Raw genomic sequence first — 51,079 nt, 5'->3', positions numbered from 1 at the left:
CACCCATAGGATCTACGAAAAGCCCGCGTCCGGAGCAGGGGAGCCCTGTCCGGGCCAAGTTCCCGTTGCGCGCGCCCACCCCGTGCGCTATCCGGCCGGAAAGGCCTGAGGCGGCTTCGAAAATTTGCCCCGCCCGGCTGACCCAACCAGGACGGAAACCGCCATGCCAGCCTATCGCTCCCGCACCACCACCCACGGCCGGAACATGGCGGGCGCCCGCGGCCTCTGGCGCGCGACGGGCATGAAGGATGCGGATTTCGGCAAGCCGATCATCGCGGTCGTCAACTCCTTCACCCAGTTCGTCCCCGGCCACGTCCACCTCAAGGACCTCGGCCAGCTGGTCGCCCGCGAGATCGAGCAGGCCGGCGGCGTGGCGAAAGAGTTCAACACCATCGCGGTCGACGACGGCATCGCCATGGGCCATGACGGCATGCTCTACAGCCTGCCGTCGCGCGAGCTGATCGCCGACAGCGTCGAATACATGGCCAATGCCCATTGCGCCGACGGCCTGGTTTGCATCTCCAATTGCGACAAGATCACGCCCGGCATGCTGATGGCGGCGTTGCGGCTCAACATTCCCGCCGTGTTCATCTCGGGCGGACCGATGGAAGCCGGCAAGGTCAAGCTGCAGGGCAAGACCAAGGCCGTCGACCTCATCGACGCCATGGTCGCCGCGGCCGATTCCAAGGTCAGCGACGAGGACGTCAAGGTGATCGAGCGCTCGGCGTGCCCGACCTGCGGCTCCTGCTCGGGCATGTTCACCGCCAATTCGATGAACTGCCTGACCGAGGCGCTGGGCCTTGCGCTGCCCGGCAACGGCACGGTGGTCGCAACCCATGCCGACCGCAAGCGGCTGTTCGTCGAAGCCGGCCACACCATCGTCGATCTCGTCCGCCGCTATTACGAGCAGGACGACGCCTCGGTGCTGCCGCGCAACGTCGCCAACTTCAAGGCGTTCGAGAACGCGATGACGCTCGACATCGCGATGGGCGGCTCGACCAACACCGTGCTGCATCTGCTCGCGGCAGCCCATGAAGGGCAGGTCGAGTTCACCATGCGCGACATCGATCGGCTGTCGCGCCGCGTGCCTGTCCTTTGCAAGGTGGCGCCATCGGTTGCCGACGTGCATGTCGAGGACGTGCATCGCGCCGGCGGCATCATGGGCATTCTGGGCGAGCTCGATCGCGCCGGCCTGATCGACACCTCGGTCTCGACCGTGCATGCACTGACCATGAGCGACGCGCTGGAGCGCTGGGACGTCAAGCGCTCGAAGAGCGAAGCGGTGCGCACCTTCTTCCGCGCCTCGCCCGGCGGCATCCCGACGCAGGTCGCCTTCAGCCAGGAGCGCCGTTACGACGAGCTCGATACCGATCGCGAGAAGGGGGTGGTCCGCAACCTCGATCACGCCTTCAGCAAGGACGGCGGCCTCGCCGTGCTCTACGGCAACCTTGCGCAGGACGGCTGCATCGTGAAGACCGCCGGCGTCGATGCCTCGATCCTGAAATTCTCCGGCCCCGCGCGGGTGTTCGAAAGCCAGGACGCCGCGGTGGAAGGCATTTTGGGCGGCAAGGTCGTCGCCGGCGAGGTCGTGGTCATCATCTACGAAGGCCCGCGCGGTGGCCCCGGCATGCAGGAGATGCTCTATCCGACCAGCTATCTGAAATCGATGGGCCTCGGCAAAGCCTGCGCGCTCGTCACCGATGGCCGTTTCTCCGGCGGCTCGTCCGGCCTGTCGATCGGGCATCTGTCGCCGGAAGCCGCCGAAGGCGGCAACATCGGGCTCGTGCGGACCGGCGACCTGATCGCGATCGACATTCCGAACCGCAGCATCACCTTGGAGGTCTCCGACGAGGAGCTCGCCAGCCGCCGCGCTGCGGAAGAGGCGAAGGGAGATGCCGCCTGGCAGGCGACGAACCGCAAGCGCAACGTCTCCACCGCGCTCCAGGCCTATGCCGCACTCACCACCAGCGCCGCGCGCGGCGCGGTGCGCGAGGTCAAGCGTCGCCCGAAATAAGCGCGTCCTTGTAGCCCGGATGGAGCGAACGGGTCGGCGCGAAGCGCCGTCCGAGAGCGCAGTCCGGGGCAAGTGCGAGACCGGACGGGACACCGTCCCGGATTTCGCTTGCGCTCCATCCGGGCGACGCGTCCGGCCGCGTGGCGTCAGCATGCATGGTCAATGAATCCCTATCGATCGCCCGCGGCTCCGCGATCGCGTTAAGGATGCCCCAACGAAGTTCGGCGGCTTTGGATTTCGCGGCGTATATTGCCGCGACCTTCGATCCAAATCCATTTCGGGCAACTGGGGCACCATCACAATGTCTCGTACTCTTGCTGTCGTTTTCTCAACGGCTGTCGCCGCGATGTCGGTGACGGGCTCAGCTTCCGCCGGATGCTACAATTGCTACGCGCCGCCGCCGTGCACGACCTGCTATCAGCAGCAATACGTGCAGCCGCAATACCGCACCGTCGACGAGACCGTGATGGTTTCGCCCGGCGCCACGGTCGCGCATCGCACCCCGGCGCAGTACCGCACCGTGATGGTCCCGCAAACCGTGATGGTCGCGCCCCCTGGCGTCCAGTACGAGCGCATCCCGCCGCAATACGCCACGCGCCAGCGCGTCGAGATGGTCTCGCCGGGGTATTCGTACTACGCGCCGGTGACGACGGGCTGCGCATCCTGCGGGTACTGAGCTAACGCAGCCAAGAACGGATTTTGCGCGGCGCTCCTTAGGGGCGCCGCGTTTTCTATGATGTCGCCCCATGCGGACCCACAAGATCACCTTCGGCGAGATGCGCGAGAGGGCGTTCGTGGCTGCCTGGCCTATTGCTAGCGTTGCAGCCATGAAGCTAAAAAACAGCGGATCGTCGAGGCGCTTCGCAAGGTCTCCAAGAAATATCGGCCATTCATTAAGGCGTTGAACGAAACGGAATAGCCGCGAAGAAGCTATCCGGGTCGCAGTCGGCGCAGCGCATGGTCTGCCAAGCACGCGGGGGCGATAGGGAAGATCAGGCCACAGCATGAAGCATGTCGCGGCGCGGCCCTATGCCGATCCGGAAGCCGCCGCTTCAGCTCGTTCAGTTCGCGGCAAGCGTCGAGCCGGTCCAGGACGGCCGCATTCACATCGAGAAGATCAACGCGCCGTTCATGTTCACGTTCGGTGGCAGCGGCAGTGAGTTCGGCGCCGGCCTCAGATACGCGATCGAGAAGGGCTGGCTCGATCTGCACGAAAGCGGGACCTGTGTGCGGCTGCTGGCGCCTGGCGAGGACCTGCTCGGTCGTCAGTAGATCAGCATGGAAGACAGCCATGCCGTCAGGCACGCGCAGAGAACAATTCCCAGATACGGCAATGCGATGCGCATCGAATATCCTCCGAGACGCTTCCAATGCCGTGTCATCGCATATTCGCGAGTCTGCGCCTAGGCGCTCGGTGAAGGCGCGCTTCTTGTTTCTGACGGACCGGCCCTAAGCCGCTGGGCTTCCTCTCTCGTCAGAGCGGCAAGCCTGTCCAGTTGATTAGCTAATCCGGTGAAGGTCCTTGCGATGTTCTTCAGCAAAACTGCTCGTTCCACAGAAAGATCGGACGATTGAGCAAGGGCCCGGTATTCAATCGCGAGTTCTTGACATCTGGCGGCGTCAAACATGCTTTTTCCCGACAAACAAATGAAAAGCAACATATCAGCAGCTACAATCGTTGCAGGGTAGTGACTAGACCAGGCAATCGCAAGCTGTGTCCCGCCAATAGGTTAATTGGCCTCTGCGCAAGACGAGATAGGCGGCCGGGACGGTAGGCTCCCGCTGGCAGCCTTTTACCAAATTTCCAGTACCGGGATTTACCCGATTGCGTCGCCGCCATGCGGCACCCTATGGTTCGGCCCATTGGCTTATTAGTTGGGGCGGGGGCTCCCTTTGGCTATCTCGATTGCCGTCGCGGAAACGCGATCCTTGTCGCGCGTGTCCACGCGCGCGCTCGTTTACATTGTGCCCTTGTCGCTCGCTGGCGCCTATTTCCTAGCTTGGCCAATTTGGCGCGCACAGTTCTTGATTGAAATCTGGCCTACGGAGTCGTGGAACGCCTATTGGCAGGACACGGCCGCTGCGTGGCGGCCGATCTATCCCGGTCCCGATAGCCTTGCTGGCAATAACTACCCGCCGCTCTCGTTCTATGCGATCGGGGCGCTCGGCAAGCTGCTGGGTATGGACAACCTGTTTGTGGGGCGCGCGCTCTCGCTGTTGGCCCTGGCGGCGCTGGCCCTGGAGGTATTTCTTTCGGTCCGGATCTTGGCCTTGGGCCGCCTCGGCGCGACTGTTGCGGCGCTTTGGTACGTCGCGATGATGGCGCGCAACTCGACCATCTACATTGGCGCGAACGATCCGCAACTTGCTGGCCTCGCCATCATGGGCGCGGCGCTCGTGTATTTCCTTCGGCTTTGCCAGCAGAAGCGGTCTCCCGTGCCCGCGCTGTTGCTGATGGTCGTCGCGGGCTTTTGGAAGCACAACATCATTGGGATCCCACTGACGGCGCTCTGCTGGCTCTTCATCTCATCGAACCGCGAGGCCGTCAGAGCGACATTCGTGAGCGGCTTGGTAACCGTGGCCGGACTTCTCGCCTGCGTCGCCGTGTTCGGGCCTAATTTTGTCCCCGATCTTCTGGCCCCGCGGCAATACAGTTGGTCGAATGTTTTGACGAATGTGGGGCATCTGCAATGGTCTGCGCTCGCGCTACTGATTTGGGGCGCATGGGCGATCTTCGATCACCGCTCCACGCCCGCGAGGTTTACCGCCCTGCACATCAGCATCGGGCTTCTTGCTTGCATCGTGCAATGGTTGGGCCATGGCATTTTCGGGAATGCCGAGTTCGATTTGATATTCGCGCTCGCGATCGGCCTCGGCGTCACCTTCAATCGCATGGAGTCGAGTTACGTTGCGAGAATGATTGGACCCGATCGTTGCCGGGATGCGATGGTCCTTGCGCTTCTGCTGAGGCTGATCCTGACCGATCGGCAGGAAACGGCTCTTCTTTTCCTAAGCCCTGAGTTCCGAGGGTCGCTGTATGCGAGCGAACATAACGTTTTGAACGAAGCCAAGATCGTTGCGGCAATCCCCGGTGACGTCGCCTGCACGATCAAGCTTATTTGCAGGCAAGCGGGCAAGTCATTCGTCGTTGATGAGTTCAGGACGGACGAGATGGTGGCAACAGGGAAGCTCGCCCCCGCCGACATTCCTGCTCTGCTGAGCGCCCAGAATATTTCACTGCATCCCAAGACGCAGCCGACCGGACCCGAGCAAGACACGTCGTTTTCGAGGTGGTGGCGAAGGCGAACGTAACTAATCGTAAAGGCGTATCGCTGAACCGCGAGCTTGTTCGGTGGCGGGAGCCAATGCTTGACCGATCAGGGATGGAGGCAACGATCCCGTCGCACCGCGCGCGGTGCGAAAGAGGTGTTCGAACTCCAGCGCGGGCTGCTTTCCGCAACTACCTGAAGCGGAAGCGGTTGAAGCAGGCAGACAATAACCTGTCGGCTGCGAGCACCTCCTTGTCCTCCAGTCCTGAAAGTGGCCAAACTTGTCCCCAACTACAATCTGTGCGCGGCTGTTCTTGATCTCGGCGCCTGTAAGTGCTTGATGCTGCTGATACGGAAGGGTGGCCGAGTGGTTTAAGGCACCGGTCTTGAAAACCGGCGTGCCCGCAAGGGTACCGTGGGTTCGAATCCCACCCCTTCCGCCAGTATATTGTTCGCCACTGTTCGTGGTCGTTCGAACTCCACAGCAAATTCAGTGACTTACGCCGAAAGACTGTACTTCGCAGTTCGTCGGTGTTCTTCCTAATCGGGTCACTGACCGTAGCTGAAGACCGTGGGTTCGGAGGACGATTCTCTCGGAGGAACAATGGCTGGACGGCTCAAACCACTCGACGTAGAGCGCCTCCTAAAGCTCGGCAAAGACGAACTGATCTTCACCAATCCTGATGGCGGAGCATTCTCCGAAAACGCAATGCTCGCCGTGCTTGATCGTCTTGGCTACGGACACGTGACGGTGCATGGCTTCCGGTCAACCTTTGCAACTTGGGCGGAGGAATGCACCGATTATTCGGACGGCGTACGCGAGGCGGCGCTAGGCGATCAAATAGAAGGTGGTTGCCAGCGCCGCGGCGAGGATCGTCAAGCGTGTGGCCGCTTTCATCATTTTCGTCATGGACGACCTTTCGATGATGAAGTTTAGCCCGCTAACGATCACAACCATGAATGCCACAAGCAACCACATGACGCTCATCCTCTGATTGAGCAGGTGGCATCTGTATCGGGCCAGGTGTCCTAATTTTTCGTTGCACCTTATTCTAACCAGACAGCACCCAACATAGGTCTGCTCAGGGTCAAAATGCGACCTCGCTGGAAGGGCAGCTCTCGGCGCGAAGCGGACTTCGCCGTCGGTAATGCCTAATTGTCGCGACCCAGAGCGCTGCGCGCGCTGTCAGTGGGCGGCACTACTCAAGAACCTCATATTCGAACGCCACGCCCTCGGGATCATTCTCATCGAACCATCTTTCCGCTGCATCGACCGTGGCAAACACCTTGATGCGGTCTGGATCGCCGACCCTCTTGCCGGTGTTGACGTAAACGAAGACGGTCATAGCTCTCCATAGCAGGATGGCTTCGGTTCTTGACATTGATTCAGAATTTCTGCCGCCCGCCGCGGTACTGTCGATCGCGATGCTTGGAGACCAATCCCTCGACGCCCATGCGGCAGGCTGCGCGGAACAGGTTGGGTCCGATCTCGCCGCGCTCAAAGGGCGCAACGGTGATGCCGTCCGGCCGGCGCGCCAGCAACTGCTCTAGTTTGGCTTTGCGCACGTGCAAGGGCAGGGACCGCAGGTCATCGCCACCCATCGCAAGAATGTCGAAGGCGTATAGCTGCACCTCGTGATAGTGCTTGCGGGAGTGCAGCGCGTCGAAGTCGGAGATGCCGTCTATCCCGAGCACAACGGCCCCGCCATCGATGACAAAGTGCTTCTGCCGGTTCTTCAGCGCGGCCGCGGCGATCCACGGATAGCGCCTCGTCCAGTCGCTACCATTACGCGAGAGCAGGCGCACGTGGTCGCTCTCCTGGATAACCTAGAGGCGATAGCCATCCAGAGCTCGTACGCCATACGCATGCGCCGCAGACAAGAATTTCGCGGGCGGGGTCAAATCGCTAAAGTTCAATGAACGTTCCCCGGGCGTTCATGAACCTTTATTCGCTGCGGCGAGTTCTTATCGATGAGGCAGGTTCACGCATGGGGACCGATCAATGAAGCGCCTCCGGTTCAAACCAAAGTCCTCGCTGAAGGTACGGCTTGCTATAGAAGCCCGGCAGTTGAGCGACGAAGCCGAGACCTTCCCACCAGGGCACAAACGAGACAGTCTGCTTAGGAAGTCCCGACAGACCAAAGTTGCGTCCGACATAGTCGAATGGTTGATATCACCGGGTAGATGATCCTGCCGCTCGGCGCGGTGGCCGCAAAGATTGGCTGCATCAGCGGATGGGGGGGCAGAGGATGATCTCCGGATCAGGCCAGGCGAGCGTGACGGCGCTTCCGGTGGGCCGATTAAATCGATAACGCGGCCCGCTCGGCACCGCGCCTAATTCGGCCCGACGACCCTCCCGTCAGCGATAGAGGCTGCAAGGCCGTGGGCGATCAGCTCTCGATTTGCTTCACCGTCGAGATCGGCCATCGACCCTCATGCCCCGCGATCGAGATGCGGAGTCCATGCTCATCATCGAGGAAGACGCCATCGATTGTGCCAGCCTTGCCGTCAGTCAAGACGACGGCCTTGCCGACTAACTCTTTCTCGGCCTCGTGCATTTCACGCAAGATGTTCATGGCTCGTTTGTCGCCTGTGCTCGAGGCGCTCATGGTGCCAACTCCAAACGGGCCGCTGATCTGCGCGTCAAGCGCGGGCGATCTCAATAACCTCGCTGAGCTTGTTTTCGGCGTCGTAGATCTTGACCTGAAGCCGAGGGAATCGGTTCTTCAGCTGTATGTCGGCTTCCAGGGCGCTCGCTTTCGCCGCGAAGGTCGTCTTGACATGACCGTCGACGATAAAGGCATAACCGGTTCTCAGGGGGCAATCGATGCCTTGGTGGTGCGGGCGGACGCTACTGCCGCTACCAGCCTGCGCTTCTCGCGCATGGGAAAAACTCCGCTTGTCGGGACTGCTGATCAACTGCCCGCGGTCCCCAAGGTTCCTGTCACCAGATGCGCCAATGCACAGACGGCGCGCACTCGCGGTCCTGGAATGCAAAACAGTCCGCCCGAAGGCTGCCGGCAAGGCAAAGCGCCGCCCAGTATCGCAAAGCGAACCGAGCGCAAATCGAGGCTCGATTAGGCTGCGGGCGCTTGGCCATACAGAGGAACGGCTATTGCCATATGAGACCTATGCACTCGTAGTTGACGCCGTAGGGATCATCGCTCTCGCCGTTTTGATCGTCGGACAGCGAATACGAAAAGAACGCCGAGCATCCGCCGCATGAAGCTCACCACCGAACGCCCCTTCGCCAACCCGGAAGCCGCTGCACGCAAGCTGGTCGAGATCGCGGCCGGCGTCGCCAGTGCAGGACGTTGATCCGCAAATCGAAGGCGCAGAGCGTATCGATCAGAACGTCGACATGGGCCTCGTCCGCCTGAACTACAAGTTCGGTGGCCCGTTGATTGCGAAGTACTGAACGAGCTTCGATAAATAGCGAAGGGCCGGCTTAAAAAGCCGGCCCTTTTGTTGTGGAGACCGACATGACCAAAACTTATAGTCCCGTCGCGCCCTCCCAGTTAGCTAACGAGCTGAACGCGGCATTCGAGTCGGCTGAAGCTCGCACAATCTGCAGGGCGATCGGGAAGGCGCTCGAGCACTTCAATATTTCAGAAGTCGCAAGACAAACCGGTCTGCAACGAACGAGCCTTTATCGAGCCTTCGGCGACGAACAGCTTCCACATTCTTCAACTGTTCTCGGTGTGCTGACGGTTATGGGATTGGAGATGAGGGTAATTCCCCGGCGACGTCGCAAGAAGTTGCTTAACTGATTGGAGACAGCAGGGCGGAGAGACGGCCCCGGCTTCAGGGGGCTGGATGTTATAGGCCGGGGCCGCTCCGCCAGCTTGGGCAAGCTAGCGAGACAGCAAACCGGATAATCTGGACTCGGTTCCTAACGGAGCTCCAGCAGATCCGGCCGGGCGTCAGTAGCCGCACGTAGGTACCGCTCTCGTGCAGGTCGAGCCAGCCGCGCTCGACATCACCGCGGCAGCCAAAGTAGCGGGCCTAAGTCGAGAGCACCTGTCCCGCGAGCTCGGCAGGCCGCACATCGCCGCTCTTTTCCGTCAGAAGGTCGAGCGCAACCTCGTCATCAGCGCGGCCAGCCGAATCGAAGATCATCAATCCAACCGGGTGGTGATCCGAGAGCTGAAATATCTTATTTGATCCTTTGAAATAGCGGCTCTCTACCTTTTCGCCGGTCCACTGTGAAACGGTTGCCGCGCTGTCGGCAGCAAGCACCGCTGCCAACCGGTTCATTATGCAAACTTCGGCAGTCATGAGAATCCCCCTTGTCGGCAGGATTCCGCAACCGTAGAGTGAGCGCAAGGGGTTAGCGCGCAGGCAGCCGGTCAACTAGGTTGGACAGCACCAATGGCGGCAGATTGATGCCTGACAGCTTCCATCCTGCTCCGTAAAAATGCAGGCTGATGCTTCCGGCCTTCTCAGCCGATCCTAGCTCCAGCGCAAATTCGACGGGCTTGACCGGAGTGATCCGTCCGAGGACGACGAAGATGTTCGAAACGTCTTGGTCCGCGAGCGCTGACATCGTTCCAAAGCTGATATTCTCCGCCGCATTGCGAACGGAGCCGCTTCTCAAGAGCACAGACAAATTCTCCGGCGTCAGGAGCTTGGTCGCGAGATCATCCGCAATCGTCGCGCCGATCCTGTTGATTGCCATTCGCTCAAGTGGACGCACCGGCCGTTTCTGCCCAAGCCGATCGAGATAGGCGGCGACAACCTGATCGACGAGGGAATGACGCACCCGCGGAAGGTCTGTCCTAGCCATGACCTGGGCAACGTCACTGTTCCGAACGGCCGAAACGAGATCTAACAGGGAAACGAAAGCCGACCCGACATAGACCCCGAGGCAGATCACGACGGCCACCAGGATGCCGACGACCCATTTCATGGAACGCCAATCAAAGCCGTCGCGCTTTGTTCCAAGCGACAAAAACGCCCGGCAGCGGATGATGGCTGCGAGTGTTCCGCGAGCGGAGGGCCGCGGCAAGAGGATCGGGCCGGAAGGCAGGCAAGATTATTTCTTCAGGATAAGTCCCATTGCGCGCGCCATTCGCCTTACGGATCCGGCGTGCCGCCCAAGCGCCACCGCTATCTCCGATACGACACGACGACGCGCCAACCACGCAAGCCGCTTTCGCTCAGCTTCTGTCCATTCCTTTGGCTTCGACGATCTCATTTCGAAATGATCGAACGAGCTCGACGCGGGCGATATTGGGAAATTTACGGGTGGCGGCGGGCAAGTAAAAGGCCCGCCGTGCTGCCGCTGGCTTTAGGCTAGTGCAGCACTCTGGCGGCCTCGGCGAGCCGGACCTTCTCTCTCAGATCCTCGAGCTCCCGAAGCATTTTCAGGAGGTCGGGCAGCACGTGTGCACGTTCAAGAATTCGGACCTTTTGTCCCATCGCTCCACGCCTCCATGGCACGCTGACGGCGAGCGACATCAAGGCGTACACAAGCAAATTTTCCCTTGCGCGGGGAATTGCTTTTTTAACCAAATCAGCTGAGCATGTCCGTGGGCTTGGAAACCCGGACCTGGAATACCCGCAATCCATTAGGGATCATGCTCTCGATTGGATTCGAGAGTTGCGGCGACGTCGGAGGCTCTCATGCCAACGACCATGGACGCGCTTGGCGGCGCGGGGCCTTGGAAAGCCCTTATCCTGGAAGCGACCACCCATGACTATCGCAAGACCTATGTTTCCGCCGCGAGCGGAGTCCGTGGATTCGATCCCCAGCCAACCCGCCACCGGACAGCCCGAAACAGGCAAACGCACCAGCGAGTCCCGCAAGCCCGCTGAGGGCCTATCCCGCCGGACCATGCTCCGGCGCAGGGTGCACCGGAAGCGCGACCGGCAGCGGCTGATGACGCACCGGCGGTGGTTGAGGCGTTAAGACTGAGGCCCGCCGGTCCGCGCTGGCGGGCCTTTTCACATCATCGTCTTGCAGGGTACTCGAACAGCGCGCGCTTACGGCAGTTGCGGTTGCCTTGCGCGCCGAAGCGTCGAGTCGACCACGCATTCCGCCACTTTGGCCGCTTCACTGTGTATCCGCCGGCATTCTTCCCGAATTTGTTTGATCTGGCTGTGGTCGCCGTGCAAAACAACCGTCACGTAGACAATCGCGAGGCAAAAAATCACGAACACCGCGATACCAATCGTCCTCATGGCGGCGCCTCAACCTATTCCAGAACCTCGTACTCGAAGGCGACGCCTTCCGGATCGTTCTCCTCGAACCACTTTTCCGCGGCATCAACCGTGGCGAAGACTTTGATGTGGTCCTTATCGCCGACCTGCTTGGCGATGTTGACGTAAACGAAGACGGTCATTGATCCCTCTTCAGTTTGCGCCGCCCCCAATGCGGCTCTTTTCCCTTGGGGTTAAACTCCGGGACGTAGTGTCGGTTCAGCGCCCGCATGACGCCGATACCGGCGAACATCGTCGGGCCGCCGCCTTCGGCCACTAGATTCGCAGGCTCCGGACTTGCGATGTGCGGGCAAAGTGAAGGCGAAGCAAGCTTGCTGGAAGAGCCGGCCTACGCTTGGCCGAGCGCGCCCAGATAAACGCTAGGCCGCTACCGCTCGGCCTCCGGGATCCCGCCGCGGGGTGCCCCAATGTTCGCGGCGGGTGCTCTCCGAACATCGCGAAATAGTAGTGTGAGAAGCGGCCGAGTTCGTAGAAGCCTTGGTGCATGGCCACTGATGCCACCGTGGTCGTGCCTGGCGCGCTGTCGCGCAGAATGGAATGGACAGTGCACAGGCGCTTGTGCCGCAGGAAGGAAACCGGGCCAAGGCCGAACACCTCCTGAAAGGCGCGATGCAAGGTGCGTCGCGACTGTGCGCGAGCGGAGGCGCCTCTGTCCGCGTACCGACGCACCGACGATCGCCTCTGACGGATTTTCCGAAGTTGCCAGACTACCCCTGTTTTGCCCGACGAGTCAAAGACGGCATCGTCGCACGACATAAGTCATTGATCCCGCTGGTCCCAGCTACTGTGCATGGGGTTGTTTTCGACTTTTGGATTTGGCGCTCATGGGAGGACCTTAGGTCCGGATTCGCTCGCCCAATAGGATGCTGATTGCTCAGCTCTTTTGGTTAGGTCCAAATGCACCTTCGCGTGCGTGGCGCGGAACTCTTCCGGCGCTCCCGCGTTGCCTCGTCATGACTGAAGACCTTTCCTTTCGACGCAAACCCCTGACCCCCGAACAGCGCCAGGCGCGTGATGCGACGCGCCGGATCGAGGCGGAAAAGGCCATGCGCGATCACGAGGAGGCGCAAAAGGCGTTTTACGCCAATCGCGAGCGGCTGAGAGCCGAGCGGCTGGCGCGCGAAGCGCGCGACAAGGGCTGATCTGCGCTTCTACGACCTGGCGCCAACCCGCCATGCGAGTGGCGCTCGCTTGAGCGCCTGAACGGCGCCGGCGAATGCACCGCGCGGAGGCGATCGCGCTTCGATCGCTTCAGCCGCGGCGCGGCAATCGTCGGCCACCTTCAAGAGGCCAGTCCGCGCAAGGTCCATGGTTGAGAGCGCCGCCTGCTCCAGGCAGAGCCGCTCAAGCCGTCGAAATTCCCGCAAGTCTCTGTTCATGCGTCGGCCTCGATATCCCCAGACGACATGCGGCCGCGAGTCTCGTTAACAAATGGTAAACGAGCCCGCATAGCCGATCAGGCTGGTCCGGACCTGACGCCCGCGATCGGACCCACCACGGGGGGCGGTCCGACTTATTCAGCCTGCTTGCGCATGCCGGAATCGCTGAGCTTGTCGACGAAGGCAATTCCGATCGCCGAGACCACGAAGGTGAGGTGGATCAGGACCTGCCAAGATGGCCGGCGGAAGACGCGGCGATGCCTGCCACTGCCTGCGGATTGTCCAGCCCCGTGCTATCGTGGCCAACGAGCGCCGCGCGGCGGTGCGGATCGGAGGGCGGGCGGTGTCCTGCAGCAGCTTTGGCAGAGGTCTCGACAGAGGTCTTGGCAAGATCGCGCTCAGCGCCGTGATGGTCTTTGGCGCAGGCGCTACGGAGGTGTCGGCGGGGCCCCTGACGCCGTTTCGCGACGAGGCGCAGGCGCAGCGCTATTGCGCGGGCGACAAGGTTGTGTGGCTGGATTTCAGGAAGGGCCTCTACTACGCCAAAGGGCTGAAGCGCTACGGCAAGGGTTTTGACGGCAGCTTCGTCTGCCTGAACGAAGCCCGCGACAGCCTCTATCGCCGCTCGCTGCTTGGCTTGCGCTGAACGACTCGTGGCCTGAGCCCCGCGGAAGTCCCGGCTAGTTCTGGCCCGGCAGCTTTACAGGTACGTGCGCCGAGGTGCTGATGACCCGGGGACTTCCGTCCGGATAGGTGCGGTCGCTGCGGATCAGTGATTCCAGCACCAGGAAAAACTTCTCGGCGAGCATTTGCGTCACCCTCGTTGGTTATGGCCTCTTGAAATGAGTGGAGGCAACGAGGGCGGAAATTCAATCAATTAAACGGGAGCGGGATCATCCTGGGCAAACACGACTGTTGAGTCGCGGTATGGCTATGGTCTGAACGCAGCGGAGTGTCGTTGGTGTTCAGCCGAAGGCGAGTGCCACGAGGCTTGAGCAGAGCAGAACCAGGCCGCCGGCGGTCAATGCCAGAAAGCCATCGGATACGAAATCATGGTTGCGCATGGACCACCTGCCGCTCTCGTTTTCGATGCTCGATCGGATCGAATAAAAAATGTCCGAACGCGCCGCCTTGAAAGAGGTGATGCAATGTCTCCCGCGCGAGCGCCTCAGGCCCTCGTGCGGTAACCTTCAAACGCATGGGCCAGGAAGATCCCCGCGCTTACCAGACCCATCAGTGCCGAAACCGTCTCGATCATCGTGAAATTCCATTCCGCCCTGCACCCGAGAGAACGCGTGCGGCCCTGCACAGTCAAAAGAATTCCAGTGAAAGTCGCGACAATGGGGATGGAGTGAGGATTCGGCGCAACAGCCTGTTCAGGAGTGGCACAGAGAATTTCCGCCGTGAAGCCGCCCGCGATCAGTAGATAAACGGGGAAGGGCCAACGTCCCGTTTACCATCCCGGCGCGAACCTCGCCCGCTCCCCATTTCCGCCGTGTTCCGGTTGCGATATCGTGGCGACTTCCGACGCGGTGGTGGGCCGCCTCGGAAAAGGGACCGGAAGGCGCTTCCCGCAGCCAAAGCGGTTGGGTAAGTCTCCGGCGAAATGGTATTTGGGGCGAATGGGGATCCGACGGTCAGATTCGGTTTTGCGGGCCGCACGTGGCGTTGCGGCGGCCGCGACCTGCCTCGCGCTCGCCAACTGCGCATCGTCGGGCAAGTTCGCCAGCCGCGTCGATCCGAAATACGGCGTGTCCTCGAGCCCGCGGGTCGTGGCCCTGGGTGATCCCGTTCCGAAAGGCGGCGGCACCTATCGCATCGGCAAACCCTATGTGGTGGCAGGCCGGACCTACGTGCCCGAGGAGGACGTCAACTACCGTGCCGAGGGCATGGCCTCCTGGTATGGCGACGATTTCCACGGCCGCCTGACCGCCAATGGCGAAGTGTTCGACATGACCTCGCTGACGGCAGCGCATCCGACCCTGCCGATGCCGTGCTACGCGCGGGTGACCAACGTCTCGAACGGCAAATCGCTGATCGTCCGCGTCAATGACCGAGGCCCGTATCACGGCAATCGGCTCATCGACGTTTCGAACAAGGCCGCCGAACTGCTTGAATTCAAAGGCAATGGCGTCGCCAGGGTCCGTGTCGAATATGTCGGCCGGGCGCCCCTGGAAGGCTCCGACGACCGCCAGCTCATGGCGACCTTGCGCGCCGGCGTTCCGGCACCGAGCCCGTCCATGGTTCGCGTCGCCTCAGCAAGACCGTTCGTGCCTGAGCTTGCGTCCCCGGGACGGGGAGCAATCCGCGGCGAGGTCCCAATGCCGGAGGGACGGCCCTACAATCTCGGCAACAGTTCTGCCGACGTCGCCTCGATCGGAGCAACCTCGGAGATGTCGGCCTCGAGCCGCAGCCGGGGCCGGGCACTCCAGAACGCCCGCGCCGTGTCCTATGACGAAGATGGCCGCTACGCGACCGAGGGCACTCCGTCCTCCGCCTATGTGTCTGACGGCGGCGCCGCCGAGGCGCGCGGCATCCTGAGCGGCCGCGGCCTGTACTAGCGCGCCGATGCCTCGCGCAGGAACGTGAGCAGCGCGTCGTTCACCTCGCCGGGCCGCTCCTGCTGCACCCAATGGCCGGCGCCCTCGATGATCAGCTTCCGCGTGAGGTTGGGCAGCACGCGCTCCAGCTCGTTGACGCGCTTGGCGCCGATCAGGCCGGTGATGACGGCGTCCTTGGAGCCGGCGATGAAGAGGGAGGGCTGGTGGATCTGCGCATCCTGCCAGGGCGCCGTCAGCTCCCAATTGCGGTCGATGTTGCGATACCAGTTCAGCCCGCCGCGGAAGCCGGACTTGCGGAAGGTTTCTGTGAAATAGGCCAGGTCAGTCTGGCTCAGCCAGCCCGGCAGCGGCTCCTCGGAGGTCGCATGGCTGAGGAAGCCCTTACCCTCCGGCACGAACATCGCGGCGCTGGGATCGGCAAGGCCGCGTCCGCCGAGCACGATGCGCATGGTGCGGGCGACATCACGCTCGAGTTCGGCTTCGGCGACCCCGGGTGTCTGGAAATACTGCCAGTAGAAGTTGGTGACGCCACCCTGGCGGAGCAGGTCGAGCGGCTTGCCGCGGCCGCGGAACGGCGGCGGCACGCTCAGGCCCGCGACCGCCGTGAAGATGTCGGGCCGGAACAGTGCCGCATGCCACGCGACCGGCGCACCCCAGTCGTGGCCGACCACCATGGCCTTGCTCTCGTCGAGCGCCTGCACCAAGCCGACCACGTCACCGACGGTATCGAAGATCGAGTAGGCGGCGACATCAGGCGGCGCCGCACTCTGGCCGTAGCCGCGCATGTCGGGCGCGACGACGTGAAAGCCGGCGGCTGCGAGCGCCGGGATCTGATGCCGCCAGGAGTAGGAGAGTTCCGGCCAGCCATGGCACAGCACGACCAGCGGTCCCTCGCCGGCTTCGCGGATGAACAGGTCGATCCCGTTGGCCTTGATCACGCGGGTGGAAGACATCGCTTTTCCGCCTTGTTTCAGGGGTTTGGTCGCAAAACATGAGGTGGCACGATAGGGGCGCGACGAGAATCGTGCAATCTCACGGACAAGCGGCCAACCTCGTGTTGTTCGCACTGGTTCCAACTGTTAGAACGCCGCTCTCAGGGCTTGGCCATGGCATGTCGTGTTTCTTCGCTTTGTCGCCCCCGGCTCACGGCTGGAGCGCTGGCGCGCGGGCTGTTCGCGGCGGTTCTGATGGCGAGCGTCGGCTGGGGCGGGGTGCTCCAGGCCGCCAACCAGAGCGTCCAGGGCGCCAAGAAAGCGGAAGAGTCCGGTTTTGACGGAGATGCCCCCACCGCGATCCTGACCGAGGCCTCCAGCGGCAGCGTGTTGTTCGAGAAGAACGCCGACGAGCTGCGCGCGCCGTCCAGCATGATGAAGCTGATGACGGCCGAGGTCGTCTTCAACGCCATCAAGAAAGGCGACATCAAGCCCACCGACGAGTACCGGATCAGCGAGAACGCCTGGCGCAAGGGCGGGGCGCCCTCGGGCGGCTCGACCATGTTTGCCGCCATCAACAGCAAGGTCTCCGTCGATGATCTCTTGCACGGCGCGATCATCCAGAGCGGCAACGACGCCTGCATTGCGCTGGCCGAAGGCATCGCCGGCAACGAGCGGATCTTTGCCGCCGACTTCATGACCAAGCGCGCCCGCGAACTCGGCATGACCAAGTCGACCTTCGGCAACTCCAACGGTCTGCCCGATCCCGGCAACAAGATGACGGTGCGCGAGCTCGCTATCCTTGCCCGCCACATCATCCTGGACTTCCCCGAATTCTACAAACTGTTCGGCGAGAAGGAGTACACGTGGAACAAGATCCGCCAGCCCAACCGCAATCCGCTGCTCAATTCGATGGAAGGCGCTGACGGCCTCAAGACCGGCTACACCAAGGAGGGCGGCTACGGCATGGTCGGCTCGGCCGTGCAGAACGGCACGCGGCTGATCGTCGTCGTCAACGGACTGGAAGACCCTGAGGATCGTGCCACCGAAGCCAAGAAGATGCTGGAATGGGGCTTCCGCAATTTCGAGACCCGCACGCTGATCGCGGCCGACCAGCCCGTCGGCTACGCAAAAGTGTTTGGCGGTGAGAGCCGTTCGGTGAAACTCGTCGCCAAGACGCCAGTGAAGGTGATGGTACACAAGAACGGCAGCGACAAGCTGATCGCGCGCGTCGTCTATAGCGGCCCAGTGCGCGCGCCGGTCGAGGCCGGCCAGAAGGTCGGCGTGGTGCGGGTCTGGCGCAGCGGCAATATCGCGGTGGAGACGCCGGTCTATGCGGCCGAAGCAATTGGCACCGGCTCGACCATGCGCCGCGCGATCGACGGCGCCAGCGAGCTCGTGATCGGGATGTTCCGCGCGGGCGCCGAGAAGCTCTGATCATGAGTGAAAGCGCGCTACAGCGGGCGCCCGGACGCGGACGCTTCATCACCTTTGAAGGCGGCGAGGGGACGGGCAAGTCGACCCAGATCAAGAAGCTCGCCAGCCGGCTCAGTGCGGCGAAGCTGCGCATCTTGGTCACGCGCGAGCCGGGCGGCTCGCCCGGCGCCGAAATCATGCGCTATCTGGTTTTGTCGGGCATGGGCAAGCTGCTCGGACCCGAGGCCGAGACGCTGCTGTTTGCTGCCGCGCGCGATGACCATGTCCGCACCGTAATCGAACCCGCGCTCAAACAGGGCACTTGGGTCCTGTGCGATCGTTTCGCCGACTCGACACGCGCCTATCAGGGCAGCCTCGGCAGCGTGCCGGCCGGGCTGATCAACGCGATGCAGCGGGTCACGATCGGCGATCTCAAGCCGGATCTCACCATCATCCTCGACCTACCGGTCGAGATCGGCTTGCAGCGCGCCGCCGCACGGCGCGGCAGCGGCACGCCTGACAGGTTCGAGGGTGAGAACCTCAAGTTCCACGAGGGCCTGCGCGATGCTTACCGCAAGATCGCTGCGGAGGAACCCGCACGCTGCGTGCTGATCGACGCCAATTCCGACCCCGACACGGTTGCCGGGCGCGTCTGGGCGGCGGTGCGCGATCGCCTCCTTCCAACGCCGGCATCGGTGGTCTCAGCATGAGCCGGCGTCAGACCGGGCGCGAGACGGCCATACCGCATCCGCGCGAGACCGGCCGGCTGTTCGGCCATCGCGAGGCGGAGACGGCGCTACTGGCCGCCTATCGCGGCGGGCGGATCCCGCATGCCTGGCTGATTGGCGGGCCGCAGGGCATCGGCAAGGCGACGCTCGCCTATCGCATGGCGCGCTTCGTGCTCGCTCACGGCCAACCGCTGGCGCCGACCGTGCAGCGCGCCGAGAACCTCGCGATCGATCCGAACGATGCCGTGGCGCGGCAGGTGACCGCGGAATCCCATGGCGGGTTGTTGGCGTTGGAGCGCACCGCGAACGATCGCGGAGTGATGCGCACGGTGATTACCGTCGACGAGACGCGCGAGACCATCTCGTTCTTCGGCTCGACCGCGGCGGCTGAGGGCTGGCGCGTCTGCATCGTCGACACCGTCGACGAGCTCAATCCGAATGCGGCCAACGCGCTTCTCAAGATTTTGGAGGAGCCGCCGCAGCAATCGCTGTTCCTGCTGGTGAGCCATGCACCTGCGCGCGTGCTCGCAACGATCCAGTCGCGCTGCCGCAAGCTGCGCCTGCGTCCGCTCGCGACCGACGAGGTGATTGCCGCTGCGGCGGCAGCCGCCGATCTCGATCCGAACGACCCGGCGCTGCGTGAAGGGGCGGAGGCCTGCGAGGGCAGCGTCGCACGAGCGCTGACGCTGCTCGGCGGCGACGCCCTGAAACTTCAGCAGCGCACGGCTGCGCTGCTCGCGCGCCTGCCGCAGATCGATCCTCGTGAACTGCACACGCTCGGCGATTCGCTCGGCACCAGCGACCGCGTCGCGCTTGCGGCCTTCATCGACGGCATCGACCGCTGGATCGCCGAGCGCCTGCATGCCGACGAGGCCAATGCCAACCAGAACCTGCCGCGCCTTGCGCGCCTTGCGGAGGTATGGGAAAAGATCGTCCGCGCCGCACGCGACACCGAAACCTATAATCTGGAGCGCAAGCCCCTGGTCTTCTCGGTGTTCGGCTGGCTGGCGGACGCAACGCGCTAGGCGCAGGTTCGTTTCCAAATTTTCGAGAAGCCGGTAAAGGAATTCGTGGTGGCCACGCGAGCTAAGAAAACCGTCAAACACAAGAGCGGCAAGAAGGCTGTTAAGAAAGCCACGAAGAAGCTCGCGAAGGCGCGCGCCCGCAAAGCCGTGAAGAAGACGAACAAGACCAAGGCGGCCGCCAAAAAGCGCACGAACAAGACCGCAGCGAAACCTGCAAAGAATGCAAAGAAGGCTGCGAAGAAGCAGGTCGCCGCCAAGAAGGCCGTGACGAAGAAGGTTGCCGAGACGACTGCCAAGAAGCCGGCGAAGGCCCCGACAAAGACGGCGGCCAGGAAGGCGGGGACGACCGCTGCCGTGGCGCCGGCTCCCGTCGCCGCACCCCGAGCCGCCAGGCCGAACGCGCCGCGCGCGCCGAAGGCAGTTGCCGCGCCGAAAGCCGCGCCGCCCATTGCGACACCTGCACGCGACAACGTCTTCTACATCACGACTGCAATTGCCTATCCCAATGGCACCCCGCATATCGGCCACGCCTATGAGGCGATCGCGACCGATGTATTGGCGCGCTTCGCGCGGCTCGACGGCAAAGACGTGTTCTTTCTTACCGGTACCGACGAGCATGGCCTGAAGATGATCCAGACCGCGCAGAACGAGGGGCTCGCCCCGGCCGCACTCGCCGCTCGCAATGCCGGCCGTTTCAAGGCGATGGACCAGCGTCTGAACGTGTCGTTCGATCGCTTCATCCGCACCACCGAAGAGCAACACCATCGCTCCAGCCAGGAGATCTGGCGGCGCATGGCTGCGAACGGCGACATCTATGCCGATACCTATGCCGGCTGGTACTCGGTGCGGGACGAGGCGTATTACGCCGAGGATGAGACGCGTGTAAACGACGACGGGGTGCGAATTGGGCCGCAGGGCACGCCGGTCGAGTGGGTCGAGGAGAAGAGCTACTTCTTCCGCCTGTCGGCCTATCAGGACAAGCTTCTGAAGCTCTACGAAGACCATCCCGAATTCATCGGCCCGGACTCGCGCCGGAACGAGGTGGTGAGCTTCGTACGAGGCGGCCTGCGCGATCTCTCGATCTCGCGCACTACCTTCGACTGGGGCGTCAAGGTGCCCGGCGATGAAGCGCACGTGATGTATGTCTGGGTCGACGCGCTCACCAACTACATCACCGGCATCGGCTTTCCCGACGAGAACGACAAGAACTGGCGCTACTGGCCGGCCGACGTGCACATCATCGGCAAGGACATCATCCGCTTCCACGCGGTCTACTGGCCGGCGTTCCTGCTATCGGCCGGCATTCCGCTGCCGAAGCGGGTCTATGCCCATGGCTTCCTGTTCAGCAAGGGCGAGAAGATGTCGAAGTCGGTCGGCAACGTCGTCGATCCCTTCAACCTCGCCGACCTGTATGGCGTCGACCAGATGCGCTATTTCTTCCTGCGCGAGGTGCCGTTCGGCCAGGACGGCAACTACAGCCATGAGGCCATCGTCGCGCGCATCAATGCCGATCTCGCCAATGATCTTGGCAATCTCGCGCAGCGCTCGCTGTCGATGATCGCCAAGCAGTTCGCTGGCGTGCTGCCGGAGCCGGGTGCGTTCAGCGACAACGACAAGGCGATCCTGTCGCAGGCCGACGGCATGCTGGCGGTGTCCCGCGAGGCAATGGCGACTCAGCAGATCCACCACTGGCTCAGCGCCGTGTGGGCCGTAGTGGCGGAAGCCAACCGCTACTTTGCGGGCGAAGCGCCGTGGGCGCTCGCCAAGACTGATCCTGTCAGGCAGAAGACCGTGCTCTACGTCACCGCGGAAGTCGTGCGCCAGATCGCGATCCTAGCCCAGCCGGTGATGCCGACCGCTTCGGGATTGCTGCTCGACAGCCTCGGCATCCCGGAAGGAGAGCGCACCTTTGCCGCGCTCGGCGGCACGAAGCGGATTGCGCCCGGCACGACGTTGCCGGCGCCGACGCCGGCTTTCCCGCGCTACGTTGAGCCGGCGGCCTGAGGTTCGCGCGATGCTGGTCGACAGCCACTGCCATCTGGATTTTCCGGATTTTGCGGACGACATCGACGGCATCGTCTCACGCGCGCGTGCGGCTGGAATCGGCCGCATGGTCACGATCTCGACACGGGTGCGTCGGCTAAAGGACCTGCTCGCCATCGCTGAGCGCTACGACGACGTATATTGCTCGGTTGGCACCCATCCGCATAACGCGGATGAGGAGGACGGGATTTCGCCGGACGAGCTGATCGCGCTGACGCAGCATCCCAAGGTCGTCGCGCTCGGGGAAGCCGGGCTTGACTATTTCTACGACAATGGCGCGCCAGAGGCGCAGGCGAGGGGCTTTCGCAGCCACATAGCGGCCGCCCGCGCGACCGGCCTGCCGCTCGTGATCCACACCCGCGAGGCAGACGAGGATTGCGCCCGCATCCTGGAAGAGGAGGCAGCAAGCGGATCGTTTCGCGCGGTGCTTCATTGTTACACGGGCGGCCGCGAACTTGCGTTGAAGGCAGTATCGCTCGGGCTGTATATCGGCTTCACGGGCATCCTGACCTTCAAGAAGTCGGAAGCGCTGCGCGCGCTCGCGGCCGAACTACCGTCGGGTCGCATTCTGGTTGAGACGGATTCTCCCTACCTTGCGCCCGGCAAGTTCCGGGGCAAACGCAACGAGCCAGCCTATGTGGTCGAGGTCGCCAAGGTGCTCGCCGAAACGCGCGGCGTGTCGCTCGAGGAGATCTCGCGCCAGACCACCGAAAACTTCTTCCGCCTGTTCTCCAAGGTGAAAGCTTAAGACCGGGAGCCGCATGACACTGACGCTGACGATCCTGGGTTGCGGCTCCTCGGCCGGCGTGCCGCGCCCGGCGCTCGGCTGGGGCGCGTGTGATCCTGCAAACCCGAAGAACCGCCGCCGCCGCTGCTCGCTGCTGGTCGAGCAGGCCGCCGAGCACGGCACCACGCGGATCGTCATCGACACCTCGCCCGATTTGCGCGAGCAATTGATCGATACTAATGTCGATCACATTGACGCGGTGTTCCTGACCCATGAGCATGCCGACCAGACCCATGGCATGGACGATCTGCGCTCGGTCGTGCTGCACATGCGCCGGCGCATTCCGACCTATTTCAACCAGTCGACCGCCAAGGATATTATGGCGCGGTTCTCCTATTGCTTTATCTCGCCCGAGGGTAGCGACTATCCGCCCATCCTGACCCGCCATTCGATCGAGGCGGGCGAGAGCCAGACCATCCTGGGGAAGGGCGGCGCGGTGACGCTGACGGCATTCCTGGTCCAGCACGGCCAGATCCCCGCGCTCGGCTTTCGCATCGGCAACGCCGCCTATACGCCCGACCTCAACGACATCCCGCGCGAGAGCTGGGGCGCGCTGGAAAATCTCGATCTCTGGATCGTCGACGGCCTGCGCTACACTGGCCATTCCAGCCATTTCAGCATCAACGATGCATTGTCCTGGATCGAGCGCTTCAAGCCGAAGCGCGCGGTCATCACCAATATGACGGCCGACGTCGACTATGAGGTGATCAGGCAGTCGCTGCCGGCAGGCGTGGTGCCGGCCTATGACGGCCTGCGGCTGGAGACGCACTGAGCGTATCCGGCAGAAATTGTGCCGCAGGCCGGCATGCTCCTTGCTTTCGCGAGCCCCATCGTGTTGGTCTAACGTCTCAAAGACAGACGTTGGATGGTGGCGATAATCAAGCAGAACCTGCAATAACCGCCGGGTTCGATTGAGCCGCAGAGGATGGGGACCACGTTGGCAGGGCACGGCAACGATGCGGCGGCTGTTGGATTGGTTCGACGCACTCTGGACCTTCTCTATCTTGGCGCGGGCTACACAGCAGGCGTCTTCCTGGTCGCGATCTTCGCGATCATGATGATCATGTCGATCGGGCGGCAATTTGCCCTCAACATTCCCGCCGGTGACGATTTCGCATCGTGGTGCATGGCTGCGATGGCTTTCCTCGGACTCGCCCACACCTTCAAGCGCGGCGAGATGATTCGCGTCGGTCTGCTGTTGGAGAAGTTGCACGGGCGAACCAAGCAGGTTGCGGAGATCGTGGCGCTCGGTATTGCGACGGCCTTCATTCTCTACTTCACCCGGCACGCCGTGCAGATGACCTACGACTCCTGGCGCTTCAACGATGTGGCGCAGGGCGTGGTCGCGCTCCCGCTCTGGATTCCGCAGCTCCGCTTTGCCGGCGGCCTCGTCATCCTCTCCATTGCGCTCATCGATGAGTTGGTAAGCGTCATCCGCGGGAATCGGCCGAGCTATGAGAAAGGCTCTCCGGACGAAACGCCCGACGAATTCATCGAGCGCATCTCGCAGGGCGGCGGAGGTTGACAATGGCCAATCTCGGCATGATCGAACTGTCGTTCATTCTGCTCGGCGTCATGATCCTGTTCCTGGCGAGCGGTGTCTGGATCGCGGTTTCGCTCGGGCTCGTCGGCTTCGTCGCGATGGCGCTGACCACGAGCCTGCCGCTCGGCACGGTGCTTGCGACAACCACCTGGAGCGCGAGCGCGTCCTGGACTTTGGCCGCCTTGCCGCTGTTTATCTGGATGGGAGAGATTCTGTTCCGCACCAAATTATCGGAGGAGATGTTCCGTGGCCTGTCGCCCTGGGTTCAGTGGCTGCCGGGACGGCTGACGCATGTGAACGTGATCGGCTGCGGTATCTTCGCGGCGGTGTCGGGTTCTTCGGCTGCGACCTGCGCGACCATCGGCAAGATTGCGTTGCCCGAGCTCGACAAGCGCGGCTACGACAAGGGCCTCAGCCTTGGTTCGTTGGCAGGCTCCGGCACCCTTGGCCTGTTGATTCCGCCGTCGATCCCGATGGTGGTCTACGCGGTCACGGCGAACGTTTCCGTGCTGCAGGTGTTTTTGGGCGGCTTCCTGCCGGGGGTGCTCGTGATGGCGCTCTATTCCGGCTACATCATCATCTGGTCGGTGCTCAATCCCAAGAAGATTCCGCCCCGCGATCCTCCGATACCGTTCCGGCAGAAGCTGCGCGAGTCGGCGCGGCTCGCGCCCTGCCTGCTGCTGATCCTCGCCGTCTTCTTTTCGCTCGTGCTCGGCTTTGCGACGGCGACCGAGTGCGCCGCCTGGGGCGTTACGGGTGCGCTGCTGCTGGCGTGGTGGAGCGGCACGCTCACGCGCAAGAACTTCCTAGAAAGCATCATGAGCGCGACGCGCCTGACCTGCATGATCATGCTGATCCTGGCAGGTGCCGCCTATACCACGGCGGCAATGGCCTATACCGGTATCCCGGCGGCGCTCGCCACCTGGGTCCAGGGGCAGGAGCTGACACCCGGCATGCTCGCGCTGTATCTGAGCATCATGTACATCATTCTCGGATGCCTGATCGACGGCATCTCGATGATCGTGCTGACCGCCGTCATCGTGCTGCCCATGGTCAGGCAGGCCGGGCTCGATCTGGTCTGGTTCGGCGTCTACCTCATCATTCACGTCGAGATGGCGCAGATCACGCCGCCGGTTGGCTTCAACCTGTTCGTGCTACAGAATATGAGCGGTCGTGATACCTTCACCGTCGCGCGGGCGGCGTTCCCGTTCTTCGTCCTGCTGCTCGCCGCGGTGTTCATCATCACGGAATATCCGCAGATCGTGCTGTTTCTGCCCAAGCTCGCGTTTCCCGACTGATCGCGCCAGGCTATCAATTTGACCGTGAGGAGAAGTCCGATGAAGTCTCGTTTATTTCGCGCAAGCCTGATCGCCGGCGTCTTGTTAGCCACGACACCGGCCTTGGCCCAGACCAAATGGAATCTGCCGGCGGCATACCCGGCCGACAATCCGCACTCGGAAAATCTGGTCGCCTTCGCCAAGGACGTCGAAGCCGCCACCTCGGGTAAGCTCGTGATCACCGTTCATCCGGGCGCCTCGCTGTTCAAGGCGCCCGACATCAAGCGCGCAGTGATGACCGGGCAGACCCAGATGGGTGAAGTGCTGCTGTCGATCCACGAGAACGAGGATCCGGTCTTCGGGATCGACGTCGTGCCGTTCCTTGCGACGAGCTTCCCGGAGGCGATGAAGCTGTATCAGGCCTCCAAGCCCGCGATTGCAAAGAAGCTCGACGCGCAGGGCGTGAAACTCCTGTTCGCCGTGCCGTGGGCGCCGCAGGGCGTCTATGTCAACAAGCCGCTCGCCACGATCGAGGACATGAAGGGCCTGAAATGGCGGGCCTACAACGTGGGGACCGCGCGGATCGGCGAACTGGTCGGCGCCCAGTCGGTAACGATCCAGGCCGCCGAGTTGCCGCAGGCGCTTGCGACCGGCGTGGTCAATTCCTTCATGTCGTCGGGCGGCACGGGTTATGATTCGAAGGCTTGGGAGTCCTTGAAATACTTCTACGACGTGCAGGCCTGGATTCCAAAGGACTACACCTTCGTCAACAAAGCTGCGTTTGAGGCGCTCGACAAGCCGACCCAGGAGGCCATCCTCAAGGCAGCCGCAACGGCGGAAACGCGCGGCTGGAAGGCTTGGGAAGAGAAGGCCAATTGGTACATCGATCAGCTTAAGGCCAAGGGCATGACGGTCGAGCCGCCGAGCCCGGCGCTGAAGGCGGGCTTCCAGAAGGTGGGCGAGCAGCTCACCGCCGACTGGCTCAAAAAGGCCGGCGCCGACGGCCAGGCGCTGGTCGAGGCGTATAAGAAGATGTGAATTGGAACAGAGCTAGAAGCGCGGAGTCTATCCGCGCTTCTAGGTGAAGGCGCTCGCGACTGATGCTCGGCTCACGCCGAGATCGCCTTGGCCGATCCCACCTCGTTGCGCAGCAGGAACTTTTGAATCTTTCCCGTCGAGGTCTTCGGGATCGGCCCGAACACCACGGCCTTCGGTGTCTTGAAGCCCGACATGTGGCTGCGGCAGAAGGCGATGATCTCGGCCTCCGTCGCGCTGGCGCCGTCCTTCAACTCGACGAAGGCGCAGGGCACCTCGCCCCATTTGGGATCGGGCTTGGCGACCACGGCGGCAAACAGCACAGCCGGGTGCTTGTAGAGGATATCTTCGACCTCAACGGATGAAATGTTCTCGCCGCCTGAGATGATGATGTCCTTGGAGCGGTCCTTGATGATGACATAGCCGTGCTCGTCGAGGACGCCGAGATCGCCGGTGTGAAACCAGCCGCCTTCGAAAGCTTCCTTAGTCGCCTTCGCGTTCTTCAGGTAGCCCTTCATCACGATGTTGCCGCGGAACATGACCTCGCCGATAGTCTCGCCGTCGCGCGGCACTTGCCGCATGGTCTGCGGATTGATGACGGTGACGGCTTCCTCGAGCGGGTAGGACACGCCCTGCCGGCGCTTCATTCGCGCGCGCTCGGCGGCAGGGAGGTCGTCCCAGCCCGGCTGTTCGGCGCAGACGGAGGCGGGGCCGTAGACTTCGGTCAGTCCATATACATGCGTGAGCTTGATGCCGATGTTTTCCGCACCTTCGAGCACGGCGACCGGCGGTGCGGCGCCGGCGATCAGGCCGACGACGCGGCGGGCCGCATCGCCTTTGGGAGCATCGGGCGCGTTGATCAGCGTGTTGTAGACGATCGGTGCCCCGCACATGTGGGTGACGCCGTGCGTCTTGATCAACTCGAAGATCTTCGTGGGCTCGACCTTGCGCAGGCAAACGTTGACGCCGGCGGCCGCCGCAATGGTCCATGGGAAGCACCAGCCGTTGCAGTGGAACATCGGCAGCGTCCACAGATAGACCGGATGCTGGCCGAGTTGGCCGGCGAGGATATTGCTGACGGCGTTCAGATAGGCGCCGCGATGATGGGTGACGACGCCCTTGGGATTTCCAGTTGTGCCGGAAGTGTAACTCAGCGCGATCGCATCCCATTCGTCGTTGGGCTGGATCGCGATGAAGTCCGGATCGCCCTGCGCGACGGCCGCCTCATATTCGATCTCGCCAATGCGTGCACCGCCCTTGAAAGCGGCGTCGTCGACGTCGATCACCAACGGTTTTGGTCCGCTCATCTGCGACAGCGCATCGGTGATGACACCAGAAAATTCGGGATCGACCAGAATGATCTTGGCGCCGCCATGATCGAGCTGAAACGCGATCGAGGGCGCGTCGAGGCGGATGTTGAGCGCGTTGAGCACGGCGCCGGTCATCGGCACCGCGAAATGGGCTTCGTTCATCGCCGGGATGTTCGGCAGCATCACAGCGACGGTGTCGCCGACACCGATACCCTTGCCGGCGAGATAAGACGCAAAGCGCCGGCAGCGCGCGTAGGTCTGCGCCCAGGTGAAGCTGCGGCCTTCATAGACGGTGCTGACGTGGTCGGGGTAGACGGCGGCGCTGCGCGCAAGGAAGCTCAGCGGGCTCAGCGGGACGTAGTTGGCGGGGGTCTTGTCGAGGCCGATATTGTACTGGTTCTGCCGCTTGCTCATCGACACCTCCTCAAAGCGTCTCAAAGGAAACCGATCGAGATCCAGGGGAAGATCGCGACGATGATCAGTCCCACCAGCAGCGCCAAGAGATAGCCCCAGATCGGCCTGATGCCCTCGGCCGGATCGACGCGTCCGATGGCGCAGGCGGCATAATAGCCGACGCCGAAGGGCGGGGCGAATAGTCCGATACCCATCGCCAGAATGATCACCATGGCGTAGTGCACCTCATGCACGCCGACGGCGCGCGCGATCGGAAACAACAACGGCCCGAACAGCACGATCGCCGGAATGCCCTCCAGCACGCTGCCAAGGATGGTGAAGGCCAGGATCGAGACGGCGATGAAGCTCGCCGACCCGCCCGGCAATCCGGTCATGGCCGCCGCCAGTGAGCGCGAGAAGCCGGATTGGGTCAGGCCCCAGGCCATGCCGGTCGCCGTGCCGATGATCAGAAGGATGGCGCCGGACAGCGCCGCGGTCTCGACCAGCATCGGAAACAGCCGTCGCCAGTCGAAGCGGCGATAGACCAGGAGACCGACGAGGGTGCCGTAGACGATGCCGATGGTGGAAACTTCGGTCGCCGTCGCGATGCCCTCGACCACGGCGTAGCGGATCACGAAGGGCAGCGCGAGTGCGGGCAGGGCGATGATGAAGGTCTTGCCGATCTCGGAAGCCTTGGCGCGGCGGACGTGGCTCATGTCCTCGCGGCGGTACCGCCACCGCACCAGCATGCAGAGCGTGATCGCGAGCACCACGCCGGGCAATAGGCCGCCGGTGAACAGTGCGGCGATCGAGACGCCCGTCACCGAACCGATGGTGATCAGCACGAGGCTCGGCGGAATGGTCTCGGTCTGAGCGCCGGTCGCGGCGAGGAGGGCGACGAGATCGCCGGGGCGGGCGCCGCGCTGCTTCATTTCCGGGAACAACACGGGGGCAACGGCGGCCATGTCGGCAGCCTTGGCGCCGGAGATGCCGGAGACCAGATACATGGCCCCGACCAGGACATAATGCAGGCCGCCGCGGACATGGCCGAGCAGGCTCGCCAGGAACGCCACCATGGCGCGGGCCATGCCGGTCATCTCGATCAGCAGCCCCAAAAACACGAATAGTGGCACCGAGAGCAGGATGAGGTGGCTCATGCCCTCGTCCATCCGCCCGACCAGCACCATCACCGGCGTCCGCGTTGTCAGCGCCAGATAGCCGAAGATGGCCAGGCCAAAGCCGAACGCAATGGGAACCCCGGCAAAGACGCAGAAGCCGGCGACACCGACGAAGAAGATGACGAGGTTGAGATTGCCGAGCGGCCGCAAGGCCGGCTCCGCCAGCCAGAACAGGCCGATCACGACGGCAACCGACACCACGGCGGCCGCAACCATCCGGTAATCGGCCGCGCGCATCAGTCGCAACAGCGCAAACGCCGCCATTAGGCAGATGCCGGCCGGGAGCGCGGCGGCGCGCCACATATTCGAGATCTGGAGCGCCGGCGTGGTGATGTAGCTTTCTTCGTAGGCGTAGTCGTAGGACGGCCAGACGACCAGCGCCAGGAACGCCAGCGCGGCGCAGGTTGCGACCAGATCGAGCCAGGCCCGCATCGCCGGCCTTGCGCTGGCGACGATCGCAGTCATGCGCATGTGCTCGGAGCGGCGGAACGCCACGGCCGCGCCCAGCATGGCCAGCCACAGGAACAGGATCGAGGCGAGCTCGTCGGACCAGATCAGCGGCCGGTGCAGGCCGTAGCGCGCGACCACGCCGGCAAACAGGATCACGATCTCGGCGACCACCAAGATCGCCGCCGGGATTTCGACGATGAGGCCGAGCGCGCGTTCCGTTGAGGCCAGCAGCGAAGGTCGGCGAGGGGACTGAACAGTCGCCTCGCCCGCCACCCCGGTCACCTCAACCTCGATATGAGCCATGACGGCCCCGATGCGTTACGACAGCTTGCCGACGGCCTTTTCCAGGAGGTCCCAGGCCTGATCGCCATATTTGCCTTTCCACTCGGCGTAGAAGCCGGCCGTGCGCAGCTTGTCGCGGAACGGCGCCACCGTGGGCTGGTTGAAGGTCAGGCCCTTAGCCGCGAGCTCCTGCTGCAGATTGGCGTTGAGCTTGGCGGTATCTGCGCGCTCGTTGATGGCGGCGGCATTGATGTTCTTGGCGACGACCTTGCGGATATCCTCCGGCAGCTTTTCCCAGGCGCGGCGGTTGGCCAGGAACCAGAAGCCGTCCCACATGTGGTTGGTCAGCGAGCAGTATTTCTGCACCTCGTAGAGCTTGGCGGTCGAGATGATCGCCAGCGGGTTCTCCTGGCCCTCGACGATCTTGGTCTGGAGCGCGGAATAGACCTCGCTGAAATTGATCGAGGCGGGCGCTGCATCGAACGCCTTGAACATCGAGGTCCACAGCGGCGACACCGGCACGCGGATCTTGAAGCCCTTCAGGTCGTCGGGACCGGCGATCGGCTTGCTCGAGGACGTGGTCTGGCGGAAGCCGTTGTCCCAGATCTTGTCCATGACCTCGAGACCGGCCTTCTTGATCTCGCTGCGGACGTAGCCGCCGAGGTCGCCGTCCATGGCCTTCCAGACCGTGTCGTAGTCCGGGAATGCGAAACCTATGCCGTTGATCGAGGCCGCCGGCACCAAGGTCGCCAGGATCAGGCCGGACAGCGTGAAGAACTCGACGCCGCCGGAACGGATCTGGCTCAGCATGTCGGTGTCGGAGCCGAGCTGGTTGTTCGGGAAGATCTGGAGGTCGAACTTGCCGCCTGTCTCGCTCTTGATCGCCGCCGCCATCTCCTTGGCGCGCACGTTCAAAGGATGGGTGTCCGGCAGGTTGTTGGCGTATTTGTAGGTGAACTCGGCGCTCTGGGCGCGTGCCACATGGGGCGCGCCGATGCCACCCATGACCGCAGTCACGGCGGAGGCCTTGAGAAGCGTGCGTCGGGAAAAGCTCATGGGTCTGCTTCCTCGGAAGGTTTGTTTTTGTTGTGAGATGCAAACCTATACGGACGTCGGGTCAGAAGGTCATCTGCGATCTCGCGAGGCTTCGCTTATTGCAGCCGGACAACGTCACGGCAATATCGGCTTTCGGAGCGATGGGCCGGGATTCAAAATGTGAAAACAACCCCATGCACAGTAGCCGTCAAGAACTGGGTGGCGATCGAGGCGCAGCGCGAAACTGGCACCCGAGCGAAGGTGCCGTAGCAGGAGTTTTGGCTAAATTATTGATCTGATTGTATATAAATATATTCCATAATATACCTTATGCGAATCATGACGTAGCTCGTGGATGATCACCGCCCCCAGTGTCGTTCGTGTTTGATTTTGTCCCTGAGGCGCTGCTCGGGGCACCCAAACCGGGCTGCTCATCAGTCGTGGGCGGAGCCATTTGCTGCCCGGTGTCGGAAGCCCTGCCCGTCTTCGAAGGCGCGCAGTCCGGCTCCGACCTGCGTCGGGAGCCGCGCCCACTATCTGGCGCTGTCGGCACCAGGATTTCTTGACGGCTCACGGCACCGACGGCGTGCACCGATAGCTTTCCGCTTGCAGGCGGTCACCGGACGTGTAGTGCGGATAGTTCGGATAGCGGCACATCGGACGTGAGCCCAACAGCTTGAACGGCGGCGAGGTCTCCTTGACTATCTGAACCAGAGCATCAGGCGGCGCCTTGCCATCACTCACCCAGCGGTCCAGGGGATCGAGCAGATCGACCATGGTTGGCACCGGGCTGCCGTCGGTGACGCTGGCTGCTGCACCGCCATGGGTCGAGGCGGGTGAAATAAACAGGCGCGCCGATCGATCGACCGTCGCCTGCCCAACCCGTGCAGAAACCGAACTGAAGTAGTTGATCGCGGCCAAAGGACTCAGTGCAAGGTCGCCGGTGTTGGAGCGCATGATCAGCTTGCCGCCGCGTGCGAAAAACGCCGACAGATCGGGATTGGTCGAGTCAAGCAGTTCCGATAGCTCGCGAAGGCGGTCGCGAAAATCGTTCGGATCGAACGTGCTCGGATCGAAGTTGGCGTCCCTCGCCACAAAGAATCGAACAAAATTCGCAGCATAGAGCCAATGGATCGAGGAAGTATTGATGTCGACGGCCGCGTTCGGTGCCGCCGTCCCTGTGATCCAGCGCACCATGTGCGAGCTGCGGCCATCCGGCGTGATCTCGTTGCCGTAAAGCCATTGCGGATAGGCTGCGAGCCCGTTTGGTACCGGGAACGGCAGTTGATAGGGAGAATGGAGCGCCACGACTGTCGCGATTTGTGCATCGGACAGGCAGGTTTCACCGCTCTCACCGCCGTTCGGACAGCGCAATTCCTTCAGATCAACATGCGAGGGACAGGCGAGATAGTTATTGACGACGCCGTCGACCAGCCCGTCCAAGGCGTCACAACGATCGGCGACGAATTTCGCAAACATGCCGACCTTGGCAGGCGGTATCCATCCGCCATGGAGCTGCGGCATCTCGTGATGCAAAAAGGCTCCGCCCACTGTTGACAGCTGAATGGCGGGCACGACGCTGACGATGCCGTCGTAGTCGGCCGGGAAGCGCTGCGCCATCGTCAGGCCTTCGCGCCCACCCTCGGAGCCGCCGAAATAATACACCCGGGACGGCGGCTGTCCGTAGAACGCGCGTGTCACGTTGACGCTGACGTCCTTGACCTTCTTGTAGGACGCATAGGCGTAGTTCACGACCATCTCGTCATTGAGGCCGAACTGTCCGATGCTATTTGACGCAAACGCTGACGCCTGATGGCCCGAATCGGTTCCGAAGGTCACGTAGCCGCGCATCAGCGGTAACGGATCGTCCGGTGCAGCATCGCGCAACGGCGCAAGTCCGGTGATCAGCGTGCCGTTGTAGCCGCCACCGCCGTACTGCACTGCCTTGCCGTTCCACGCAATCGGCAGATTGATCTGGAAATTGATCAATTGCGCCGCGGGATCGACCGGCGCAATGCTGCCATTTACCCTGCAAAACACGGGCGTGGCCGGCGTGGTCGTGGCGTTAGCGGCAACAATCGTCGCGGAAGCAATGCTGGCCTCCCCGCTCGGTAGTCCAATCGACGCTGCGGGAATGACACGGCCGGCGAGCGTCGGACACGTCGCCTTGAGCTGCTCGGCACTTGGCAAGGCCGCCAGGGCTTTCTCGGCGCAGATCGTCTCACCGCCCACGAGCATCGAAGTCGCAAGCAATGTCATTCGGAATGGTAAGCTGTATATCATCTGTTCCCCCCTATTTTCGTTTCCGCCTGCGACGATCCGAGAGGGTGCCTACGCCGATATTGCGCAGCATTAGCCACCTGTTCTGACGACGCGATCGCGCCGACATCGATCGCGCTCCTAGCGGCCTCGATTGCGGCCATCCATTTCGTTGATCAACTTGCGCGCCTCGTCGCGTTCCGGAATCGGGCGCCCGCTGTCGCGCCACTCGATCGCAGCCTTGAACCCGTGCTTCTGTGCGTAGCGCCTGAACCACAAGCCTTCCGGATTGTGACGCGTGATGCCATCGAACAGGGTCGCAAGCGACTGCGTCTGTTCGAGGCCCATGTTCAGCATGACCTGGTTGACAACCATCTTGTGCATGGCGAGGTGGCTCTTTGGCACGCCGGCGATCCGGTGCGCGAGCTTTCGCGTCGCCGCCTCCAGCTGCTCCGCCGGAACGCAGGCGTTCGCTAAACCCCACTCCGCCGCCGTCCGGCCGTCGATCATGTTACCGGTGAACATCATCTCCTTGGCGCGAGAAGGTCCGAGCTTGAACGTCCACATTGCGGTGGTAGGACATCCCCAGACGCGCGTCGGCATGTAACCGATCCTCGCGTCCTCGGCCATCACGATCAGGTCGCAGCAGAGCGCGATGTCGCTGCCGCCGGCGACCGCGGCGCCGTGGATCTTGGCGATCGTCGGCTTTGAGCACTTCCAGAGGCTCATGAAGTTCTCGGTGTTCTTCTTCATCAAGGCGTAGTCGACCATCGGGTCCCAGAGCTCGCTCTCCTGCTGGCAGGGGTGCTCGACGTCGCTCTCCGCGTAGGTGACAAGGTCGTAGCCGCCGCAGAATCCCTTTCCGGCGCCTTCGATCACGATGACGTGCACGTCGTCGTTCTTCTCCGCCCACTCGATGGCGGTCCGGATCTCTCCGGGCATCGCATCGTCGATGGCGTTGAAGCGTCCGGGGCGGTCAAGAACGAGACGCGCGATGCGGGGAGTGTCTTTGTGGACTGCGATGCTGAGGGTCGAAAAATTCGGCATGGGATGCTCCCGGAGGCCAGAAACAGTCAGCATTGACTGTAGCACCTGCCCTGATACAGTCAACGCTGACCGTCGCGGAGAGATATGCCCAGAATGGCGAAGACCGCAGGCCCGGTCGGAGGGGCCGAGACCACGCGATCGCGGATACTCAACGCCGCTGTCGAATGCCTGATCGACACAGGCGTCGCCGGCACGACGACGCTCGCCGTACAGCATCGGGCGGAAGTCAGCCGCGGTGCCCTCCTCCATCACTTCCCGACGCACGCCTGTCTGTTGGCCGCGAGCGTGGCCGAACTGGTCCGCCGTAACGAGAGGGCCGTGTCGCAAAGCCGCGCCGGAACCGGTCCGGCCGATAGCCTGGTGGCGGCCGTCGGGGCGCTCGCCTTCGCCGCGCATCAGCCGGCCTATCTCGCGGAGCTGGAGCTGTGGGCGGTCGCACGCACCGACGCGGCGCTGAAGCAAGCCTTGATCGCGGCCGAACGCGGCGCGGGGCGCGATCTCGAGCGAGTCTACTCCCAGCTGTTTGGCGAGTGGAGGGATTGCGAAGCCTATGACGAGGCGGTGACGCTGACGCTGCATTTCATCAGAGGGCTCGCGATTTCCGAGAATCTCAGCAGCTCGGCGGGTCGACGCGAGCGTCTGGTCGCCGTCTGGGTCGATGCGATGCGGATGCTGCTCAAAACAAAAAAGAAGATGCGGCCAAAGTAAGGAAACGAGGGCGCATTGAGCAGAATCGCCATAATACGGCGAAACTAGGCTGCCGCGGAAGCAGTGGTCACTGCATTCTCATGACCTGCTCAAGGGCGACCCGGTGCTTCAGCACGGCAAATGTCTCGCGTGCGCTGAGGCTGGCTACGACCTCCTGGAAACTGTCGCTTTGCTCGATCTTGGCACGGGCAATCGCGAGGTCCACGTCGATCCATTGCGATTTGCGCGGCGGCGGCTCCAGTGACTCCATGTGCGCTCTCAGCAGCCCGGGGTTTTGCCAGAGCGCCAACAGAGCTCCGGGAACCTCGATCCGGGGCAAGCAGGCAAGCTCTCTCGCCTGTGTCAACACTGCCGGCGAGAGATTATCCTCCGGGGTCGCAAACAGGCGCGCCATTCTCGTTGGTGCCGACGTGACGAGTCCGATCGGAATGGCAAGAGCGAGGCCGATGATCACCGGCGACATCCAGAGCAGCAGCGGCAGCGAAACGGCGTAGGCACTTGCCGCCATCGCCATCCCGCACAAACTCGGGACGGCGAATTTGCGATAGACCTCCTCGCGTCTGATCCCGCCGTCGCTTCGCCGTTGGACCTGCCAGCCGGCATCACGCCCAAGCAGGATCTCCGCCACGGCGGTCGATTGAAAGATCATCATGGACGGAGCAATCAGTGCTGCAAGCAGGCTCTCGGCCATGACCGCCGCCAGGACGCGAAATCCGCCACCAAAGGCCTGCCGTTCCGCACGCTTCGTGAGCAGAACAAGATATGCCAATAGCTTCGGCAGAATGAGGAGCCCCATGGTCGCGGCAAAGACCCAGGCGGCAAGCACGGGATCCTGTGCGGGCCACGTCGGAAATAGTGCAAAACCTTTGGGAAAGTATTCTGGCTTGACGAAGTAGGCCTGCAGAGAGATGAGAATTCCGAGCAATAGAAACAGCAGCCACAGCGGGGCGGTCAAGTAAGAGCCGATCCCGGTCAACAGGTGAAGCCTGGATACCCAGTGCAAGCCACGGGCCGGCAGAACGGCGAGATGTTGGAGATTGCCCTGACACCAGCGACGGTCTCTCGCGGCAAAATCCAGCAATGACGGCGGCACCTCCTCGAAGCTGCCGCCCAGAGCGGGGGCCATGAAGATCCCCCACCCGGCCCGTCGCATCAGTGCCGCTTCGACAAAATCGTGACTGAGGATGTGCCCACCGAACGGCTTCCTCCCGCGCAGTTCGGGTAAGCCCGCCTCCTGCGCGAAAGCCTTCATCCGGATGATGGCATTGTGTCCCCAATAGTTGCCCTCGGAGACGTGCCACCAGGCGTTCCCAGCAGCGATCAATGGGCCGTACAGACGACTGGAGAACTGCTGAAGCCGGCTAAACAGGGTGCGCGCATTGACGACGATGGGAAGCGTCTGGATCAGCGCGGCTTGCGGGTTTGCCTCCATCGCGTGCACCAGCCGAACGATGGTATCTCCGCTCATCAGGCTGTCCGCGTCGAGAATTATCATGCAGTCGTAGGCGCCGCCGAAGCGCCTCACCCATTCGGCGATGTTGCCGGACTTCCGAGCGGCGTTATCGGATCGGTGCCGATAGTAGAGACGGCCGGAACCACAGTTCCGCTGCAATTCCAGGAATGCAAGCTCCTCACTGATCCAGATGTCCGGGTCCGTCGTGTCACTGAGAAGAAACCAGTCGAACAACGCGGCATGTCCGGTCTCGCCGATCGACTCGTGCATGGCGCGGAGCCGGGCCGTGAGATGATGGGGATCCTCGTTATAGGTCGGCAACAGCATGGCCGTTCGGCCGGTGATCGCTGGCAGCGGGCCGTGGCTGTCGATTGGCAGCACATCCTGTCGGCGTCGCAGCAGCACAAAAAAGCCAGCCAGTGAAGACATGAATGAAAACGCGATCCAGGCGAGCAGCACGACAAATAGCGCAAGCACCATTCCTTCGAGAACGGTGACGCCGCCAACTTTGAGAACATCGTACATCTCAAAGGCGCCCCCAGCGGTAATCGCGATCGTTCCGCCAAAAATGAACAGGCGCCGCCCTGCAACCGCTCCGCTGGCCCGCTGTCGCGCCGGCTTTGCATCGGTGCTCCCGTCCAATCGACATGGCGGCATCGGGAGAGGCGTTTCATCCGGGAGATACCGAACGCTATGGTCAGACCCGAGCGCAGGCGAAGTCGTCAGGGCGCCCATCGGTAAACCCAAACTTCGGATAGGGGTTGATCGTCCTGCATCAAGACCGCCCTCAACTCGATCGGTGCATCCTTGACCGCGCATTGGAAGCTCAGGCGCCAGCCGCCGGTTTCGGGATTTGGCTGTGTGACCACATTGCTGATCTCGGATTTGCCCGCGCTGACGGCGCCCTTCACCTTGTCAGGATCGAGCTCCTTCAGCCTGTCGCCGGCAAGTTCGAGCACGAACAGCTTGCTGTCATCGCCACGCGTGCCGACTCCTGTGCGGGTGAACCGGGCCAGCGAATTGGGTTTCGGCACATCGGGACCCCAGTGCAGTCGATAGGTGTAATTGTTCTCGCTTTTGGCCGGAATGGCCGCTTTCGGACGCCAGAATGCCGCGATGTTGTCGTGAATTTCCTCCTTGGTCGGGATCTCGAAAAGGACCATGCTGCCCTCGCCCCAATCTCCTATCGGTTCGACCCAGAGGCTTGGCCGACGCTCAAAGCGCGATTCGATGTCCTCGTAGGCAAAGAAGTTCTTCTCCCGCTGCATCAGGCCGAAGCCCCGAGGGTTGAGATCATTGAACGTGCTGGCCTGCAGGTCGCGTGGATTGTTGAGTGGACGCCAGAGCTGCTCGCCCTTTCCGTTGAAAATCGCAAGGCCATCGGAGTCGTGCACCGCGGGGCGGAAGTCGTCGACATTCTGCCGATCGTTCGGACCGAAAAAGAACATGCTCGTCATCGGCGCAAGTCCGGCATGTTGCAGGTCGACCCGCGGATAGAGCGCCATCTCGACGTCGAAGACCGTGGTTGCGCCAGGCCTGATCGTGAATCGGTAGCTTGCCGTTGCACTCTTGCTGTCAAGCAGCGCGTGAACCACGATGGATGTGGCACCGGATGCGGGCTTCTCCAGCCAGAAGGCCTTGAAGAACGGAAACTCCTCTCCCTTGGCCTCGCCGGTGTCGATCGCAAGACCGCGCGCGGACAGCCCATAGGTCTCGCCTTTAGCAACGGCGCGGAAGTAGCTGGCGCCGAGAAAAACGCAAACCTCATCATAGTAGTCGGCCCGGTTCATCGGGGCGTGAACGCGAAAGCCGGCAAATCCGAGATCGACATCCGGCACCGGGCCGATCTTGTCGCCGAACGCAAAATCGTCGCGCCGGTACCGGATCGGCGTAGCTCGTCCACCCGAGACCTCGTAAAAGTCGACCCTGTTCTTGTAGAAAAAGCCGCGGTGGAAAAACTGGACCTCGAAAGGCAGTTTCTCGCTGCGCCAAAGCGCCCGCTCCGGCAGGAAGCGAATTGACCGATACTGATCGTAGTTGAGATCCTTGATTGCGTCCGGGAGCTTTTCCTCCGGTGCCTCAAACGGCTTACTCGCCATGTTGCGGGCTAGCTCGCGCACATAGGAGGCCCCGAACGGGACCTCCATCGCCAATGCCGCAGAGAATGCACCAGGTAGAGATGTCGCCAATGGCATCAATGCCGAGGCTTCCAAGAAATGGCGGCGGTTCAATTGTTCTTCCCGTTCAGTTTCGGACCGGCAAGGCAACCGTCTCGACACGTCCGAGTTCCATCGACGCCGTCGAATCGGCGCGCGCGGCGGCGCTCAAGATCAAATATCGTGTGCGTGCACATTCACCGGTCCAAGGCCGGAATGCGCTGGGATCTCGCCAGGCCGGCTGAATTCACGATGCCCAAACCCTTGCCGTCGACCTACAATCAGCGCCTCACAGGAAAACAGGCCGTTCAAACCGGCCGCCATCGAGAAACGGAGGTACGCCATGCAGGAGCACGCCGCCCGCGGAGCCGAGTCCCGCGCCATTCCGTTCGACGCCGCCAAGCTCGACCGCCTGATGGAGGCCGCCGGCCTCGACGTCCTGATCGCGACCTCCAAGCACAATGTGCAATACCTGTTAGGTGCCGAGCGCGCGATCTTCTTCGACTACATGGACGCCCTGGGCGTCAGCCGCTATCTGCCGGTGCTGGTCTATCCCAAGGGCGCGCCCGGGAAAGCCGTCTATATCGGCCACCGCCTCGAGACCCATCAGCGCGCCGTGGCGCCGCCTTGGGTGCCGCAGGTCCGGACCGAGTCCAATGGCTCGGTTGACGCCGTCACACGGGCCGTGAGCGCCTTGAAGGACGCTGGTGTGCCCATGCGGCGCGTCGGGGTCGAGATGGCGTTCCTGCCGATGGATGCCGGCCGGGCGCTTGCCGACGCCCTGCCCGGCGCCGAGCTCAGGGACGCCCTCCCGGTGCTGGAGCGCCTGCGCGCGGTCAAGTCCGCCGACGAACTGGCCAAGCTCAAGACGGCGTCGGAATTGGTGATCGCCTCGATGCTGGAGGTGATTGCCGGACACGGTCCCGGCACCACCAAGCAGCAATTGTCCGACGCTCTGCGCATCGCCGAAGTCAACCGCGGGCTCACCTTCGAATATTGCCTGCTGGCCTGCGGCAGCAGTCACAACCGGGCGCCGTCGGCGCAGCGCTGGGAGCAAGGCGACGTGCTGTCGCTGGATTCCGGCGGCAACTATCACGGCTATATCGGCGACCTCGCACGGATGGCCGTACTCGGCGAGCCGGATGCCGAGCTGGAGGATCTGCTGGCGGAGATCGAGGCTGTCCAGCGCGCCGCCTTCGCCGCGGTCCGGCCCGGCGCCCTTGGCGACGACATCTACGTGTCGGCCGAGCGCCAGCTCGCCCGGATCAGCCAGCGCGACTGCACCGATTTCCTCGCCCACGGCATGGGCCTGGTCAGCCACGAGGCCCCTCGCCTGACCGCCAAGGGTCCGGTTCCCTATGACGACGTCGATGCCCGGCAGCCGCTGGAAGCCGGCATGGTGGTGTCGATCGAGACCACGATGAAGCATCCGAAGCGCGGCTTCATCAAGCTCGAGGACACTGTGGCCGTGACGCCGACGGGGTACGAGATTTTTGGCGAAGGCGGCCGCGGGTGGAATCGCGGCGGCAGCGCGCTTTAGCGCAGCGGCAGCAGATCTGGCTTTCTTGACAGCGACCGCGAACCAGCTCTGGCTTGGCGCCGCCTTGGCGAAGCATTGGATGTAGGCGGCCATCGCGTTGTCTCCGCGGGTCATGTCGCCGCGCGGATCCTTCTTGTCGATGGGTTTGGCCATCATCTGATTCCAGACCTTCTCGCAGACCGGGATCGGCGCCGTCTTCACGGCGCCCCGTGCTGCCATGAAGAAGACCTTCTCGCCCTGGATCGCGACGACGTCGATTTCGTCCGGCGGCCCCTTCAGATCGCCATTGCCGCGCACGCCTAGCACGGCGACCGCGACACTCGCCCCCGCGGGCTTGGTGATCGGCAGCTCGGCATATTTGGCGAAAGCCGCGTCCTGGATCGCATTGTAGTAGAAGCGGTCCGACTTGAAGGCGGCGCCGATCTCCTGCGGCATGCCGTCCACGCGATGCTCGCGCAGCCAGTGCTTGAGCAGCGCAATGGTCGTCACCACGGCTTGGGTCTTGTCGGCTTCGGATGCGAAACCGAGCCCGTCGAGATGGCCGAAGCCGGAGTCACCCTTGTACAGCGTGTCCGCGTTGGACGTCCCTTCCGCCGAAAGCCCCCTGATCGTGACTGGCCCGATCAGGCCGCGCAACACACCTGCGAGCTCCTTCAGCGCCGCATCGTGCTGCTTGTAGGTTTCGTCATTCTCCGCAGCCATCGAGAATTTTGCGATGTAGCGATCGCGTAGATCTAGATAGTGCTGCTCGGGCGCGGCGGCATGTGCGTCGGTCGCGAATACGAGCAGGCAGAGCAAGGCAAACCACTTCATCACGATCCCACGAGACAGGAGCTGGCTCCAGTCTTTGTGCCTTTGTTTCGCGTGAAGGTTCATCCGCGCTGGTCGAGCGTGGACCCTACTCCGCCGGCGTGAGCTGCCGGTCCAGGCGCACCGCGGCGCCCTCACGCACGCGGACACGCGCGCGGCGCTTGCGCCACCAGATCACGACGCCGGTGACCGAAAGCGCCGCCACGACCAGGCCCATGATTGAGATCAGGATGCGGCCGAGCAGCCCGACGATGCGGCCCGAATGCAGCGGAAATTGCGCCTGCACGAAGAGATCGGCGGCGGTGCCGACCCAGGGCAGCCTTTCGCCGATCGGGCGCCCGTCCTCACTGTCGTAGTAGAGCTGCGCCGGGCCGACGCCGCCGGCGCCGTGGTCGTCGCCGGGATGAAAGAAGGCCACCGCATAGACGCCATGGGCGGGGCCGTAATTGATCGAGCCGACCGGAGTGGTCCACCCGCGCGCCTTGCCGTCGGCGGCGGCGCGCGCCGCGATGTCGGCAAAGGTGACTTTTGGCTCGATGGGGTCGTCGAGATCGCGGTACGGCCGCTGCTCATACGGCGTCGGTGTGTAGTTCGACACCATCTTCATCAGCGGCGAAAACACCTCGAAATAGAGGTTCAGCGAGAAGGCCGTGAAAGCGATGACGAACAGCAGTCCCCAGGTCCAGAGGCTGAAGGCGCGGTGGATGTCGAAATTGATCCGGTAGGCGCTGCCGCTTGTCTTGATGGTCCAGGCCGGCGCCCAGCGCGCCCAGAAACCGCGATCGAGCTGGCGCCTGACCTCGGGCGCCCGCGCCGCCTTGGCGCGTCGGCGAGCGGGTAGCGTCAGATAGAATCCGACGAAGCAGTCGATAGTCCAGATGATGGCGATCACGCCGAGCACGCGCATGCCCCAGCGGTCGCTGCCCCAGAACTCCGGAATGTGCATCGTGTAGTGCAGCTTGTAGAGGAACGAGACGAAGTTCACCCGCGTCACCGGCCACACCGCGCCCCAATAGCGCCGGCCGAGCTCCACGCCGGTGTTGGGATCGAGGAAGATCTGGTTGTAATCGAGCGCGTAGCGCTTGCCGGTCGCAGGGTCGATCCGCGGCATCACGAAGAACCACAGCGACTCGCCCTGCTCTGGCGTCATGAGGAGATAGACCACGCGCGCCCGCGGATCGCGCTGCTCGATCAGCCTGGCGAGCTCGATGGAAGGAATCGCCGGGCCTTTGCTCGTGACGTCGAACAGGCGCCGGTTCAGGACGTCGTCGATCTCATGATCCCAGGAGATGATCGCCCCTGTGATGCCGGAGAAGAACAGGAATCCTGCCGTGAGCAGTCCCGCCCAGCGATGCAACTTGCCGAATAGCGCTCTCATGGTCTCATCTCAACCAGCAGGTCCGGCCCGTTGACGGACCATCCTCACATCGAACTCACCAGCGGTAGGTCAGCTTGCCGATCGCCTTGCGGCCCTCGGCGTAGTAGCAGACCGATAGGCCATAGCAGGCTGCTACGTAGCGCGTGTCGGCGAGATTGGTGACGTTCAGCGACAGCCGCCAACTGTCCCTGGTGTAGGCCAGCAGCGCATCCAGCACGGTCGCCGATCCCACCTTGAACGTATTGGCATCATCGCCCCAGGTTGCGCCGACATAGCGGATGCCGCCGCCGAACTGGAGGCCCGCGAGCGGCCCGTTCTGGAGCGTGTAGTCGCTCCACAGCGAAGCGCGGTTGAGCGGCACGGTGGGCGGCGCCTTGCCGAGATTCACCGGGTCCTGCGAGAGCATGGCATCGACATAGGCATAAGCGCCGCGCAGGTTCCAGCCGTCGGCGAGCGACATCGTGCCTTCGAGCTCGACGCCGCGCGATTTCACCTGGCCGATCTGGTCGGCGAGGTAGGTTGGGGGTGGGTAGGTGACGACGTTGTCGCGCGTCAGATCGAAAGCGGCCAGCGTGATCAGCGCATTCCAGCCGAGCGGCTGGTATTTGACGCCGACCTCGTACTGGACGCCGGTCTCTGGATTGAGCAACTCGCCACCCGGGCCGGTCGCAAGAACCGGCAGGAACGACTCGGAATAGCTGAAGTACGGCGCGATTCCGTTGTCGAAATTGTACATCACTGCGGCGCGGCCGGTGAACGCCGAGACATCCTTTAAGACGGACGTATTGGAGACACCACTGTCGACCTGCGTCGTCACGAAATCCTGGCGGCCGGCGAGTTGGAACGACAGCCGGCCGAGCCTGATCTGGTCCTGCGCGTAGAGTCCGACCTGCGATTGCTTGACGCCAGTGTTGTCGGTCATGGCGCCGACACTCCAGTCGTAGCTGTAGAGCGGGGCGAACACGTTGATCTCGGGCGCCGAGGTCGCGACGCCAAAGGCGGTGTCGCGGAACCTGGTGTTGCGATAGTCGATCCCGACCAGCGTGGTGTGGCTCAGCATGCCGGTGTTGAACTTGCCTTGCAGTTGATTGTCCACCGCGAAGGAGTTGATGTACGAGTTGCTATTGCTGCCGAAACGCGCAAGCTGGCCCGCGGCCTCGTTGGTGTAGCCGGCGCCGTAGAACACCTTTCTCCTCGTTGTGCTGGTAGGCGTAGCGCAGGTTCTGCCGGAACGTGATGTTGTCGGTGAAGTCATTCGCGAGTTGGTAGCCGACGGTTGCGATCTCGGTGTTGAACGCGTCGAAGCTCGGCACGCCGGCGAAGAACGAGACCGGGATGGTGCGGCCGTTGTTCGGCCACACCGTGCCCGATGCCGGCAGGAACTGGAGGCCCCACCCTGCCCGGTCGCGCTGGTAATTGGCCAGGAAAGTGATGGTCGTATCCTCGTTCGGCTTGATGGTGACGGCGGGCGCGATGAAGACGCGGTTGTCCTTGGTGAAGTCGACCTGGGTCTCGCCGTCACGAACAACGCCGGTCAGGCGCCACAGCACGGTTCCTTCCTTGTTGGCGGGGCCGCCCATATCGAACTGGCCCTGATAGCGGTTGAAGCTGCCGCCTGAGATCGAGGCTTCGCCGAACTGCTGCGCGGTCGGCAGTTTGGTGACGTAGTTGAGGATGCCGCCGGTACCGCTGCCGCCGTACATCGCCGATGACGGCCCCTTGAGAACCTCGAGGCGCTCAGCACCATAGGGATCGAGGCCGTTGAAGTGCACGTAGTTGCTGGACGGAATCCGCAAGCCGTCGACGTAGAGGCCTGACATGGTCGTGTCGAAGCCGCGGATCTGAAGGGCGCCGAAGCGCGTATCCGAACCACCATTGACGTCGCCGCTGACGCCCGCGGTGTAGCGCAAGGCCTCGCCGATCGAGACCGCGCCCTGATTCCTGATCTGATCCGTGGTGATGACGGAAACAGACTGCGGGGTTTCGATCAGCGGCGTATCGGTCTTGGTGGCGGTGCCGCTGCGCGTCGCGACGAAACCGCGCACCGGACCATTGGCGCGTTCGCCGGTGCCGGAATTGGCTGTCGTCGTACTGGGCGCGACTTGTTGCGCCGGAGCACGGCGGTTGGCGCGCGAGGTGCGTGTCGTCGCACTCCGTCGCGACGAAGCAACCGCGGCGGGACGGCTGCGCTCGCTTGGCGCATCGACGGTGACGGAGGGAAGCTGCGTCTGGGCCTGCGCGGAAACGATGGGGGCAATGAGTGCAACGCTGGCTGCTCCGAAGAAAATCACCTGAAGCTGCCGAAGCCGCGTCTGGAAACGCGGAAGAAATTCCAAGTCTGTCACGTCTGCGAGGCCCCGCACTCTGCCGGCTTTGCCGGTACCGTTTTTGATGCCTCGCCCTAACGCAGGCGTTTTCAGAGCGCGATAGGAACGGCGTTAGAATTTCTCCAGACATGTGCGCAGCATGTGCGACCAATGCGCCCATCGGCGAGCAACGCGCATCGCACACCGCCGAGCGCTCTATCGGAGCTTAGTGTGTCCTGAATTTGGAATACCTCTAGACGGACAAGAGCCGTCGCACGTTCGCAACGCTTGGAAACAGTGAGTGCATCTCCAACCGTTGGTCGTGCTGTCAGCGATGCCGCAGCCGGCGATTGACCCGGCGCGCCAGATAATCGCCGGCGCTCTGGACGAGCTGCACCAGGGCGATCAGCACGACGACGACCGCAAGCATCATCTCCGGCATAAAGCGCTGGTAACCGTAGCGGATGCCGAGATCACCGAGACCCCCGCCGCCAACCGCGCCGACCATGGCGGAGTAGCCGAGCAGGCTGACCACCGCGAGCGTCAGTGCCAGCAGCAGGCCCGGCAACGCTTCTGGGATCAGGACCTTGAACACGATCTGAATCGGCGAGGCTCCGAAGGAGGATGCGGTCTCGATCAGGCCGCCGTCGACCTCGCGGATCGCACCTTCGACCAGGCGTGCGATGAACGGCGTCGAGGCGATCGTCAGCGGCACGATCGCCGCCGTCGAACCGATCGAGGTGCCGGCAACGAGCCGCGTGAACGGGATGATAGCGACCACCAGGATGATGAAGGGCGTGGAGCGCGTCGCATTGACGACGATGCCGAGCGCGGCATTGACCACGGGTGCCGCGAACAGCTCGCCTTTGCGGCTGGTCGCGAGAAACACACCGATCGGCAGGCCGAAGACGGTGCCGAGCAGCGCTGCGACCCCGACCATGAACAGGCTTTCGCCGGTGGCCTGGATGATCAAATTGACGAGTTCAGGCGACATGGCCGAGACGCTCCGCCGAGAATTGATGTTGAGACAGCCAGGTGAGGGTCCGGCTCGCAGCGCCCTCGCCACCGGGAATGCCAAGAGGAATTCCAAGAACCAGCGACCCCACATGCCGGCCGCCGATCTCGTCGATGCGAGCCGCCAGCAGCGACACGTCGAGGCCGAGCTCGCGGGCCATCCGCGCAACCAGGGTGTCGCCGGCGCCTGCGCCGCGGACCTGGACGCGGATCACGGCCTGCCCGCCGGCAACCGGCTCCGGCACGATACGGCTTGCCAGCGACACCGGCAGGCTGTCGCCGATCGCCTCGGCCAGGAAGGACTGCGTGATCGGATGCTTGGGATGGGTGAAGATATCGGCGACATGGCCGCTTTCGACGACATGGCCGGCGTCGAGCACCACGACTTCCTTCGCAAGCTGACGCACCACGGACATTTCATGCGTGATCAGCACGATGGTCACGCCAAGTTCCCGGTTGATGTTGGCGAGCAGATCGAGGATCGCGCGCGTGGTCTGCGGGTCGAGCGCCGAGGTCGCCTCGTCCGACAGCAATACGCTCGGCCGGGTCGCGAGCGCCCGGGCGATGCCGACGCGCTGCTTCTGGCCGCCGGAGAGTTCGGACGGATAGCGGTCGTGCTTGTCGGCGATGCCGACGAGGTCGAGCAATTCGGCTACCCGCGCGCGGATGTCGGCTTTGGCCCAGCCGGCGATCTCCAGCGGCAGCGCGACGTTGTCGGCCGCCGTGCGCGACGACAGCAGGTTGAAATGCTGGAAGATCATGCCGATGGAACGCTGCGCCAGCCGCAGCTCACGGCCGGCGAACGCCGAGATGTCACGGCCGTCGACGACGACGCGCCCCGTGGTTGGCTTCTCCAGCCCGTTGATCAGCCGAACCAGACTCGACTTGCCTGCGCCGGAGCGGCCGATCACGCCGGTGATGGACCCGCGCGCAATCGCGAAGTCGATATCCCTGAGTGCATTGACGCCGGGCTTGCCGCGATAGGCCGGATAGGTTTTTGAGATACAATCGAAACGGACCATCGCATCCGGCCGGGCGGCGGGTGAAATTGCCTCATGAGGTTCGACCGGCCGTCCGATCGCGACTGATTGGTGTGCGTTCATCTCTTTCACAGGGATTGCTGCTCGCACGCCGTGGCGGGCGAAAGCAAGTCGCATCAGCGACGGAAGGAAGCGACAAGGCAGGCCGTTCCAGGGGAACGCTGCACCGCAGCATGCACTATCGCTCGATCCGGTCTTTCTTGCAATTTCAGTTATTTGCGAGGAGTTGGACAAAGTTTTCCAAATCCCTCCCCGGTGAAGAAAATTTATCCGCCGGGGGTATTAGCCTGCGGTCCGGCCTAGCGGACCATCTGCAACCACGGCAGCACGATCAGCAGCAGCCCGCCGAAATAGAGCAGCCCGAAGATCAGGCCAAAGCCCCAGAACTGCCCCTTCCCGATATAGCCGCTGCCGAAATACATCGGCGCCGGCCCGGTCGCGTAGGGCGAGATCACGCCCATCAGGCCGAGCGAATACATGCAGAGCATGGCGAGCGTCGTGACCGGCAGATCGGGGATGCCCGACCCGACCGCAAGCACCACCGGCAGCACGGCTGCGGCATGCGAGGTGATGCTCGAGAAGAAATAATGGATCCAGAAGAACAGCGCGACCAGGAGGATCATCGCGGTCGACGGAGCGAGCCCGGCGAGCGGCTTTGCGTATTCGGTAGCGAACCATTTGATGAAGCCGATCTCGTTCAGGCCCGAGGCCAGCGTCAGCAGCGAGGTGAAGTAGAAGAACACCTCCCAGGCGCTCTTCTCGCTGACGATGTCGGCGAACTCGATCACGCCGGTCACCAGCATCAGCGAGATCACGATGAACACGACGGTAGTGGCATTGACGAAGTTCGAGCCGAGCACGGGTACACGGATGTCCGGGCTCGAGCCCGCAATCCACAGGAACATCGCCAGCGCGATCAGGCCCAGCATGATCCACTCGTTGCGCGACATCGGGCCCATCACTCCGAGCTCCTTGCCCGCCCATTCGGAGATTTCGGGGCTGCGCTTTACTTCCGGCCGGCACACCGCGTAGCTCAGCAGCGGCACCAGCACCATCAGAAGCAAGCCGAACGGCGCAAAGCCCATGAACCATTGGCCCCAGCTCACCTCGACGCCGACCGTCTTCTTGGCGATCGCGAGCGCGGCCGCATTGGGCGCGAGCGCGGTAAAGAACAGCGAGCTGGTGACGGCGGTCGACGCGAACGCGGTCCACATCACATAGGTGCCGATCCTGCCTGCGGTTGGTCCGGGCTCGGAGCCGTAGATGCGCGGAATGTTGCTGATGATGGGATAGACGATGCCGCCGCTGCGCGCGGTGTTCGAGGGTGTTGCCGGTGCCAGCAGGAAGTCCGACATCGCCACGGCATAACCGAGGCCGAGCGTGTTGCCGCCAAGCTTTTGCACCAGCACCAGCGCGATGCGCCGGCCAAGCTGGCTCTTGCGATAGCCGATCGAGAACACGAAGGCGCCGACGATCAGCCAGACCGTGCTTTCGGCAAAGCCCGCCAGCATCCAGCGCAGCGACTTGGTCGGATCGGGGTCGATGTAGCCACTGATGCCGGCGACCGTGAGCCCGATCAGGCCGACCGCGCCGACCGGCATCGATTCCAGAATGAGCCCGGTGATGACCGCGGCAAAGATGGCAAAATAGTGCCACTGGTTGGCATTGAGCCCGGCGGGCACGGGCCACAGAAAGATCGCCAGCCACACCGCCAGCGGCGCAATCAGCTTCCAGCGGAACCCTTTTGCCTCAGGCGCGGTCGAACTCGCCGTCATGGGCCTTCCCCCTCAATTTCAATGGTGTTTGACCGGCTCGTTGACGGGCCGCTTTTGTCCCAGCGCCGCGTATACGGACTGTCCGGGGCGCGATCAATGGCTGGCTTGGCATTGATGCCGTCATAGCCGGCCAAGGCAACCACCCAGTTCTTGCCGGTCTTGTCGCTACAGATGACCCGTGCGCCGATGCTCCGGCTGCGCACCGGGCGCCGGAAAGCGGATCGTGGTGCCGAGCGTGATCCAGTTGGAGTTCTCGCCGGTGATGTTCCGGCCATAGATCAGATCGATGGAGAAGATCTCGTTGGGCCGGTAGCGCACGCCGCTCTGAAATCGCGGCTGCACCACGCTTGCGATCTCCGACGCTCCTGCCTGGCCGTACGCCTCGATCGTCCATTGCAAGGTGTCGGTGAACTTCCAGTCGAAGCCGATGCCATAGGTCAAGTAGTGACGATCGACCGTGCGATCCCAGAGCCAGCCGCCGTTGAGGTTGATGCGCATGGTCTCGGACAGGCGAAAGGTTGCGGGAATGACGGCAAAGGCGGACAGGTTTTCGCCGGTCGCCGCATCGAAGGAGCCGCCGGCATAGGCTGAGAATCCCCACCTGCCGATCGCCGTTGGAACGAAATTCGTCTTGGCCTTGGGAGCAGCCGTCGTGCTCCAGTCACCATCGCTGCGGGCGCGGTTGGTGTTGAGGCTGAGCTCGATCGGCCTGAAGGGATCGACAACACAGGACGGGTTGGCAACGGCCGAAAAGTCAGTGTTGGTGGCCGCCGACATCCAGCTTTCGACCTTGCACGAGCCGACCTCGGAAATATCGGCTGCATCCACCGCATAGGCGCCATTCGCAGCATGCGCCGCTTGCGCTGCAAGCCACGTCATTGCCGCGCAAGCCGCAGCCAATCCGGTCCGTCCAGCCTTGAAGCCCATGTGACCACGCTAGCAGAGTCTTCGCCTCGACAACGCCTGGATTCTGGGACTATCTTCGCCGCATGAGCGACCATCATCACCACCACGACGACCATTCGGAATTGTCCGAGACGGAGCTGCGTGTGCGCGCGCTCGAGACGATCCTGACCGAAAAAGGCTACGTCGAGCCGGCCGCATTGGATGCCATTATCCAGGCTTATGAGACCAAGATCGGTCCGCACAACGGCGCGCGCGTTGTTGCCAAGGCCTGGAGCGATCCGGCCTTCAAGGCAGCGCTGCTGGAGGATGGCTCCAAGGCGATCGGCACGCTCGGCCATGTCAGCCGCGTCGGCGACCATCTCGTCGTGATCGAGAACACGCCGCAGCGGCATAACATGGTCGTGTGCACGCTGTGCTCCTGCTACCCCTGGGAAATGCTCGGGCTGCCGCCGGTCTGGTACAAAGCCGCGCCCTACCGCTCGCGCGCCGTGAAGGACCCGCGCGGCGTGCTCGCCGATTTCGGCGTCACGGTGCCGAAGGATACGGAAATCCGGGTGTGGGATTCGACCGCTGAGACACGCTTTTTGGTGCTGCCGATGCGGCCCGAAGGCACCGAAGGCTGGAGCGAGGAGCAGCTCGCCGGGCTCGTCACCCGCGATTCCATGATCGGGACCGGCTTTCCCAAGAAGCCCGGAGCGCCGTCGTGAACGGCGTGCACGACATGGGCGGCATGGACGGGTTCGGCAAGGTCGAGCCCGAGCCCAAAGAGCCGACCTTCCACGCCGACTGGGAAGCACGCGTGCTGGCGATGGTGCGTGCGATGGGCGCCGCCGGGGCCTTCAACATCGACACCTCGCGGTTCTATCGGGAAACCCTGCCGCCGCATGTCTACCTGTCCAGCTCCTATTACCAGAAATGGTTCCTTGGGCTTGAGGAGATGCTGCTCGCAAAGGGCTACATCGCGAAGGATGACGTCGCGGCTGGCCACGCAGTGCAGCCGGCGAAGCCGCTCAAGCACGGCAAGTTGAATGTCGAGGACGTCGAGCGCACAATGGTGCGTGGAAAATTCGCGCGGCCTGCCCCGGCGCCCGCCAAATTCAAGATCGGCGACCGCGTGCGCGCCAGGAACATTCACCCAGCGACGCACACCCGGCTGCCGCGCTATGTGCGCGGCCATGTCGGCGTGGTCGAGCTGAACCACGGCTGTCACGTCTTTCCGGATTCGGCGGCGATGGAGCTCGGCGAAAATCCGCAATGGCTTTACACGGTCGTTTTCGAAGGCCGCGAGCTCTGGGGCGCGGACGGTGATCCGACCTCGAAGATATCGATCGACGCGTTCGAGCCGTATCTGGATCCGGCGTGATGAGCGGCATACTTGCCGCCGCTGCGACGGCGGCCATACCGAGCATTCCGCGCGACGACGACGGCCCGGTGTTCCGCGCGCCCTGGGAGGCCCACGCGTTCGCGATGGCGCTGACGCTGCACGAGCGCGGCGTGTTCACCTGGACCGAATGGGCCGCGGCTCTCGCCGACGAGATCAAGCGCGCACAGGCCGCCGGCGATCCCGACACCGGCGAGACCTATTACCTACACTGGCTCGCCACCCTGGAAGGACTGGTTGCACGTAAGGGCGTTGCCTCATCGGAAACGCTGCACCGCTACCGCGACGCCTGGGACCACGCTGCCGACCGCACCCCGCACGGCAAGCCAATTGAGCTGCGGCCGGAGGATTTTTGGTAGCTCTCGCTACACTCGTCATTGCGTGCGAAGCGAAGCAATCCAGAATCTTTCCGCGGCGACAGTCTGGA

47 protein-coding genes, 1 tRNA gene and 4 pseudogenes are annotated in these 51,079 nt (G+C 63.0%); 24 read left to right on the top strand and 28 right to left on the bottom strand.

Going from position 1 to position 51,079, the window contains the following annotated elements:
• Positions 1-163 precede the first annotated feature (163 nt).
• The 6 genes from ilvD (at position 164) to FXV83_RS43895 (ending at position 6,220) form a co-directional block, all read left to right on the top strand.
• Positions 164-2,014 (top strand): dihydroxy-acid dehydratase, encoded by a 1,851-nt coding sequence (ilvD, locus tag FXV83_RS07250; protein ID WP_148738496.1) that lies wholly within the window; start codon positions 164-166, stop codon positions 2,012-2,014.
• Between the two features lie 301 nt (positions 2,015-2,315).
• Entirely contained in the window at positions 2,316-2,690 is a 375-nt protein-coding gene (locus FXV83_RS07245) for a hypothetical protein (RefSeq protein ID WP_187435729.1), read from the top strand.
• A gap of 353 nt (positions 2,691-3,043) precedes the next feature.
• Positions 3,044-3,286 (top strand): hypothetical protein, encoded by a 243-nt coding sequence (locus FXV83_RS07240; protein ID WP_347341040.1) that lies wholly within the window; start codon positions 3,044-3,046, stop codon positions 3,284-3,286.
• A gap of 657 nt (positions 3,287-3,943) precedes the next feature.
• On the top strand, positions 3,944-5,326 hold the full coding sequence (locus tag FXV83_RS07230; RefSeq protein ID WP_148738494.1) for a hypothetical protein: 1,383 nt from the start codon (positions 3,944-3,946) through the stop codon (positions 5,324-5,326).
• Between the two features lie 310 nt (positions 5,327-5,636).
• Positions 5,637-5,726: transfer RNA gene (locus FXV83_RS07225), tRNA-Ser, on the top strand.
• Between the two features lie 161 nt (positions 5,727-5,887).
• Entirely contained in the window at positions 5,888-6,220 is a 333-nt protein-coding gene (locus FXV83_RS43895) for a hypothetical protein (RefSeq protein WP_235939331.1), read from the top strand.
• A 262-nt stretch (positions 6,221-6,482) separates the two neighbouring features.
• On the opposite strand, the gene FXV83_RS42505 is transcribed toward FXV83_RS43895, so the two are convergent.
• The 4 genes from FXV83_RS42505 to FXV83_RS07200 all read right to left on the bottom strand — a co-directional run bounded on the left by FXV83_RS42505 (position 6,483) and on the right by FXV83_RS07200 (position 8,202).
• On the bottom strand, positions 6,483-6,629 hold the full coding sequence (locus FXV83_RS42505; protein WP_187435728.1) for a hypothetical protein: 147 nt from the start codon (positions 6,627-6,629) through the stop codon (positions 6,483-6,485).
• Between the two features lie 40 nt (positions 6,630-6,669).
• Complete coding sequence (locus tag FXV83_RS07215; protein WP_347341041.1) at positions 6,670-7,107, bottom strand: ATP-dependent DNA ligase; 438 nt, start codon at positions 7,105-7,107, stop codon at positions 6,670-6,672.
• 566 nt (positions 7,108-7,673) lie between these two features.
• Positions 7,674-7,892 carry a PRC-barrel domain containing protein gene (locus FXV83_RS07205; protein ID WP_187435727.1) on the bottom strand — a complete coding sequence of 73 codons (219 nt, stop codon included), beginning with the start codon at positions 7,890-7,892 and terminating at the stop codon, positions 7,674-7,676.
• A gap of 34 nt (positions 7,893-7,926) precedes the next feature.
• Entirely contained in the window at positions 7,927-8,202 is a 276-nt protein-coding gene (locus FXV83_RS07200; RefSeq protein ID WP_235939330.1) for a hypothetical protein, read from the bottom strand.
• Positions 8,203-8,765: 563 nt separating this feature from the next.
• Between FXV83_RS07200 and FXV83_RS07195 the strand changes: the two genes are divergently transcribed.
• A complete protein-coding gene (locus FXV83_RS07195; RefSeq protein ID WP_148738492.1) occupies positions 8,766-9,053 on the top strand; it encodes a helix-turn-helix domain-containing transcriptional regulator in 288 nt (95 codons plus the stop codon).
• Between the two features lie 235 nt (positions 9,054-9,288).
• On the opposite strand, the gene FXV83_RS07190 is transcribed toward FXV83_RS07195, so the two are convergent.
• From FXV83_RS07190 to FXV83_RS07175, 6 genes and pseudogenes are all read right to left on the bottom strand, one after another.
• Positions 9,289-9,561 (bottom strand): hypothetical protein, encoded by a 273-nt coding sequence (locus FXV83_RS07190; protein WP_148738491.1) that lies wholly within the window; start codon positions 9,559-9,561, stop codon positions 9,289-9,291.
• A gap of 52 nt (positions 9,562-9,613) precedes the next feature.
• Complete coding sequence (locus FXV83_RS07185) at positions 9,614-10,168, bottom strand: DUF2939 domain-containing protein (RefSeq protein WP_235939329.1); 555 nt, start codon at positions 10,166-10,168, stop codon at positions 9,614-9,616.
• A 410-nt stretch (positions 10,169-10,578) separates the two neighbouring features.
• A complete protein-coding gene (locus tag FXV83_RS44875) occupies positions 10,579-10,704 on the bottom strand; it encodes a hypothetical protein (RefSeq protein ID WP_283811698.1) in 126 nt (41 codons plus the stop codon).
• 564 nt (positions 10,705-11,268) lie between these two features.
• The gene (locus FXV83_RS07180) at positions 11,269-11,466 is read right to left on the bottom strand and encodes a hypothetical protein (protein WP_148738489.1); all 198 of its coding nucleotides are present in this window, start codon (positions 11,464-11,466) and stop codon (positions 11,269-11,271) included.
• A gap of 14 nt (positions 11,467-11,480) precedes the next feature.
• A complete protein-coding gene (locus FXV83_RS42500) occupies positions 11,481-11,627 on the bottom strand; it encodes a hypothetical protein (protein WP_187435726.1) in 147 nt (48 codons plus the stop codon).
• 133 nt (positions 11,628-11,760) lie between these two features.
• A pseudogene (locus tag FXV83_RS07175) lies at positions 11,761-12,147 on the bottom strand (helix-turn-helix domain-containing protein); the annotation flags it as partial.
• A gap of 311 nt (positions 12,148-12,458) precedes the next feature.
• On the opposite strand from FXV83_RS07175, the gene FXV83_RS07170 reads away from it, so the two are divergent.
• On the top strand, positions 12,459-12,647 hold the full coding sequence (locus tag FXV83_RS07170; protein WP_148738488.1) for a hypothetical protein: 189 nt from the start codon (positions 12,459-12,461) through the stop codon (positions 12,645-12,647).
• 9 nt (positions 12,648-12,656) lie between these two features.
• Here FXV83_RS07170 and FXV83_RS45115 read toward each other — a convergent pair whose 3' ends face one another.
• Both FXV83_RS45115 and FXV83_RS43885 read right to left on the bottom strand, forming a co-directional pair.
• A complete protein-coding gene (locus FXV83_RS45115) occupies positions 12,657-12,884 on the bottom strand; it encodes a hypothetical protein (protein ID WP_148738487.1) in 228 nt (75 codons plus the stop codon).
• A gap of 134 nt (positions 12,885-13,018) precedes the next feature.
• Positions 13,019-13,117: pseudogene (locus tag FXV83_RS43885) on the bottom strand (TIGR00645 family protein); the annotation flags it as partial.
• A gap of 176 nt (positions 13,118-13,293) precedes the next feature.
• Here FXV83_RS43885 and FXV83_RS07155 point away from each other — a divergent pair.
• Positions 13,294-13,530: a hypothetical protein gene (locus FXV83_RS07155; RefSeq protein ID WP_148738510.1), complete on the top strand. Its 237-nt coding sequence runs from the start codon at positions 13,294-13,296 to the stop codon at positions 13,528-13,530.
• Between the two features lie 34 nt (positions 13,531-13,564).
• Here FXV83_RS07155 and FXV83_RS44870 read toward each other — a convergent pair whose 3' ends face one another.
• On the bottom strand, positions 13,565-13,693 hold the full coding sequence (locus FXV83_RS44870; RefSeq protein ID WP_283811697.1) for a hypothetical protein: 129 nt from the start codon (positions 13,691-13,693) through the stop codon (positions 13,565-13,567).
• An 813-nt stretch (positions 13,694-14,506) separates the two neighbouring features.
• On the opposite strand from FXV83_RS44870, the gene FXV83_RS07145 reads away from it, so the two are divergent.
• On the top strand, positions 14,507-15,445 hold the full coding sequence (locus tag FXV83_RS07145; protein WP_148738486.1) for a septal ring lytic transglycosylase RlpA family protein: 939 nt from the start codon (positions 14,507-14,509) through the stop codon (positions 15,443-15,445).
• Here the strand turns inward: FXV83_RS07145 and FXV83_RS07140 are convergent.
• The gene (locus FXV83_RS07140) at positions 15,442-16,398 is read right to left on the bottom strand and encodes an alpha/beta fold hydrolase (protein WP_148738485.1); all 957 of its coding nucleotides are present in this window, start codon (positions 16,396-16,398) and stop codon (positions 15,442-15,444) included. The two genes, FXV83_RS07145 and FXV83_RS07140, sit on opposite strands and share 4 nt — an antisense overlap.
• 153 nt (positions 16,399-16,551) lie before the next feature.
• On the opposite strand from FXV83_RS07140, the gene FXV83_RS07135 reads away from it, so the two are divergent.
• From FXV83_RS07135 to FXV83_RS07095, 9 genes are all read left to right on the top strand, one after another.
• Positions 16,552-17,814 (top strand): D-alanyl-D-alanine carboxypeptidase family protein, encoded by a 1,263-nt coding sequence (locus FXV83_RS07135; RefSeq protein WP_148738484.1) that lies wholly within the window; start codon positions 16,552-16,554, stop codon positions 17,812-17,814.
• Positions 17,815-17,816: 2 nt separating this feature from the next.
• Positions 17,817-18,503, top strand: a complete 687-nt coding sequence (gene tmk / locus FXV83_RS07130) for a dTMP kinase (protein ID WP_148738483.1) — start codon at positions 17,817-17,819, stop codon at positions 18,501-18,503.
• The gene (locus FXV83_RS07125) at positions 18,500-19,546 is read left to right on the top strand and encodes a DNA polymerase III subunit delta' (RefSeq protein WP_148738482.1); all 1,047 of its coding nucleotides are present in this window, start codon (positions 18,500-18,502) and stop codon (positions 19,544-19,546) included. The genes tmk and FXV83_RS07125 overlap by 4 nt, the downstream gene beginning before the upstream one ends.
• Positions 19,547-19,594: 48 nt before the next feature.
• Positions 19,595-21,550 carry a methionine--tRNA ligase gene (metG, locus tag FXV83_RS07120; protein ID WP_148738481.1) on the top strand — a complete coding sequence of 652 codons (1,956 nt, stop codon included), beginning with the start codon at positions 19,595-19,597 and terminating at the stop codon, positions 21,548-21,550.
• A gap of 10 nt (positions 21,551-21,560) precedes the next feature.
• Positions 21,561-22,337, top strand: a complete 777-nt coding sequence (locus FXV83_RS07115; RefSeq protein ID WP_148738480.1) for a TatD family hydrolase — start codon at positions 21,561-21,563, stop codon at positions 22,335-22,337.
• Between the two features lie 13 nt (positions 22,338-22,350).
• Positions 22,351-23,148 (top strand): MBL fold metallo-hydrolase, encoded by a 798-nt coding sequence (locus FXV83_RS07110; protein WP_148738479.1) that lies wholly within the window; start codon positions 22,351-22,353, stop codon positions 23,146-23,148.
• Between the two features lie 153 nt (positions 23,149-23,301).
• On the top strand, positions 23,302-23,901 hold the full coding sequence (locus FXV83_RS07105; protein WP_148738478.1) for a TRAP transporter small permease: 600 nt from the start codon (positions 23,302-23,304) through the stop codon (positions 23,899-23,901).
• A 2-nt stretch (positions 23,902-23,903) separates the two neighbouring features.
• Complete coding sequence (locus tag FXV83_RS07100) at positions 23,904-25,217, top strand: TRAP transporter large permease (RefSeq protein ID WP_148738477.1); 1,314 nt, start codon at positions 23,904-23,906, stop codon at positions 25,215-25,217.
• A gap of 39 nt (positions 25,218-25,256) precedes the next feature.
• On the top strand, positions 25,257-26,234 hold the full coding sequence (locus FXV83_RS07095; RefSeq protein ID WP_148738476.1) for a TRAP transporter substrate-binding protein: 978 nt from the start codon (positions 25,257-25,259) through the stop codon (positions 26,232-26,234).
• A 71-nt stretch (positions 26,235-26,305) separates the two neighbouring features.
• On the opposite strand, the gene FXV83_RS07090 is transcribed toward FXV83_RS07095, so the two are convergent.
• The 5 genes from FXV83_RS07090 to FXV83_RS07070 all read right to left on the bottom strand — a co-directional run bounded on the left by FXV83_RS07090 (position 26,306) and on the right by FXV83_RS07070 (position 34,185).
• Positions 26,306-27,955, bottom strand: a complete 1,650-nt coding sequence (locus tag FXV83_RS07090) for an acyl-CoA synthetase (protein ID WP_187435725.1) — start codon at positions 27,953-27,955, stop codon at positions 26,306-26,308.
• Positions 27,956-27,975: 20 nt separating this feature from the next.
• The gene (locus tag FXV83_RS07085) at positions 27,976-29,865 is read right to left on the bottom strand and encodes a TRAP transporter large permease (protein ID WP_148738475.1); all 1,890 of its coding nucleotides are present in this window, start codon (positions 29,863-29,865) and stop codon (positions 27,976-27,978) included.
• A 15-nt stretch (positions 29,866-29,880) separates the two neighbouring features.
• Positions 29,881-30,900 carry a TRAP transporter substrate-binding protein gene (locus FXV83_RS07080; RefSeq protein WP_148738474.1) on the bottom strand — a complete coding sequence of 340 codons (1,020 nt, stop codon included), beginning with the start codon at positions 30,898-30,900 and terminating at the stop codon, positions 29,881-29,883.
• 549 nt (positions 30,901-31,449) lie between these two features.
• Complete coding sequence (locus FXV83_RS07075) at positions 31,450-33,117, bottom strand: tannase/feruloyl esterase family alpha/beta hydrolase (RefSeq protein WP_187435724.1); 1,668 nt, start codon at positions 33,115-33,117, stop codon at positions 31,450-31,452.
• A gap of 162 nt (positions 33,118-33,279) precedes the next feature.
• Positions 33,280-34,185, bottom strand: a complete 906-nt coding sequence (locus FXV83_RS07070; protein WP_148738472.1) for a crotonase/enoyl-CoA hydratase family protein — start codon at positions 34,183-34,185, stop codon at positions 33,280-33,282.
• 93 nt (positions 34,186-34,278) lie between these two features.
• On the opposite strand from FXV83_RS07070, the gene FXV83_RS07065 reads away from it, so the two are divergent.
• Complete coding sequence (locus FXV83_RS07065) at positions 34,279-34,893, top strand: TetR/AcrR family transcriptional regulator (RefSeq protein WP_235939328.1); 615 nt, start codon at positions 34,279-34,281, stop codon at positions 34,891-34,893.
• 67 nt (positions 34,894-34,960) lie between these two features.
• Here FXV83_RS07065 and mdoH read toward each other — a convergent pair whose 3' ends face one another.
• Positions 34,961-37,081 (bottom strand): glucans biosynthesis glucosyltransferase MdoH, encoded by a 2,121-nt coding sequence (mdoH, locus tag FXV83_RS07060; RefSeq protein WP_148738470.1) that lies wholly within the window; start codon positions 37,079-37,081, stop codon positions 34,961-34,963.
• Positions 37,069-38,541 (bottom strand): glucan biosynthesis protein G, encoded by a 1,473-nt coding sequence (locus tag FXV83_RS07055; protein ID WP_148738508.1) that lies wholly within the window; start codon positions 38,539-38,541, stop codon positions 37,069-37,071. The genes mdoH and FXV83_RS07055 overlap by 13 nt, the downstream gene beginning before the upstream one ends.
• Before the next feature lie 304 nt (positions 38,542-38,845).
• On the opposite strand from FXV83_RS07055, the gene FXV83_RS07050 reads away from it, so the two are divergent.
• On the top strand, positions 38,846-40,042 hold the full coding sequence (locus FXV83_RS07050) for a M24 family metallopeptidase (RefSeq protein ID WP_148738469.1): 1,197 nt from the start codon (positions 38,846-38,848) through the stop codon (positions 40,040-40,042).
• Between the two features lie 12 nt (positions 40,043-40,054).
• On the opposite strand, the pseudogene FXV83_RS43880 reads toward FXV83_RS07050, so the two are convergent.
• The 7 genes and pseudogenes from FXV83_RS43880 to FXV83_RS07015 form a co-directional block, all read right to left on the bottom strand.
• A pseudogene (locus FXV83_RS43880) lies at positions 40,055-40,855 on the bottom strand (hypothetical protein); the annotation flags it as partial.
• A gap of 85 nt (positions 40,856-40,940) precedes the next feature.
• Positions 40,941-42,230, bottom strand: a complete 1,290-nt coding sequence (fsrB, locus tag FXV83_RS07040) for a siderophore utilization protein FsrB (protein WP_148738468.1) — start codon at positions 42,228-42,230, stop codon at positions 40,941-40,943.
• A 55-nt stretch (positions 42,231-42,285) separates the two neighbouring features.
• A pseudogene (locus tag FXV83_RS07035) lies at positions 42,286-44,275 on the bottom strand (TonB-dependent siderophore receptor).
• 589 nt (positions 44,276-44,864) lie between these two features.
• Positions 44,865-45,530 carry a methionine ABC transporter permease gene (locus FXV83_RS07030; protein WP_148738467.1) on the bottom strand — a complete coding sequence of 222 codons (666 nt, stop codon included), beginning with the start codon at positions 45,528-45,530 and terminating at the stop codon, positions 44,865-44,867.
• The gene (locus FXV83_RS07025) at positions 45,520-46,653 is read right to left on the bottom strand and encodes a methionine ABC transporter ATP-binding protein (RefSeq protein WP_187435723.1); all 1,134 of its coding nucleotides are present in this window, start codon (positions 46,651-46,653) and stop codon (positions 45,520-45,522) included. The genes FXV83_RS07030 and FXV83_RS07025 overlap by 11 nt, the downstream gene beginning before the upstream one ends.
• 236 nt (positions 46,654-46,889) lie before the next feature.
• On the bottom strand, positions 46,890-48,365 hold the full coding sequence (locus tag FXV83_RS07020) for a DASS family sodium-coupled anion symporter (protein ID WP_148738466.1): 1,476 nt from the start codon (positions 48,363-48,365) through the stop codon (positions 46,890-46,892).
• A gap of 165 nt (positions 48,366-48,530) precedes the next feature.
• The gene (locus FXV83_RS07015; protein ID WP_148738465.1) at positions 48,531-49,292 is read right to left on the bottom strand and encodes a hypothetical protein; all 762 of its coding nucleotides are present in this window, start codon (positions 49,290-49,292) and stop codon (positions 48,531-48,533) included.
• Between the two features lie 62 nt (positions 49,293-49,354).
• Here FXV83_RS07015 and nthA point away from each other — a divergent pair, with 62 nt between their 5' ends.
• From nthA to FXV83_RS07000, 3 genes are read left to right on the top strand one after another with little or no spacing between them, the layout of a single operon-like run.
• Positions 49,355-49,978: a nitrile hydratase subunit alpha gene (gene nthA, locus FXV83_RS07010; protein ID WP_148738464.1), complete on the top strand. Its 624-nt coding sequence runs from the start codon at positions 49,355-49,357 to the stop codon at positions 49,976-49,978.
• Positions 49,975-50,634 carry a nitrile hydratase subunit beta gene (gene nthB, locus FXV83_RS07005; protein ID WP_148738463.1) on the top strand — a complete coding sequence of 220 codons (660 nt, stop codon included), beginning with the start codon at positions 49,975-49,977 and terminating at the stop codon, positions 50,632-50,634. Before nthA ends, nthB begins: the two co-directional genes overlap by 4 nt.
• Positions 50,634-51,011 (top strand): nitrile hydratase accessory protein, encoded by a 378-nt coding sequence (locus FXV83_RS07000; RefSeq protein WP_187435722.1) that lies wholly within the window; start codon positions 50,634-50,636, stop codon positions 51,009-51,011. The genes nthB and FXV83_RS07000 overlap by 1 nt, the downstream gene beginning before the upstream one ends.
• Positions 51,012-51,079 lie beyond the last annotated feature (68 nt).

Origin of the sequence: Bradyrhizobium hipponense, from assembly GCF_008123965.1 — a bacterium.
In the GTDB taxonomy this organism is placed as follows: domain Bacteria; phylum Pseudomonadota; class Alphaproteobacteria; order Rhizobiales; family Xanthobacteraceae; genus Bradyrhizobium; species Bradyrhizobium hipponense.
Note: the sequence above shows the minus strand (reverse complement) of the source record. Positions and strands in the feature narration are given on the sequence as shown.

Excerpts from the sequence above, each read along its gene's own strand:
- ilvD (WP_148738496.1), top strand. The coding sequence starts at position 164 with ATGCCAGCCTATCGCTCCCGCACCACCACCCACGGCCGGAACATGGCG.
- FXV83_RS07245 (WP_187435729.1), top strand. The coding sequence starts at position 2,316 with ATGTCTCGTACTCTTGCTGTCGTTTTCTCAACGGCTGTCGCCGCGATG.
- FXV83_RS07240 (WP_347341040.1), top strand. The coding sequence starts at position 3,044 with ATGCCGATCCGGAAGCCGCCGCTTCAGCTCGTTCAGTTCGCGGCAAGC.
- FXV83_RS43895 (WP_235939331.1), top strand. The coding sequence starts at position 5,888 with ATGGCTGGACGGCTCAAACCACTCGACGTAGAGCGCCTCCTAAAGCTC.
- FXV83_RS42505 (WP_187435728.1), bottom strand. The coding sequence starts at position 6,629 with ATGACCGTCTTCGTTTACGTCAACACCGGCAAGAGGGTCGGCGATCCA.
- FXV83_RS07205 (WP_187435727.1), bottom strand. The coding sequence starts at position 7,892 with ATGAGCGCCTCGAGCACAGGCGACAAACGAGCCATGAACATCTTGCGT.
- FXV83_RS07195 (WP_148738492.1), top strand. The coding sequence starts at position 8,766 with ATGACCAAAACTTATAGTCCCGTCGCGCCCTCCCAGTTAGCTAACGAG.
- FXV83_RS07190 (WP_148738491.1), bottom strand. The coding sequence starts at position 9,561 with ATGACTGCCGAAGTTTGCATAATGAACCGGTTGGCAGCGGTGCTTGCT.
- FXV83_RS44875 (WP_283811698.1), bottom strand. The coding sequence starts at position 10,704 with ATGGGACAAAAGGTCCGAATTCTTGAACGTGCACACGTGCTGCCCGAC.
- FXV83_RS07180 (WP_148738489.1), bottom strand. The coding sequence starts at position 11,466 with ATGAGGACGATTGGTATCGCGGTGTTCGTGATTTTTTGCCTCGCGATT.
- FXV83_RS42500 (WP_187435726.1), bottom strand. The coding sequence starts at position 11,627 with ATGACCGTCTTCGTTTACGTCAACATCGCCAAGCAGGTCGGCGATAAG.
- FXV83_RS07170 (WP_148738488.1), top strand. The coding sequence starts at position 12,459 with ATGACTGAAGACCTTTCCTTTCGACGCAAACCCCTGACCCCCGAACAG.
- FXV83_RS45115 (WP_148738487.1), bottom strand. The coding sequence starts at position 12,884 with ATGAACAGAGACTTGCGGGAATTTCGACGGCTTGAGCGGCTCTGCCTG.
- FXV83_RS07155 (WP_148738510.1), top strand. The coding sequence starts at position 13,294 with ATGGTCTTTGGCGCAGGCGCTACGGAGGTGTCGGCGGGGCCCCTGACG.
- FXV83_RS44870 (WP_283811697.1), bottom strand. The coding sequence starts at position 13,693 with ATGCTCGCCGAGAAGTTTTTCCTGGTGCTGGAATCACTGATCCGCAGC.
- FXV83_RS07145 (WP_148738486.1), top strand. The coding sequence starts at position 14,507 with ATGGGGATCCGACGGTCAGATTCGGTTTTGCGGGCCGCACGTGGCGTT.
- FXV83_RS07140 (WP_148738485.1), bottom strand. The coding sequence starts at position 16,398 with ATGTCTTCCACCCGCGTGATCAAGGCCAACGGGATCGACCTGTTCATC.
- FXV83_RS07135 (WP_148738484.1), top strand. The coding sequence starts at position 16,552 with ATGGCATGTCGTGTTTCTTCGCTTTGTCGCCCCCGGCTCACGGCTGGA.
- tmk (WP_148738483.1), top strand. The coding sequence starts at position 17,817 with ATGAGTGAAAGCGCGCTACAGCGGGCGCCCGGACGCGGACGCTTCATC.
- FXV83_RS07125 (WP_148738482.1), top strand. The coding sequence starts at position 18,500 with ATGAGCCGGCGTCAGACCGGGCGCGAGACGGCCATACCGCATCCGCGC.
- FXV83_RS07115 (WP_148738480.1), top strand. The coding sequence starts at position 21,561 with ATGCTGGTCGACAGCCACTGCCATCTGGATTTTCCGGATTTTGCGGAC.
- FXV83_RS07110 (WP_148738479.1), top strand. The coding sequence starts at position 22,351 with ATGACACTGACGCTGACGATCCTGGGTTGCGGCTCCTCGGCCGGCGTG.
- FXV83_RS07105 (WP_148738478.1), top strand. The coding sequence starts at position 23,302 with ATGGGGACCACGTTGGCAGGGCACGGCAACGATGCGGCGGCTGTTGGA.
- FXV83_RS07100 (WP_148738477.1), top strand. The coding sequence starts at position 23,904 with ATGGCCAATCTCGGCATGATCGAACTGTCGTTCATTCTGCTCGGCGTC.
- FXV83_RS07095 (WP_148738476.1), top strand. The coding sequence starts at position 25,257 with ATGAAGTCTCGTTTATTTCGCGCAAGCCTGATCGCCGGCGTCTTGTTA.
- FXV83_RS07090 (WP_187435725.1), bottom strand. The coding sequence starts at position 27,955 with ATGAGCAAGCGGCAGAACCAGTACAATATCGGCCTCGACAAGACCCCC.
- FXV83_RS07085 (WP_148738475.1), bottom strand. The coding sequence starts at position 29,865 with ATGGCTCATATCGAGGTTGAGGTGACCGGGGTGGCGGGCGAGGCGACT.
- FXV83_RS07080 (WP_148738474.1), bottom strand. The coding sequence starts at position 30,900 with ATGAGCTTTTCCCGACGCACGCTTCTCAAGGCCTCCGCCGTGACTGCG.
- FXV83_RS07075 (WP_187435724.1), bottom strand. The coding sequence starts at position 33,117 with ATGCTCGTGGGCGGTGAGACGATCTGCGCCGAGAAAGCCCTGGCGGCC.
- FXV83_RS07070 (WP_148738472.1), bottom strand. The coding sequence starts at position 34,185 with ATGCCGAATTTTTCGACCCTCAGCATCGCAGTCCACAAAGACACTCCC.
- FXV83_RS07065 (WP_235939328.1), top strand. The coding sequence starts at position 34,279 with ATGGCGAAGACCGCAGGCCCGGTCGGAGGGGCCGAGACCACGCGATCG.
- mdoH (WP_148738470.1), bottom strand. The coding sequence starts at position 37,081 with ATGGGCGCCCTGACGACTTCGCCTGCGCTCGGGTCTGACCATAGCGTT.
- FXV83_RS07055 (WP_148738508.1), bottom strand. The coding sequence starts at position 38,541 with ATGCCATTGGCGACATCTCTACCTGGTGCATTCTCTGCGGCATTGGCG.
- FXV83_RS07050 (WP_148738469.1), top strand. The coding sequence starts at position 38,846 with ATGCAGGAGCACGCCGCCCGCGGAGCCGAGTCCCGCGCCATTCCGTTC.
- fsrB (WP_148738468.1), bottom strand. The coding sequence starts at position 42,230 with ATGAGAGCGCTATTCGGCAAGTTGCATCGCTGGGCGGGACTGCTCACG.
- FXV83_RS07030 (WP_148738467.1), bottom strand. The coding sequence starts at position 45,530 with ATGTCGCCTGAACTCGTCAATTTGATCATCCAGGCCACCGGCGAAAGC.
- FXV83_RS07025 (WP_187435723.1), bottom strand. The coding sequence starts at position 46,653 with ATGAACGCACACCAATCAGTCGCGATCGGACGGCCGGTCGAACCTCAT.
- FXV83_RS07020 (WP_148738466.1), bottom strand. The coding sequence starts at position 48,365 with ATGACGGCGAGTTCGACCGCGCCTGAGGCAAAAGGGTTCCGCTGGAAG.
- FXV83_RS07015 (WP_148738465.1), bottom strand. The coding sequence starts at position 49,292 with ATGGGCTTCAAGGCTGGACGGACCGGATTGGCTGCGGCTTGCGCGGCA.
- nthA (WP_148738464.1), top strand. The coding sequence starts at position 49,355 with ATGAGCGACCATCATCACCACCACGACGACCATTCGGAATTGTCCGAG.
- FXV83_RS07000 (WP_187435722.1), top strand. The coding sequence starts at position 50,634 with ATGAGCGGCATACTTGCCGCCGCTGCGACGGCGGCCATACCGAGCATT.